This is a genomic window from Micromonospora cremea (genome assembly GCF_900143515.1).
GTDB classification, from domain to species: Bacteria; Actinomycetota; Actinomycetes; order Mycobacteriales; family Micromonosporaceae; genus Micromonospora; species Micromonospora cremea.
On record NZ_FSQT01000002.1, the window covers coordinates 1,036,533 to 1,093,208 of the forward strand.

Sequence of the window (56,676 nt, forward strand, 5' to 3'; positions counted from 1 at the left end):
CTCGATGGAGAGCCTTGGCACGGCCAGCCGCTCGGCGGCGCACTCCGAGTCGACGATCTTGCGGAGCCGCTTGGCCAGGTCCTGCGGAGTGGCCGGGTCGTCCTGGGTGGTGTACGCGATGCCGAACCCGCCGCCCAGGTCCAGCTCGGGCAGCTCCACCCCGCGCGCGTCGCGGATCTGCGCCTGCAGGGCGAGCACCCGACGGGCGGAGACCTCGAAACCGCTGGCGTCGAAGATCTGCGAGCCGATGTGCGAGTGTAGGCCGCGCAGCTCCAGCACGCCCTCGTCGAGGACCTTGAACGCGGCCGTCGCGGCGGCCCCACCGGCCAGCGAGAAGCCGAACTTCTGGTCCTCGTGGGCGGTGGCGATGAACTCGTGGGTGTGCGCCTCGACCCCGACCGTGACCCGGACAAGCACCCGGGGGCGGACGCCCCGCTCGCGGGCCAGCGCGGTGAGCCGGTCGATCTCGGTGAACGAGTCGAGGATGATCCGCCCGACACCGGCGTCCAGCGCCCGGGACAGCTCGGCCACCGACTTGTTGTTGCCGTGGAAGCCGATCCGCTCCGGCGGCATCCCGGCCGCGAGCGCGGTGGCCAGCTCGCCACCGGTGCAGACGTCGAGGTGCAGCCCCTCCTCGTGGATCATCCGGACCACCGCCCGGCAGAGGAACGCCTTGCCGGCGTAGTAGACGTCCTCGGTCGGGAACGCGGACCGGAAGTCCCGGCAGCGTGACCGCAGGTCGTCCTCGTCCAGCACGTACACCGGGGTGCCGAACTCGGCCGCGAGGTCGCGGACGCTCAGGCCCGCGACGGCGAGCGCGCCGTCGGCGCCGCGCGTGACGGTGCGCGGCCACAGCGCCGGCATCAGGGCGTTGACGTCGTCCGGGGTACGCAGCCAGGCCGGCCCTCGGCTGCCGATGTCACCGTGCAGGGCACCAGCCTCGTGAGCGCGCATCAGGTACTACATCCTCTCGGGAGCGGAGACGCCGAGCAGGTGCAGGCCGTTGGCGATCACCGTGCGGGTGGCGTTGTTGAGCCAGAGCCGTGCCCGGTGCAGGTCGGTGACCTCCTCGTCGCCCAACGGCAGCACCCGGCAGTTGTCGTAGAAGCGGTGGAAGGAGGCGGCGACGCTCTCCTCCAGGTAGCGGGCCACCCGGTGCGGCTCCCGCAGCTCGGCGGCGGTGGCCACCACCGCCGGGAACTCGGCGAGCGCCTTGAGCAGCTCGTTCTCCTTCTCGTGCCCGAGCAGCTCGGGGCGGAAGGCCTCGGCGTCGCCCTGGACCAGCCCCACCTCGGCGGCGTTGCGGGCCACACCCGCCGTCCGGGCCGCCACGTACTGGACGTAGTAGACCGGGTTGTCGCGGGTGGCCCGGGTCCACAGCTCGATGTCGATGTCGATCGGGGAGTCGCTGGAGTAGCGGGCCAGCGCGTACCGGGAAGCGTCCACGCCGATCGCGTCGACCAGGTCCTCCAGGGTGATCACGGTGCCGGCCCGCTTGCTCATCCGCATCGGGGCGCCGTCGCTCAGCAGGCTGACCAGCTGACCGATCAGGATCTCCAGGTTGCGCTCCGGGTCATCGCCGAAGCACGCGGCCATCGCCTTCATCCGGCCGATGTAGCCGTGGTGGTCGGCGCCCAGCATGATCACGACCCGCTCGAAGCCGCGCTCCCGCTTGTCCAGGTAGTAGGCGCAGTCCGCGGCGAAGTACGTCCACTCGCCGTTGGACTTGCGCAGCACCCGGTCCTTGTCGTCGCCGAAGTCGGTGGTGCGCAGCCAGGTGGCGCCCTCGGACTCGTAGACCTGCCCCTGCTCGCGCAGCCGGGCCAGGGCGAGGTCCAGCTCACCCCGGTCGTGCAGGTCCTTCTCGTTGAAGTAGGTGTCGAACTCCACCCCGAAGTCGCGCAGCGAGGACCGGATCTCGTCGAACATCAGCGCGACGCCCTCGACCCGGAAGACCTCCTGGGCGGCGGCGTCGTCCATGGTCAGCACGTCCGGCCGACGGGCCTGGACCTCGGCGGCGATCTCCCCGATGTACGCCCCGCCGTAGCCGTCCTCCGGCGCGGCCTCACCCTTGGCGGCGGCGAGCAGCGAGCGGGCGAACCGGTCGATCTGGGACCCGGCGTCGTTGAAGTAGTACTCCGTGCCCACCTCGGCGCCGGTGGCCCGCAGCAGCCGGCTGAGCGCGTCACCGACCGCCGCCCAGCGGACCCCGCCGATGTGCACCGGGCCGGTCGGGTTGGCCGAGACGAACTCCAGGTTGATCTTCTCGCCGGCGAGCCGGTCGCTGCGGCCGTACTCCGCGCCGGCCTCGACGATCACCCGCGCGAGCTGGCCGGCGGCGGCCGCGTCCAGCCGGATGTTCAGAAAGCCCGGCCCGGCGATCTCCACCGACTTGACCCCGGGCGCCCGGCCCAGCTCGTCGGCCAGGGCGGCGGCCAGCTCGCGCGGCGGAACGCCCACCTTCTTGCTCAACTGCAGGGCGAGCGTGGAGGCGTAATCGCCGTGCTCGGGGTTGCGGGGTCGCTCCACCGCCGTACGCTCCGGCAGCGCGGCGTGGTCCAGGCCACGCTCGGCGAAGACGGCGTGGGCAGCGGTGAGGACGACCGAGGCTAGTTCTGCAGGAGTCACCGAACCATGTTATCGGGGGTAGACTCGGGCACTCGGCGGCGACCCTGCGCGTCATCCGGCCCGCCACCTCCCCTGACCGACCGACCTGACGAGGCACGATGAGCATCAGCACCCCGGGCGGCCCTGAGCGCCGCCCGACCGTGGTCAGCACCGGCAAGAAGCCGGCCGCGGGCCGGCCGGCGTCCGGCGCCAAGGCCGGTTCCGGCAAGCCGGCGGGCACTCCGCGGGCAGGTGGTAAGGGTCCCCGCAAGCCGATCGCCCCGGTCAAGGTGAGCCAGGGCCGGGCCTGGGGCCCGATCGCGCTCTTCGTCGCCGTGGGCGTGCTCGCGGCCGGCATCATCGGCTACGGCGCCTGGGCGTCGTTCCAGGGCGCCAAGCCGTGGGACAAGCGGGCGAACGCCATCGACGGCATCGTCAACATCCGCAAGTCGGACCCGGACAGCCTGAAGTACGAGGCGCACAAGTCCGGCCCGCTGACCTACAAGTACTCGCCGCCGGTCGGTGGGGTGCACAACGCCGCCTGGCAGAACTGCATGGGCGACGTGTACGACGCCCCGATCGCCAGCGAGCACGCGGTGCACAGCCTGGAGCACGGCGCGGTCTGGATCACCTACCGGCCGGGTCTGCCGCAGGACCAGATCGACAAGCTCGCCGGCAAGGTGCGCGGCGTCGAGAAGATGATGTTGAGCCCGTACGAGGGTCTGGACAAGCCGATCTCGCTCCAGGCGTGGGGCTTCCAGCTCAAGGTCGACAACGCCGACGACAAGCGGATCGACGAGTTCATCAAGGACCTGCGGGTCAACGCCTCCGTCGAGGGGCCGACCGCGCTCTGCAACACGGGCATCACCGCCACCGGCACCACGCCGCGTGAGCTCCCACAGCAGCCCACCCAGTAAGGACGGCGATGACTGCTCCCGCCACCACCGACAGCGAGCACGACGAGGCTCCGACCGCCCCGGAGGAGGGCGGCCGGGCCCCGACGCGGCGCTACGGGCTGCTGGCGCTGGCCGCCATGCTGGTGGTGGGCCTGCTGCTCGGGTACGCCGGCGGCCTGCTCACCCCGGGGCTCACCCGGCCGGGTGACACCTCGGTCGAAGCGGGCTTCGCGCGGGACATGACGACGCACCACAGCCAGGCGGTGGAGATGAGCCTGACCGCCTACCGGTCGGCGACGCTGCCCGAGGTCCGGCAGATGGCCGTGGACATCGCCACCGGGCAGCAGGGCGAGATCGGGGCCATGCAGACCTGGCTGCGGGAGTGGGAGCTGAGCCCGACCGGGTCGCAGCCCCCGATGTCGTGGATGTCCGACGGGGCCACCGTGAAGAACGGGCTAATGCCGGGGATGGCGACCCCGCAGGACATGGCCGCGCTGCGGGACGCCCAGGGTGTCGAGGTCGACCGGCAGTTCCTGGCCCTGATGATCAACCATCACCTCGGCGGCATCCACATGATCGACGCGGTGCTCGGCGAGACCGACAACGCCGAGGTGCTGCGGGTGGCGCGGACGATGAAGGCCACCCAGCAGAGCGAGCTGAACAACCTCCGGCAGCTCCAGGCGCAGGCCAAGGGCTGATCCACCGGACGGGCGTACCGGGCCCGCGTCATCGCCGTGGACCGGCGGGGCGCGGGCCCGCGTCATGACCGGCCTGCGACCGTCTATGCCTATTCGTCCCGTATAGGCGTTTTGGCCAGTGCAACCGATTACGTTGCTTAGAGAGTTTTCTCCGCACATATCGTGACCAGTTGCGATTCGGGCTCGTTGCGCAGGACGTGGGGGTTGCACTCAGAGACGCACGGCGCTCGGTCACCAGCTGGTGCCGACGCCACACCATCGGCGGTGACGGGGCGGTGGCAGCCGTCCGTCGCGGACAGCGGCAGGGCGAGCCGGGAATGCTCAGCCGCGAACAGGAACTCGAACTGATCGACGTGCTGCGGGGCGCCCACCCCGACGAGTTCGACCTGGACGAGGAGCTGTGGACGCGGCAGAGCCTCACCACGCTCATCCAGCGCCGGTTCGACCTGCCGCTCGACGCGGGCGCGGTCGGGGCGTACCTGCGGGCCTGGGGGTTGGGTCCGCGGGAGCCGCGCGAGCGCGCCTGCGGGCTCTGCGTCAGCGCGGTCGAACGCTGGGTACGCAGCGAGTACCCGGCGATCACCCGGGCTGCCCAGGAGCACCTCGCCGAGGTCTACTGGATCGGGCGGGTGCGGCTCCGCGGCACCATGCCGGCGGCCGACGTGATCTCCGCCGTCTCGTCCCGCGGCCGGGTGCGCTTCATGATCACCACGCCGACGGTCGACCCGCCGCTCCCCCGCGACTTCGTGCTCCGACTCAGCGGCGAGGAGCAGCGCACCGTACACCTGATCGTGGACGGCTCGTGGCCGCGCAACGAGTGGCCACGCCGGCTCCCCCGGCGGATCGTGCTGCACCCGCTACCCAGCTGCGGGCGGGCGGTCGCGGCCTGACTCGCCCCGCTTCGGGCACCGGACGCCCGACCGTCCCGCTTCGAGCGGCCGCCCGGCCTGGCGACCAGGGCGGTCGGGCGGTTGGCGACACGATCGGGTCACCCGATACCGATTCGGCGTTCACGGAGGAGGTTTGCTAGTCTTCTCCAGTCGCTGAGCCCCCGTAGCTCAGGGGATAGAGCACCGCCCTCCGGAGGCGGGGGCGCAGGTTCGAATCCTGCCGGGGGCACCAAAGTCGTCCAGCACACGAAGAGGCCTCTGACCGGGGAACCGGTCAGGGGCCTCAATCATGTCCGGCCGTCAGCGAGGCGACGCCAGCCGCGCTCCGCGCCTTCCCGGATCTGTTAACAACCCTTGATATTAAACGTCACGAACGTCAATATGTGGAGGTCACGGTCGCCGAAGCCTGGGGGTACGCCATGAGAAGCCGTCGGATTTTCGCAGTGCTAGCCGGAGCGGCGATGACCGTGGCGGCCGCCGTCGCCTTCGTCCCCAGCAGCATGGCCGCCGTGTCCTCGGCCGACGCCGCCCCGATGGTCGCCTGCACCGCGCCGGCCTGGGCCGAGGGCAACACCTACCCGGCGGGCGCGCAGGTCACCTACGGCGGCCGGCTCTACCAGGCTCTGGTCACCCACACCGCACACCCCGGCGCCGGCTGGAATCCGGCCGCGACCCCGTCGCTGTGGCGTGACCTGGGCGCCTGCTCGGGAGGCACCCCGCCGCCGACCACGCCTCCACCGACCACGCCGCCACCACCGACCACGCCACCGCCCACCACGCTCCCGCCGACGACACCGCCGCCGACCGGTGGGACCTGCGGGGTGAAGTCGCGGCCCGCCGGCAAGGTGCTGCAGGGCTACTGGGAGAACTGGGACGGCGCCTCCAACGGCGTGCACCCCGGCCTCGGCTGGATCCCGATCACCGACAGCCGGCTCAGCCAGCACGGCTACAACGTGATCAACGCGGCTTTCCCGGTGATCCGCTCGGACGGCACGGTGCTCTGGGAGAACGGCATGGATGCCGGCGTGAAGGTGGCCACGCCGGCCGAAATGTGCCAGGCCAAAGCCGCTGGCGCGACCATCCTGATGTCGATCGGCGGGGCCGCGGCGGGCATCGACCTGAGCTCCAGCGCGGTCGCCGACCGGTTCATCGCGACGATCGTGCCGATCCTGACGTCCTACCACTTCGACGGCATCGACATCGACATCGAGACCGGCCTGACCGGCAGTGGCAACATCAACACCTTGTCCACGTCGCAGGCCAACCTGATCCGGATCATCGACGGAGTGCTGGCCCGGATGCCGTCGAACTTCGGCCTGACCATGGCGCCCGAGACGGCCTACGTCACCGGCGGCAGCGTGGTCTACGGCTCGATCTGGGGTTCGTACCTGCCGATCATCAAGAAGTACGTGGACAACGGCCGGCTCTGGTGGCTGAACATGCAGTACTACAACGGCAGCATGTACGGCTGCGCCGGCGACTCGTACCCGGCCGGCACCGTGCAGGGCTTCACGGTGCAGACGCAGTGCCTGAACAACGGCCTGACCATCCAGGGCACCACCATCCGCGTGCCGTACGACAAGCAGGTTCCGGGCCTGCCCGCGCAGACCGGCGCGGGTGGCGGCTACATGTCGACGTCGCTGGTCACGCAGGCCTGGAACGCCGTACCCGGCATCAAGGGCCTGATGACCTGGTCGGCGAACTGGGACGGGTCGAAGGGCTGGACTTTCGGCGACAACGTGAAGCGTTTGCAGGGACGCTGAGAGGTCGTACCGTCAGCCGGCTTCGCGGCGGGCGCGGGCCCGGCGCTTGCCCTCGTGCATGGCCTGCACCCGGGCCACCGGGATGGTCCGCCCCTCGGCCACGAGGTCGGCGGGCAGCGGCTGCGGCGCCGGCATCGACGCGGCCCACGGGTCGGCCCCGGCCACCAGCGCCGGCACGGTCCGGATGGTGAAGTCTGCCGGGGCCACCTCGGTCAGGTCGGCCCAGTCGACCGGGAACGAGACCGGCAGCCCGGGGCGCAGCCGCGGGCTGTACGCGGCCACCACGGTCGCCCCGCCGGCCCGGGTGGCGTCCACGAAGACCCGGCCGCCCCGGTCCTCCCGGATGAACGCCGTGGTGGCCAGCGCCGGGTCCAGCCGCTCGGCGCGGACGGCGACCGCCCGGGTGGCTGCGGCCAACTCCTCCGCCGTGGGACCGTCGGAGATCGGCACGAAGACGTGCACCCCCTTGGCGCCGCTGGTCTTGACCGCCCCGGCCAGGCCGGCGTCGGCGAGCGCCTGGCGGACCAGCAGCGCGGCGCCGACCGCCGCGGCGAACCCGTCCCCCTCCGGCGGGTCCAGGTCGAGCACCAGGTGGGTGGGGCGGTGCAGGTCCGCCGCGGTGGCCAGCGTCGGGTGGTACTCCACCGCCCGCTGGTTGGCGAACCAGAGCAGGGTGCGCCGGTCGTCGCAGAGGGCGTACGAGACCTCCCGGTGCGACGCCTCCGCCCAGACCGGCACCCGGCGGACCCAGTCCGGGGTGTACCGGGGCAGGTTCTTCTGCATGAACGGCGGCTGGCCGGGGCGGACCCGGATCACCGACAGCGGCCGGTCCCGCAGCTGCGGGAGGATCCGGTCCCGGACCGCGTCGAGGTAGTCGACCAGGTCGCGCTTGGTCGCGTCGTCGCGGTCGGACAGCGGCTGGTCGAGGTTGGTCAGGGCCACCCCGTCCCGGGTTTCGTCAGCCTCGCTCACCCGCTCACCCTCCCGGCCCCGGTGCCGTCGGTCAACTGGACGCGGCGCTTCGGTGCCGATCGGTTCCGGCCCGCAGCGCGGCGGGCCGGGCACCGGGCAGCGTGGTCAGCGCGACCAGCAGCGCGGCGACCACCAGGGCGGCGGCGACGGTGAACGCGATCCGGTAGCCGCCGGCCAGTGCCGCCACCTCGGCCCAGCCGGCGGCCCGCAGACCGTCGGCGCGTGTGGCGGCCAGGGTGGCCAGCGCGGCCAGCCCGACCGCCCCGCCAACCTGCTGGGTGGTGTTGGCCAGCCCGGACGCGAGCCCGGCGTCCGCGTCGGTCGCACCGGCCATGGCCAGCGTGGTGACCGCCGGCAGGGTCAGGCCGCCGGCCACCCCGAAGATCAGCATCGCGGGAAGCACGTCGGCGAGGTAACCGCCGTCGGCGGGCAGCCGGCCGAGCAGCAGGAAACCGACGGCGGCCAGCCCGAGCCCGGCCAGCAGAACGGCCCGGGCGCCCCACCGGGCGATCAGCCGACCGGCCAGGCCGAGCGACACCACCGCGATCACCACCGGGGTGGGCAGGAAGGCCCAGCCGGTCGCCGCCGCGTCCAGCCCCAGCACCAGTTGCAGCTCCACGGCGAGCAGGAACTGGAAGCCGAAGTACGCGGAGACCATGAGGAACTGCACGGCGTTCGCCGCGACCAGGCCGGGGACGCGCAGCACGCGGGCCGGCAGCAGCGGGGTGGGCGCCACCCGCTGCCGGAGCGCGAACCCCGCGAGCAGCAGCACCGCGAGCGCCGCCGCGCCGAGGGTCCGCGGGCTGGTCCAGCCGTGCTCGCCGGTCCCCACGATGCCCAGCACGGCCGCCATCAGCCCGGCGGTGGCGAGCAGGGCGCCGGGCAGGTCCAGGCCCGCGCGCAGGCCGATGCCCCGCTCGGCGGGGAGCCGGCGGACGGCGGCGAGCACGATGGCCGCCCCGATCGGCAGGTTGACCAGGAAGATCGACCGCCAGCCGGCCAGCTCGGTGAGCAGCCCACCGGCCACCGTGCCGACCGACGCCCCCGCCGCCCCGGTGAAACTGAAGACGGCGATCGCGCGGGCCCGCTCGGCCGGCTCGGGATAGAGCCGGACGATCATGCCGAGGCTGACCGCCATGGCCAGCGCGCCGCCGACGCCCTGGCCGAAGCGCGCGCCGACCAGCACAGCCGGCCCGGTGGCCAGCGCGCAGGCCAGCGAGGCCAGGGTGAACAGCGTGCTGCCGGCCAGGAAGATCCGCCGCCGGCCGAGCAGGTCGCCGAGGCGGCCGGAGAGCAGCAGCAGCCCGCCGAAGGCGACCAGGTAGGCGTTGACCACCCAGGCCAGGCCTGCGGCGGTGAAGTCCAGGTCGCGCTGCACGGCGGGCAGCGCCACCGCGACGACGCTGCCGTCCAGGATGATCATCAGGCTGCCGGCGCAGAGTACAAGCAGCGCCGGCCAGCGGGACGGGACCGCACGATCCATGGAACGCCTCCTTGGTGCATTGTTTGTTACCGACGCCATCGTCTGTGACCATGAGCGGGAGCGGAAGGAGGCACTCTTATGTCCCAGAGGAACAGCGATGTGCCCGCGCCGATCGAGGCCGAGCTGGCGTGCGCGGCGGGGAGCGTGCCGTTCACCCCGGGTCAGGCCCGGGCGTGCACCGTCCGCGAGGTGCTCGACCGGGTCGGCGGCAAGTGGAGCATCGGCATCCTGGTGGCCGCCTCGAACGGCCCGGTGCGCTTCACGGAGCTGGAGCGGCACATCGAGGGGATCAGTCGCCGGATGCTCACGCTGACCCTGCGCAACCTGGAACGCGACGGCCTCCTGCACCGCAGGGTCTATCCCACCGTCCCGCCGAAGGTGGAGTACACCGCCACCCCGATGGCGCTGGAGCTGTACGAGTCGCTGGTGGCGCTGACCAGTTGGGCCGAGCGGCACCGCCGGGCCATTGCCGAGGCGCGGACCAGGTACGACCGCGATCACGCCGGTTAAACCCCGCCGCGGTGTGGGGAATGCCACCACGCCGAGCTGACCGATCGGTCAGAGTCTGACCGATCGGTCAGGCATGCTGGTCTGCGGGAGGTGGACCGGTGATGGCCAGAGCGGTGTCCGAGACGCACGGCGAGATCCTCGCCGCGGCGGCGCGACGGTTCGCGGTGACCGGCTACCGGGGCACCTCCTTGCAGGACATCGCCCGTGAGGTCGGCTGCTCCAAGGCCACCGTGCTCTACCACTTCGCCAACAAGGAAGCCCTGCTCGCCGAGCTGATGGCCCCGGCCATCGCGGTGCTGCGGGACCTCGACGACCGGCTCACCGGCCTGACCGGCGCGGCCGCCCAGCAGGTCGCCGCGGCCGGCTTCGTCGACCTCGCGGTGCGGTTCCGGCGGGAGATCGCGCTGCTCCGCGGCGAGTTCCCGGAGCTGCTGGCCCAGCCGGCCTTCGCACACATCCAGCAGATCTCGGAACGCCTGCGGGACGCCTTCGCTGGGCACTCCGAGCGGCCGGGCGCGCGGATCAGCGCGCTGGTGCTGCTCGCCGGCATTCCCGAGGCGTGCGCCGAGTTCGTCGACGTTCCCGACGACGAGCTGCGCCCCGCTCTGCTCACCCTCGTCCGGCGGGCTGTCGAGCCCGTCGAGTCTTCCCTGCCCCAACCACCCACGACCGAGGACAAGGAATCCTGATGGCCACCCTGCTCTACCGGCTCGGCCGGGGCGCGCTGCGCCGGCGACGGCTCGTCGTCGCGCTCTGGCTCGTCGTACTCGTCGTCGCCGGTCTGGCCGCGGCGACCCTGCGCGGCCCGACGGCGAGCAACTTCACCATGCCCGGCACCGAGAGCCAGCGCGCGCTCGACCTGCTCGCGCAGCAGTTCCCCGCGGCCAGTGGCGCCACCGGCACCATCGCGGTCAAGGCACCGGGTGACGGCCAACTGTCCAGCCCGCAGGGTCGTGGCGTGGTGCAGGAGATCGTCCAGCAGGCCGCGACGCTGCCCGGCGTGGTCGGCGCCGTCGACCCGTTCCAGGTCGGCGCGGTCTCGCCCAACGGCCGGTACGCGTTGGTCCAGGTCCAGTTCGCCACCGGAGCGGACGAGGTGACCGACGAGCAGCGGACGGCGTACGAGCAGGTGGGCGCGGCCGCCGAGGCGCAGGGCTGGCAGGTCGCCCCGGGCGGCGAGGTGCTGGGCGGTGAGCCGGAGATCGGCTCCACCGAGACGCTCGGCGTGCTTGTCGCCGCGATCGTCCTGATCATCACGTTCGGCTCGCTGGTGGCCGCCGGCATGACGATGCTCAACGCGCTCATCGGCGTGGGCGCCGGCATGGCCGGCCTGTTCGCGCTGAGCAGCGTCGTCGAGTTGACCAGCACCGCGCCGATCCTGGCGCTGATGCTCGGCCTCGCGGTCGGCATCGACTACTCGCTGTTCATCACCTCCCGGCACCGGCAGAACCTGCTCGACGGCCTGTCCCCCGAGGAGGCGGTCGGCCGGGCCGTGGGCACCGCCGGCTCCGCCGTGGTCTTCGCGGGCGCCACCGTGGTCATCGCCCTGGCCGGGCTCGCCGTGGTGGACATCCCGTTCCTCACCGTGATGGGTCTCGCCGCCGCCGGCACGGTCACCGTCGCGGTGCTCGTCGCCATCACCCTCCAGCCCGCCCTGCTCGGCTTCGCCGGTCGCCGGGTGCTTCCCCGCCGGCTGCGTTCGGTCACCGCCGACGGCACGCCGGCCAACGACGCGGACGCCGACCGGCCGGTTGCCGCCGCACCGAGCGAGGACCGGTCCGGTTTCGGCTTCCGCTGGGCGCGGCTGGTCACCCGGTTCCGCGTACCGGTCATCCTCGTCGGCCTGCTCGGCCTCGGCCTCCTCGCGCTGCCCACGCCGGACATGCGGCTGGCCCTGCCGGACGCCTCCACGGCGGCCGTCGGCTCACCCGCCCGGGTGTCGAACGACCTGATCACCGAGGGCTTCGGTGCGGGCTTCACCGGCCGCCTCGCGGTGGTCGTCGCGGGCGACACGCCGCAGGCCACCTCGGCCGCGGTGCCGCAGGTCACCGCGCTGCTACAGCGCACCGACAACGTGCTCGCGGTGGCACCGGCGCAGCTCAGCCCGGACGGCCGGACCGCCCTGCTCGGAGTGGTGCCGAAGACCGGCCCCACCGACGAGGCCACCGAGACCCTGGTGCACGACATCCGTGACTCGGTGGGCGGGATCCGCGACGCGGACGTTCTGCTCACCGGTGTCACCGCGATCGGCATCGACGTCTCCGAGAAGCTCTCCGACGCGCTGCCGGTCTACCTGCTGCTGGTGGTCGGGCTCTCGGTGCTGCTGCTGATGCTGGTGTTCCGCTCGCTGCTGGTGCCGGTCAAGGCCGCGCTGGGCTTCCTGCTCACCGTCGCCGCCACGTTCGGCATCACGGTGGCGGTCTTCCAACAGGGGCACCTCGCCGATCTCGTCGGCCTGGACACCCCGGGGCCGCTGATCAGCTTCCTGCCGATCCTGCTCATCGGCATCCTGTTCGGGCTCGCGATGGACTACGAGGTGTTCCTGGTGTCCCGCATGCGGGAGGACTTCGTGCACGGCGAGTCGGCCCGGCAGGCCACCATCAGCGGCATGGGGCACGGGGCGCGGGTGGTCACCGCCGCCGCGCTCATCATGATCTCGGTCTTCGGAGGCTTCGTCTTCCTGGAGGACCCGGTGATCAAGTCGATGGGCTTCGCGCTCGCCGTGGGTGTGGCCATCGACGCCTTCGTGGTCCGGATGGCCATCGTTCCCGCCGTGATGTCGCTCCTCGGCGACCGTGCCTGGTGGCTCCCCCGCTGGCTCTCCCGTGCCCTGCCGAACGTCGACATCGAGGGCGAGGGCCTGCGCGCGGAACTCGCGGACCGCACGCCGACACACGTCTGACCCTCGCTGCCCGCCCCGGTCAGACGCCGGCGGGGTAGGTCTCCATCTCGCCGGAGGCGGCCGGGGCGGGCAGCGGGTGCAGCGCGGTGGTCTCGTCGCACCAGATGAAGGCGTCGTAGCGTTCGCCGAGTCGGGTGGGCACGTAGTTGCCCCAGGACTCGAAGGACGGGTCGTAGACGACCCCGATCGCCCGGTGGTCCGCGGTGCCGGTGACCCAGCCCGGCTGGTCGTCGCCGCCGAAGACCAGCACCGCCCGCTCCGGCATCAGCTCGTGCAGGCGCCGCTCGACCGACCCCTCCCGGGCCGGTGGGACGATCATCGCCTCGGCCGGTGAGCCCCACCGGGGTGCGGCGATCGCCGTACCCCGGTAGCTGCCGAAGCCGACCAGGGCCACCGCCTCGTCACCGTGCCGCTCCCGGGCCAACTGGCCAATGTTGATCATTCCGTCGGCGGCCATGTCGGTTGCCCGGGCGTCCCCGACGTGGGTGTTGTGCGCCCAGACGATCCCCCGCGCGTCCGGGCCGTACCGGTCCAGCAGCCGGTCCAGGGTGTCCTGCATGTGGATGTCACGGATGTTCCACGAATCCGGTCCGCCGGCCACCATCGCCCGGTAGTAACGCTCCGCGCCGGCCACCACCGCCGCGTTCTGCCAGGCCGAGAAGCGGTCCGGGCCGTCGGAGAGGGCCTGCTCCCGGGTCCTGGCTAGCAGTCGCACCACCTCCTCCTCGCACCGCGCGGAGACGAACCGGCTGGCGGCGCCGTACTCCTCGACCCGTTTGCCGTACGGCTCGAAGCACCGGTACGCGTCCTGCGCCGCCTCCAGCGAGGTCGGATCCTCCTCCCCCAGATAGTCGAAGATCGCCTGCATCGACTCCCAGAGGCTGTACACGTCGAGCCCGTGGAATCCAGCCCGTTGATCCTCCGGGCGCTCCAGGTTCCACGCCCGCAGCCAACGGCAGAACCGGGCCACCTCGGCGTTCGCCCACATCCAGGTCGGCCACCGTTCGAACTGCTCGAGCGCCGTCTGCGGGTCGGGAGCACCGCCCGGCGCGCCGGTGACCGAGCGGTGCACCCGGTCGCAGTCCGGCCAGTCGCCCTCCACCGCCACGAACGAGAAGCCGCACTCCGCGATCAGCCGGCGGGTGAGCTGCTCGCGCAGCCGGTAGTAGTCGTAGGTGCCGTGGGTGGATTCGCCGATCATCACCACCCGGGAGTCCCGGACACGCTCCAGCAACGGGTCGAAGTCGCTCGGCGCGCCGAGCCGCTGAACCAGCATGTCCGCGGCTACCCGGCGGCCGCTCCGACAAACCGTCGGCGCGCCGCCCGGCGACACGCCGTCCGCCGTCCGCCGGGCCGACCGGTGTAAGGGTGCCCGCGACCGGGTAGTCGGCGGTATGACCGTCACCGGGGTTCAGTTGCAGGAGTACCTGGCCGGGCTCGACTACCCGGTCTCCCGCGAGGACCTGGTCCGCTGGGCCCAGGAGAACGGGGCCAGCACGGCGATGTTGCAGATGTTGCGAGCGTTGCCGGTGGAGCAGTTCGAGTCGCCGGACGAGCTGAACGCCGCGCTGACAACCCGCTCCTGACCCCCGCTCGGTTACGGGACGGGGACGGTGCGGGATTCGGTGCGAGCGGTTTCGGCGGCGGCCAGGATGGCGACGACCTCGCGGCCGAACCAGACGTCGCAGAGGTGGTCACGGGTGCCCGCCTGCACCTGCTCGACGAGCTGGTCGATCGCCACGCCGAACGCCGTGGCGGGGTCGTTCTCGCCGAGCGGGACGGTCTCGATGCCGTTCTCGCCATAGAAGACGAACTCGCGGGCCATCGCCTCGCCCGGGGCGTCGAGGGAGAGCGAGGCGCTGCTGGTGGCGCCACCCTCGTGGGTGAGCAGCAGGTGCACCATTCCGCTCGGCCCGTCCATCGCGGCCACCTGGGTGGCCTTGCCCAGCACCGGCAGGATGATGGAGAGCGCGTGCGGGCCGATGTCCCAGAGCGCGCCGTGCTCCCGGCGCCACAGCGAAAAGCCGTACGGGCTGCCCTCCTGGAAGATCGAGGCGAACGCGATGGTCCGGCCGTGCTGCCAGCCCCCGGCGGCCGCGGTCGCGGCGAGGAACGCGGTGACGTTCGGCTGGAACCGCTGGGTGAAGAAGACGACCGAGGCGACCCCGGACGCCTCCGCTGCCGCGACCACCCGATCGGCGTCCTCGACGGTGAGCGCCAACGGCTTGTCCAGCAGCAGGTGCCGACCAGCGGCGGCCGCCCGGACCGCGATGTCGGCCTGGATGTTCGGCGGCAGCGCGACAGCGATCGCGTCACACACCTCGAGCAACGCGTCGACCTCGGCGAACGCCGGCACCCCGTACCGCTCGCCCAGCGCGGCGGCCCGCTCCGGGTTGCGCCCCCAGACCCCGACCAACTCCGCGTCCGGGTGGGCGTGCAGCGCCTTCCCGTGCGTCTCGATCGCCCAGTGACCGGTGCCGAACAAGCCGAACCGCAGCACGTGTACCTCCGCCGTTTCCCCTGACCGCGGCGACACCACGGCCGTGATCCACGCTAGTCGCCCCACCAGCCGTGACGGCGGCGGGTCGACCAACCGGAGCCGGCAGGTTCCCGTCGCCGCCCGGGCGGAGCCACGGCCTGGCCGGCGTCTGTCGCGCTGCCCCACATCTGGGGCAGCTCGACAGGGCGAGGCAGCGTCGTCGGTTACTACGACGGTTAGTAGGCTGTGCCGGTGACCGAGGCGACGACCGGGTGGGGCCGATGACCAGTGCGGCGGCGGCCAACTCGCCGGTGGACGGGATCCTGGCGACGGCATCGATCGTGCTGTCGCTGCTCGTCGCGGCGTGGGCACTGGTGGCGGCGGTACGTCACCGGCCACCGGACCGGGTGCAGTTCGTCGGCCTGGCCGTACTGGAACTGGCGCTGCTCGCGCTGACCGTGCTGGCGCTGGTCGCGGTCGTCGGCGGGGACCGGCCCGGCGAGCCCGGCGCGTTCTTCGGCTACCTCGTCACGCTGGTCTGTATGCCGCCACTGGCCTGGGTGCTGGCCCGGATGGAGCCGACCCGCTGGGGTTCGGCGATCGTCTGCGCGGTCTGCCTGGTGGCCCCGGTGGTGGTGGTCCGGTTGCAGCAGACCTGGGAGGTCCTCGGTGGTTGAGACACGACCGGCCCGGCGCGCGACGAACACCGGTCCGGGCCGGCTGCTGATCGCGGTCTACCTGCTCTTCGCCATCGCGGCGACCAGCCGGGCGGGCCTGCAGATCGCCACCAGGTTCGACGAGGCGCCGGTGGCGTACCTGCTCTCCGCGCTGGCCGCGCTCATCTACATCGTTGCCGCGGTGGGGTTGGCCCGCGCCGGGCACACCGGCCGACGGGTCGCGCTGGCCTGCTGCTCGCTGGAGCTGGTCGGGGTGGTCGCGGTCGGCATCCTGAGCCTGGCCGACAGGGACCTCTTCCCCGACGAGACGGTGTGGTCGCAGTTCGGCAGCGGGTACGGCTACATCCCGCTGGTGCTGCCGGCGCTCGGCCTGTTCTGGCTCTGGCGCACCCGCCGCGACCCCGCCTGAGCGACCCGCAGACGCGTCGAGGGCGCTCCGTCGTGCATGGAGCGCCCTCGACGGGTACGGGTCAGTTTCGCGGGCCGCCGGCCACGTAGATGACCTGGCCGGAGACGAACCCCGCCCCCTCGCTGGTCAGGAACGAGATGGTGTGCGCGACGTCCTCCGGCCGGCCCGGGCGACGTACCGGGATCTCGGCGGCGGCGTGCTTCTGGAGGTCCTCGAAGTCGACCTTCATCCGGGCGGCGGTGGCGGCGGTCATGTCGGTGACGATGAAGCCGGGCGCCACGGCGTTGACGGTCACCCCGAACGGCCCCAGCTCGATGGCGAGCGTCTTGGTGAAGCCCTGGAGACCGGCCTTGGCGGCGGCGTAGTTCGCCTGGCCCCGGTTGCCCAGCGCGGAGGTGCTGGAGAGGTTGACGATCCGCCCCCACTTGCGGTCCACCATGTGCTTCTGAGCGGCCTGGCTGAACAGGAACGCGCCGCGCAGGTGCACCCCCATGACGGTGTCCCAGTCGGCGTTGGTCATCTTGAACAGCAGGTTGTCGCGGAGCACCCCGGCGTTGTTGACCAGCACGGTGGGCGCGCCCAGCTCGGCGGCGATCCGCTCCACGGCCGACTCGACCTGGGCCCGGTCGGACACGTCGGCGCCCACGCCGAGCGCCCGGCCGCCGGCGCCAGCGATGGCGTCCACCGTCTCCTTGGTGGCCGCCTCCTCGATGTCGACCACGGCGACGGCCATCCCGTCGGCCGCCAGCCGGCGGGCGGTGGCCGCACCGATACCGCGTGCGGCTCCGGTGACGATGGCGACGCGGGGCTCCTCCGACATGATTACCTCCCGGTAACTTGGGGTCGATCGAAGGAGCTTAACCCCCGCACCGACAGTCACCAGCGATGACCATCGCTCAACAAGAGCTGTCTATACGAGTGGATCTTTCCGGCGTAGCGTCTCGTTCGCTGTTACCCCATCAGCAACCACAACAGACGACGAGACAAGGAACGACATCACGTGAAGTTCTCGCGTACCCGTGGAGCCTGGCTCGCCGCCGTGGTCTCCGCGGCCCTCGCGGCGACCGGCGGCACACCCGCCGTGGCCGCCGCCCACGGCGCGCCGGCCGATCCCGGCTCGACCCCCACCCCCGCGACCGACCTGCCCACCCCACCCGGCACCCACTCGGTCACCCTGATCACCGGTGACACGGTCACCACCCGCCGGAGCGCCAACGGCGGCACCCTCGACGTACGGCGTCCCAACGGCACCCCGGCCCCGGTACGGGTGGTGGAGGCGGGCGACGACCTCTACGTCTACCCGCAGTCCGTACTGCCCTACGTGGCAGCGGACACGTTGGACAAGCGGCTGTTCAACGTCACCCGGCTGATCGCCGACGGGTACGACGACGCGAAGGTGGACCACCTGCCGCTGATCGTGTCGTACACCGACGCCGCCGCCGGCCTGCGCACCGGCGCCGCGCCCGCCGGGGCGACCCGCACCCGCACCCTGAGCAGCATCTCGGGTGCCGCGCTGAGCGAGAACCACGGCCAGGCCGACGAGTTCTGGGCCGCGGTCACGGGCGGTGCCCCCACCGCGAAGTCGACACCTGCGGCCGGCGGCAAGGGACGCTTCGCCAGCGGGATCGCCAAGATCTGGCTGGACGGACGGGTACACGCCGACCTCGCCGACACCACCGCGCAGATCGGCGCCCCCGAGGTGTGGGCCGGCGGCGACACCGGCGTGGGCGCGCGGGTGGCCGTGCTGGACACCGGAATCGACGCGACCCACCCGGACCTCACCGACCGGATCGGCGAGTCCGCCGTGTTCGTGCCCGGGGAGGAGATCACCGACCGGATCGGGCACGGCACCCACGTCGCCTCCACCATCGCCGGCACCGGCGCCGCCTCCGGCGGCCGGGAGAAGGGTGTCGCCCCGGACGCCCGGCTCGCCATCGGCAAGGTGCTCAGCGACGCCGGGTTCGGGCAGGACTCCTGGATCCTCGCGGGCATGGAGTGGGCGGCCCGGGACGCGGACGCCAGCATCATCAACATGAGCCTGGGCTCCAACCAGCCCAGCGACGGGACCGACCCGATCAGCCAGGCCGTCAACACGCTCAGCGCCGAGACCGGTGCCCTGTTCGTCGTCTCCGCCGGCAACGCCGGCGCCCCGGGCACCGTCGCGGCGCCGGGTGCGGCGGACGCCGCGCTGACCGTCGGCGCGGTCGACAGCGAGGACCAGCTCGCCTCCTTCTCCAGCCAGGGCCCGAGGATCAGCGACGAGGCCATCAAGCCGGAGCTGACCGCGCCCGGTGTCGGGGTGCTCGCCGCCCGGTCGCAGTACGCGCCCGGCGAGGGCGCCTACCAGACCATGGACGGCACCTCGATGGCCGCGCCGCACGTGGCGGGCGCCGCCGCGCTGCTCGCCGCGAAGCACCCGGACTGGACCGGCCAGCAGCTCAAGGACGCCCTGGTCAGCACCACCCGGGCCACGTCGCGGTACGACGCGTTCCAGGCCGGCACCGGTCGGGTCGACGTCGCCGCAGCGGTCCGCGCCCCGATCGTCGCCACCGGCACCGTCTCGACCAGCGTGCGGTACGACACCGCGAAGGCGGGCGGCAGCACGCACCCGGTGACGTACACCAACACCACCGGCCAGCCGATCACACTGGGCCTGGCGCTGGACGCCGCGACCGCACCGGCCGGCCTGTTCAGCCTCTCCGCGACGCAACTGACCGTGCCCGCGAACGGCACCGCCACGGTCACCATGACCACGGACACCTCCCGGGCCAGCACCGGCAGCCGGTACACCGGTCAGGTCGTCGCCACCGGGCCGGACCGGGCCGTGCTGACCCGCACCGCGATCGCCGTCGGCACCTTCACGCCGTACCACCAGCTCCGCCTGGAGCTGACCGACCGCTCCGGGAAGCCGGCCAGCGGCGTCGTCGAGCTGGGCCAGCCCGGCAGCTACGAGCCGGCCTTCGTAGAGACCGACCCGGACGGTACGGCGCAGCTGTACCTGCCCGAGGGCGTCTACTCGGCGATGAGCTTCCTGAACGTGACCGGCAGCCACGGGCCGAACTCCCTCGGCCTGGCGCTGCTCGGCGACCCGGACATCGACCTGCGGAAGGACACCACGATCCGGCTGGACGGCAAGGCCGCCCGCAGGGTCGAGTCGTCGGTGCCCCAGCAGACCGCCGAGACGTTCACCCGGCTGGACTACTACCGGTCCCAGGGGGCGGGCCGGTGGCGCTCGTTCATCGCCGGTGGCGTCTTCTACGACAGCTTCTGGGCCCAGCCGACCGATCACGACGTGCGGCACGGCGACTTCTACCTCGGGGCACGCTGGCGCAAGGAACAGCCGGTGCTGAGCGTCGGCACCACGACGGTCGACTTCGACGACGTGGTCCGACAGCAGAGCACCACCCAGTTGCCGAAGGGCCGTTGGACACTGCCGGCGGTCTTCGCGGGCAACGGCGCCCCGAGCGACTACGCCGGGCTCGACGCCCGGGGCAAGGTGGTCGTCGTCCGACACAACTGGGACGTCAGCGACTCCGAGCAGGCCGCCGCCGCGACCGCAGCCGGCGCGAGGCTGATGCTGGTGGTGAACGACAACCCGTGGCGCGAGGTGCGCGACTACGGGATCGACTTCTTCACCCCCACACCGATCGAGGTGGCGCTGCTCAGCACCGACGAGGGCGAGGCGCTGATCCAGCAGATCCAGCGCGGGTCCACCAGGGTCGAGGTCGTCTCGCAGCCCGTCGCCGACTACGTGTACGACCTGGTCCAGGCGTACCACAACCGGATCCCACGCGAGCTGACCCGGACCGAGACGCCGAAGACGCTGGCCCGGATCGACGTCGGCTTCGCCCTGCCGAGCCGCGAGGTCCGGGGTGGCGAGTTCCGGTTCGACTGGCCGTCGTACTCCGACTGGGGCATCGGCCAGACCAGCAACCGGCCCCTCGCGGCCGTCCGCACCGACTGGGTGTCCACCGGCGACCTCTACCAGTGGGGCCAGGAGGCGTACGTCGACTCCACGTACCAGATCGACACCCGGACCGGCTACCGGGCGGGCAGCCGCGGCGAGGAGCGGTTCTTCCAGCCGATCGAGCGGCCCCACCTGAACAACAACTTCAAGCTGCCCAGCCGCTCGGGCGACGCTCTCAACGTGGACGTGCCCGGCTGGGGTGGGGCCGACCACGTCGGCATGGCGATGAACGCCGCCGAGCAGACCAACCAGCTCTACCAGGGCGGGACGCTGCTCGGCCAGAGCAGCAGCACGTGGGTCAGTGGCACCGCGCCGGGCGCGGGCGACCTGCCGTACCGGCTGGTGGTGCGGACCAAGCAGGACCCGACCGCCGGCCGGTACTCCACCAGCACCGAGACACGGTGGACGTTCCGGTCGAAGGCGCCGGCCACCGGGGTGGAGTCGGCCGTGCTGCCGCTGCTCCAGCTCGACTACGCCGTCGACACCGACGCCGCGGGCACCGCGCCGGGCCGGACGAACCTCACCGTGTCCGCCGCGCACCTGCCCGGCGCCACCGGGTGCGGCAGCATCCGGCCCGTCATCCTGGAGATCTCGTACGACGACGGCGCGCACTGGCAGAAGCAGCCGCTGGACCGCGCGAACGACGGGTCCTGGACGGCGAAGCTGCGGGCGCCGAAGGGCGCGGGGTACGTCTCGCTGCGGGGCAGCGCCACGGACAGCTCGGGCAACGCGGTCAGCCAGACGGTGATCCGCGCCTTCGGCGTGCGCTGAGCGTCCGGCGATGAGCGCGTGACGTCCGTCCGGCGCCGACCGGACGGACGTCACGCGTGACCGGGGAGGACAGCCCGTCCCCGGTCGAGGTCAGCTGGCCGCGCCCAAGCAGAGCCGGATCCAGCGGTAGCCGTAGCCGGAGAGCTTGACCGCGCCGAGCTTGCCCAACTCGCCGTAGCCGCGGTCGGCGAGCACGTCGTTCGGCAGGTCGGCCTCCGCCTCCAGGGAACTCAGGTCCACCTCGACGTCGTCGGTGCCCAGGTTGTGCAGGAAGACCATGGTCCCGGTCGGCCCGTCCGCCCGGTGCGCCAGCACTCCGGCCGGCGCCGGCACGTCGATGTGGGTGGTCGAGCCGGAGCCCACCTCCGGTGCCTCACGAAGCGTCCGGATCATGCGTTCGAACCAGGCGAGCAGCGACTTCGAGTCACCGCGCTGCGCCGTGACGTTGACCCTCTGGTAGCCGAACTCACCCTTGTCGATCACCGGGCGGACCAGCTTCTCCGGGTCCGCCGTGGAGAAGCCGGCGTTCGGCTGGTACGACCACTGCATCGGGGTACGGATCGCCTCCCGGCCGGGCAGCGACAGGTCCTCGCCCATCCCGATCTCCTCGCCGTAGCGCAGCACCGGCGTGCCGCGCAGCGAGAACTGGAGGGCGTACGCCAGCTCGATGCGACGCCGGTCGTTGCCGAGCATCGGGGCGAGCCGGCGACGGATGCCCCGGTCGTAGATGCGCATGTCCTCGTCCGGGCCGAACTGCGCGTACACCTGGTTGCGCTGTTCGGTGGTGAGCCGGGACAGGTCGATCTCGTCGTGGTTACGCAGGAAGGTGGCCCACTGGCCGCCGACGGGCAGCGTCGGGGTGTCGCGCAGCGCCTCGACCAGCGGCTCCGGGTCCTGCCGGGCGAGGGCCAGCATGAGCCGGCCGTTGAGCATGAAGTCGAAGAGCATGTGGATCCGGTTACCGGAGCCGCCCGCGTCGCCGAAGAACGTCGGCAGCTGGTCCGGCTCGACGTTCGCCTCGGCCAGCAGGACCGCGTCGCCGCGCCGCCACTGCACGTGCTGGCGCATCTCGGTGAGGAACTCGAAGTCCTTCGGCGAGTTCGGGTTGCCCGGCTCGGTCAGCTCGATGATGAACGGCACCGCGTCCATCCGGAAACCGGAGACGCCGAGCTGGAGCCAGAACGACATGATCTTCTTGATCTCCGCCCGGACCGCCGGGTTGGCGAAGTTGAGGTCCGGCTGGAACTTGTAGAACCGGTGGTAGAACCACGCCTTGGCGGTGCGGTCGTAGCTCCAGGTCTCGTCCTGCTCGCCCGGGAAGACCATGCCCTGGTGCCGGTCGTCCGGCTCGGTCTCGGACCAGACGAACCAGTCGCGGTACGGCGAGTCCGGCGAGGAACGGGCGGACTGGAACCACGGGTGCTCGTCGGAGGTGTGGTTGACCACCAGGTCGATGATCACGCGGATGCCCCGGTTCTGGGCCTGGTGCAGCAGCTCCGCGAAGTCGCCGAGGGTGCCGAAGCGCGGGTCGACGTTGTAGAAGTCGGTGGCGTCGTAGCCGTCGTCGCGGTTGGGCGACGGATGGATCGGGTGCAGCCACAGGCAGGTCACGCCCAGCCGGGCCAGGTAGTCCAGCCGGCCGATCAGCCCGCGGATGTCACCGACCCCGTCGCCGTCGGAATCGACGTACGTGTCGATGTCGAGGCAGTAGACGACGGCTTCGGAATACCAACGGTCACCCATGCCGAATGAACTTCTCCGTTCGATCACCGCGGCAAACCCGGCCGACGAACGGCGGAGCCCGGACGTCGCTTCCGGCCGGTACCGTGCCGGTCATGGAGATCGAACTCGTACCGCCGAGCGAACCGTTGGACTGGGCCCGGGGCGGCTGGCTGTGCCCGCCGGTCCGCGCCGAGGAGGGCCCGGGCGGCGAATTGATCGTCGAACCGGCGGCGGAGAGCGACTTCTGGCGGCGGACCAGCTACGGGTTCGTGCACGACAACGGCCCCGCCCTGCTGGCCCCGCTGCCGGTCGGCAGCGCCATGGAGGTGAGCTTCCGGCTCGACCTCACCGGCCAGTTCGACCAGGCCGGTGCGCTGGTGCGGGTGGACGAGCGGACCTGGACCAAAGCCGGCGTCGAAATGAGCGACGGCGAACTACAGCTCGGCGCGGTGGTGACCCGGGAGTTCTCCGACTGGTCGGTGGCGCCGGTTCCGGAGTGGTCAAGCCGGCAGGTGACCGTGCGGGTCAGCCGGGCCGGCGACGCGCTGACCGTCCGGGCCCGGGTGGACGACGAACCGTGGCGGCTCGTCCGGCTCGCCCCACTGGACCCGGCAGCCGAGGCCACCGCCGGGCCGTTCTGCTGCGCGCCGGTCCGCGCCGGCCTCACCGTGGTGTTCACCGGCTGGCGGCAGGGGCCGGCCGACACCGCGTTGCACCCGGAGCACTGACCGGCACGGCAGCGTGGCCCGGCTCACCGGCAGGTGTGGCGGAGCGCCCATCGGGTATCACCATCTGATCCCCGGCTGCCGACCTGGAAGGACGACCATGGCGCTCGCCCAGAATGTCGACCCGTCCAAGTTCACCGGGTTGACCGGTTGGGTGGCCACCGTGATCGACAGCATGGGGCCGGTCGGCGTGGCGCTGCTGGTGGCGCTGGAGAGCATCGTCCCGCCCATCCCCAGCGAGATCGTGCTGGCGCTGGCCGGCTACCTCGCCAGCGAGGGCCGGTTCAACGTGGTGCTCGTGGTGGTGGCCGCGACGGTCGGCTCGCTGGTCGGCGCGCTGGTGCTCTACTGGCTCGGCGCGGCGCTGGGCGAGGAGCGGCTCAAGCGCTGGCTGGACCGCATCCCGCTGGTGGACCGGGACGACCTGGAGAAGGCCGACCGCTGGTTCGAGCGGCACGGTCGATGGGCGGTGCTGATCGGCCGGGTCGTGCCCGTGGTTCGCAGCCTGGTCTCCGTCCCGGCCGGGGCGAACCGGATGCCGCTCGGTGAGTTCATCCTGCTCACCACGATCGGCAGTGGGGTGTGGAACACCCTCATCGTCGGCGCCGGCTACGCGCTCGGCAGCCGCTGGCAGGACGTCGAGCGGTACAGCGACTGGTTCAACTACGGGATCGTCGCGGTCTTCGTCGTCATGGTGGTCAGCTGGGTGATCCGCAAGGTTCGCCGACGCCGGGCGCGCGACGACCGGCGGTCGGTGACCGCCGGTCGCTGATCCGCGTCTGCGCTCAGGGCGGCGGCCGGACGTGTCGGAAAGGGCCCCCTGCTCCACCGCAGGCGTTGACAGGGGGCCCTTCCTTTCGTTTCAGCGGCGGAAGGTGAACCAGTTGACATTGACGAAGTCGTTCGGCTGCCCGCTGGTGAAGGTGAGGTAGACGGTGTGCCGGCCGGTCACCCCGCCGACGTTGCCGGGCACCGAGCGCCAGCTCTGCCAGCCGCCGGTGTTGCCGATCGCGAAGCTGCCGATCGGCGCGGCGGTCGGGCTGTCCAGCCGCACCTCGACCAGCCCACTCGCCCCGCCCCCGGCACCGGAGGCCACCCGGGCCACGAAGTCCCGGGGCCCGGCGGAACCGAACTCGACGTTGTCGTAGCGCGCCCAGTCGCCGTTGCGCAGCCCGGCGATGTTCTGTCCACCCTCGGCGCACGCCTCGACGAACACCCCGTTCTGCCCGTTGAACGACTCGGCCTGGATCTGCCCGTACGCGTCCCTCGTGCCGCCGGGCGGCGGGGTGGTGGGCGGCGGGGTGGTCCCGCCGCCGCGCCGGCGCCGGTACACCGCCACGTAGTCGACCAGCATCGGCCGACCGGGAACGGTCGCCGCGGTCGGTGTGCCACTGCCGGCCACCCCGTTCGGGAAGGCCCCGCCCATCGCCACGTTGAGCAGCAGGAAATAGCCGGCGTGCGAGGTCATCTGCGACCAGGCCGGCTCACCGACCCGACTCTGCGTGACGGTGTGGTAGAGCTGGCCGTCGACGTACCAGCGCAGTTGCTGCGGGCTGATGGAGGCGTCCCACTCGAACCTGTAGGTGTGGAACGCGGACTGGCAGCTCGCGCCCGGGCAGGCGCGGGACGCTCCGATGCCGTTGAACTCGTCGCACGGCCCGCCCGGGGCGACGCCGCAGTGCAGCACTCCCCAGACCGAGTTGATGCCGTTGACGTTCTCCATCACGTCGAACTCGCCGATGCCCGGCCAGTTCTGGTAGTTACCCCGGTAGGGCGCGCCGAGAGCCCAGAAGGCCGGCCAGTAGCCGGCCGCCGCGGCGCCGGTGACGTTCGGCATCTGGATCCGGCCCTCGATGGCCAGCACGCCGCCGGCCGGGGCCTTGAAGTCGCTGCGCACGGTCTCGATCCGCGCGGAGGTCCAGCCGCCCCCGCCGTCGCGCAGCGGCGTGATCCGCAGGTTGCCACCGCCGTCGTGGCTGACGTTGGCGGTGCTGGCGGTGTAGTTCTGGATCTCGCCGGTGCCCCAGTTGGCCGGGCCGCCCGGGTAGTTGTGGCCGGTGTCGATGATCCAGTTGGCGGCCGACGGCAGGGTGCCGGCGGCGCCGGTGAAGTCGTCACTCCAGACGGTGCTCCAACCGGGGGCGGGGGGCGGAACGGCGGCCTGGGCGGTCACGGTGATCCCGGCCAGGGCGGTGGTGGTGGCGACGAGCAGGACGGACGCCAGCATGCGGCGTCGGACGGGCGGGGCGGCGGTGGCCGCCGGAGGAGGTGACATGGACGTGCCACTCTGCGGGGACGGGTCGGGAGAGCGCTCTCTCAGAGTTGTACGTCCCTCCGAAACAGTTGTCAACGTCGATCTATGTCGGTGCTCGCCGGAGCCGTCTGCGGCCGTCGGAGCACCACCTGCTCCAGGGCCGACCAGGCGGTCGTGGTCACCAGGTAGATGACCGCCGCGAGCGGCAGCACCAGCGCCACCAGCACCGTCGTGAACGGCAGCAGGGGCAGCAGCCGGCCGAGCGTCGCCGCACCCGGCCCCTCGGTGGGCGTACCGGCCACCGTGCCGACCGCAGCCGACGCCCGGCGGGCCCGCCGCGACGACCACCAGGCCAACGCCAGCAGCACGGCCAGCAGCACGGCGAAGAGCGGACCGGCGGCCCCGGTCAGCCCGTCGCCGAGGTGGTGGCCCAGCGGCACGCCGGCCAGCCGCTCCTGGAGCAGCCCGGTGCCGCCCTCACTGGTGGTGAACAGCCGGTACAGGACCAGCAGGAACGGTGCCTGGAGCAGCAACGGCAGGCAGCCGGCGATCGGGTTGGCGCCGGCCGAGCGGTACAGCGCGAACACCTCGCTCTGGAGCTTCGCCGGGTCGTCGGCGTACCGCCGTTGGAGGTCACGCACCTGCGGGGCGAGCGCCGCGCGGCGCCGCTCCCCGCGGACCTGGGCGACGGTGAGCGGCGAGATCAGCAACCGCACGGCGATGGTGAGCAGCACGATGGCGGCGGCGGTCGCCATGCCGCCGGCCAACGGTTCGAGCAGATCGGTGAGCCAGGACAGCGCGGTGCCGGCGGCGCCGACCACGCCGTGCAGTGGTGCGAAGGCGAGCATGGGAAACCCCTCGGTCCGATTCCGGTGGGTCCTCCCCCGGCGGCGTCCGCTCGACGGGAGGACCGATGACGGCGGGATCGGCCGCGCGGCGGCGTGGCGCTACGCGGCCGAGGGGTGCCCGGGTGCGCGGGTGCGGGGCCGGCCGGCGGCGTCCGGGTCGACCTGCCGGGGCACCCGCCGACCACGGGAGCGGGCCCGCAGCCCGGTCCAGCGCCGGGCGACGCCCGGCAGGCCCGAGCGGCCCGGCACCCGCGCCGCGAGCAGCACGGCGAGCAGCACCAGGGCGGTCAACGCGGCGCCGGCGAGCAGGTCAGCCGGGCGCACCGCGAGCAGGGTGAGCTGCGCGAACGCGGACATCCACGCAACCCCGAACAGCCCCAGCGGTACCGGCACGGTTTCCAGCCTAGGACCCGGAGTCACGCCAGCCGATCGAATCGTGGCCACCCGGGCGCGGACCGACCGCGCGGATCCCGGCGCCGGCCGACACGCGGCGCGCGGCGCGCGGTGCCGCCCGACACGCGGGCCGACGCGCCGTCGCCACGTTTCCCGTCATCGCCACGGTGGGTAACCAGGCGACCGACCGACGCGGACGGACCGCGACCGGCAGGAACGGACGGTGGTGTCGATGACCGGCCAGGTGGCGGAGGCGCCCAGCGGGACGGCCGCGGGGACCGAATTGCTCACCGTGGGTGTCGAGGAGGAGTTCCTGCTCGCCGACCCGCACACCGGGGCCGCGGTACCCGCTGTCGACCTGGTCCTCGAGCAGGTGCCGGCGGAGCTGCGCGGGCAGGTGGAGCGGGAGTTCCAGACCAGCCAGATCGAGATTGGCAGCCCACCCGGCCTTGAGCTCTCGTCGATCCGGCACTCCCTCGGCGTGCTGCGCCGGGCGCTCTCCGACGCCGCCGAGCGGGCCGGCGTACGGCTGCTGGCCATCGGCACCGGGCCGGTGGACGGCCCGGTGCCGCCGGTGGTGGACAAGCCCCGCTTCGACCGGATGATCGAACGGTTCCGGCTGCTCGTTCCGGGCCCCGGCAACAACGGCATGCACGTGCACGTGGGCGTCCCCGACCCGGAGACCGGCGTGCAGGTGCTCAACCACGTCCGGCCCTGGCTGCCGATGCTGCACGCCGTGACCACCAACTCCCCGTTCGCCCGCGGCGAGGACACCGACTACGCCAGCTGGCGCTCGGTGGAGTGGGAGCGCTGGCCGTCGGTGGCGCCGACGCCCTGGCTGGAGTCGCACGAGCACTACGAGCGGCTGATCCGCCAGTTGATCGCCAGCGGGGTGATGCTCGACGAGGGGATGCTCTACTGGTACGCCCGGCTGTCGGCGAAGTACCCGACCGTGGAGCTGCGGATCGGCGACGTCTGCCCGTCGGTGGACGACGCCGTGCTGGTCGCCGCGCTGGTCCGAGCCCTGGTGGCCACCGCCATGTCGGACGTCGAGGCCGGCCGGCCGGCGCTGCCCACCGATCACCACCTGCTGGTCGGCGCGCACTGGCGGGCCGCCCATGACGGCCTGGAGGGTGAGGGCGTCGACGTCACCACCGGCGAGCTGCGCCCGGCCTGGGAGCTGCTGGACCGGTTCGTGGAACGCATGCGACCGGCGCTGGAGCAGCACGGTGACTGGGCCGAGGTGACCGACCTGCTGGGCGGGCTGCGGCGGCACGGCAGCGGCGCGGCGCGGCAGCGGGCGGTGTTCGCGCGCACCGGACGGCTCATCGACGTGGTGCAGGACGTGGCGCGGCAGACCCGCGGCTGATCTCCGCGTGACAGGATGGTCCCGTGGCGCAACGGCTGATCGTCATCGGCGGGGACGCCGCCGGCATGTCGGCGGCGTCCCAGGCCCGACGCCGCCGTGGCCGCGACGACCTGGAGATCGTGGTCTTCGAGCGCGGCCACTTCACCTCCTACTCGGCGTGCGGCATCCCGTACTGGATCAGTGGCCTGGTGTCCGGCCCCGAGCAGTTGATCGCCCGATCCCCGGAGACGTTCCGCACCGAGTTCGCCATCGACGTGCGGATGCGCCACGAGGTGACCGCCATCGACCTGGAGCGCCGCGAGGTGGTCGCCCGAGACCTGGAACAGGGCGGTGAGGTCCGCGAGCGCTTCGACGAGCTGATGTACGCCGCCGGTGCATTGCCGGTGAAGCCGCCGTGGGCGGACACCGACGCGGGCGGCGTGTTCGGCATGCAGACCCTCGACGACGGCGCGGCACTGCGCGACTGGCTGGACGGCGAGCCGCAGCCGCGCCGGGCGGTGGTGGTCGGCGGCGGGTACATCGGCGTCGAGATGGCCGAGGCCCTGATCGAGCGCGGCCTCTCCGTCACCCTGATAGAGGCGGCCGACCAGCCCATGGCGACCGTAGACGGCGACATGGCCGAGCTGGTCGCCGAGGCGATGCGCGGCCTGGGCGTCACGATCCGCACCGGCCTGCGGGTGACCGCTCTGGAGCAGCGGGACGGCCGGGTGTCCGCGGTGGTCACCGCCGAGGGGCCGATGCCGACCGACGTCGTGGTCCTGGGTCTGGGCGTACGCCCGAACACCGCGCTCGCCGAGGCGGCCGGGCTGCCGCTCGGGCCGACCGGGGCGATCCGGGTGGACCGGCAGATGCGGGTGCCCGGCATGCCGGGGATCTGGGCGGCTGGCGACTGCGTGGAGACACTGCACCGGGTCAGCGGGATGCCGGTGCACATACCGCTGGGCACGCACGCCAACAAGCAGGGGCGGGTGGCCGGGATCAACATCGGCGGCGGGTACGCCACCTTCATGGGCGTGATCGGCACGGCCGTCACGAAGGTCTGCGACCTGGAGGTGGGCCGGACCGGCCTGCGCGAGCGGGACGCCACCGCGGCCGGCTTCGACTTCATCTCGGTGGTCGCCGAGTCGACCAACCGGGCCGGCTACTACCCCAGCGCCCGGCGGATGACCGTCAAACTGATCGCCGAGCGACCCAGCGGGCGACTGCTCGGCGCGCAGATCGTCGGCTGGTCCGAGGCGGCCAAACGGATCGACACGCTGGCCGTGGCGCTGTGGAACGGCATGACGGTGGACGATATGACGGCGCTCGACCTGGGCTACGCTCCGCCGTACGCGCCGGTGTGGGACCCGGTGCTGATCGCCGCCCGAAAAGCCGTCGACGTGCTCGCCGCCGTCGACCGCTGACCCGCGCCGCCCGTGGAGGACCACCCCATGACGCAGACCCCGACCCGGCCGACCGCGCGACGACGCCCGACCATGGTCGACGTGGCCCGGCACGCCGGGGTCAGCCTGAAGACCGTCTCCCGGGTGGTCAACGACGAGCCGGTGGGTCAGGAGCTGGTCGGCCGGGTGCTGGCCGCCATCGCCGAGCTGGGCTTCCGGCGCAACGACATCGCCCGCAACCTGCGTTCCCGGCAGCTCAACGCCACCGTCGGGCTGCTCATCGAGGAGATCGCCAACCCGTTCTACGCCACCATCGCCAGCGTCGCCGCCGAGATCGCCGCCGCGCACGGGACCATGCTGATCACCGCCTCCTCCGAGGAGGACCCGGAGCGGGAACGCGCCCTGCTGCAGGATTTCACCCAGCGCCGGGTCGACGGGCTGCTGGTGGTGCCGGCCGGCCCCGACCATTCGTTCCTGCGCCGCGAGGTCGAGCTGGGCATGCCGGTGGTCTTCCTGGACCGGCCGCCGCAGGGCCTGCTCGCGGACGCGGTGCTGCTGGACAACCAGGGCGGCAGCCGTGCCGGGGTCGGGGCTCTGCTCGACGAGGGGCACCGCCGGGTGGGTGTCCTGCTCGGCGCGCCGACCGTGCCCACCATTCGCGAGCGGCTGGCCGGCGCCCGGGCGGCGCTGACCGCCGCCGGGATCGAGCCCGACGAGTCGCTGGTCCGCGACCGGCTCATCGCGCCCGAGGAGGCCGGGTGGGCGGTCGCCGCGCTGCTCGACCTGCCGGACCCACCCACCGCCTTCTTCTGCGGCAACAACCGGCTCACCGTCGGCGCGCTGCAGGAGCTGCACCGGCGGGGCAGCGACGCCGCGCTGGTCGGCTTCGACGACTTCGAGTTGGCCCACCTGATGCCCCGGCCGCTCACCGTCGTCGGGTACGACACCCGGGAGCTGGCCCGGATCGCCAGCGAACGGCTGTTCCGGCGGATCGCCGGTGACGACTCCCCACCGTCGACCACCGTGCTCCCCACCCGGCTGCTGCGCCGGGGCCTGACGCCGCCGGCCGCCTGACAGCCGACTGCGCCGACCCGACCGAGGTCGGGCCGGGCGCGGGGCTCAGCTCGCGGCGCCGAGCAGCGCCGCCACCTCGGCCCGGCGGGGCGGGTCCGCGCCGCGGCGGGCGCAGGTCAGCGCGGCCACCAGGGCGGCCTGCCGGAGCACCGCGGCCCACTGCGCGGCGGTCAGCGCGGCGAGCCGGTCGGCCGGCCGGTCACCGAGCGCGTCGAGGTCGGCGAGCGCGGCCAGCAGGCCGCCGGTGAACGCGTCGCCGGCGCCGACGGTGTCGACCACCGTGACGGGAACCGCCGGCTCCTCGTGCATCGATCCGTCCGGGGCGAGCAGCAAGGCCCCGTCCGCGCCCCGGGTCACCACCGCGCAGCACACCCCGGCCTCGCGCCACTCGGCCATCACGTCGGGCACCGCCCGGCCCGGATAGAGCCAGGCCAGGTCCTCGTCGCTGGCCTTGACCAGGTGCGCGAGGCGCACCTGACGCCGCACCCTCGCCTGCTCCCCCGCCCGGTCCGTGACGATGCTCGGGCGCAGGTTGAGGTCGATCGAGACGGTGAGCCCGTCCCGGCGGCGTTCGCGGGCCAGCAGATCCTCCAGGACCTGCGCGCCGGGAGCCAGCGCGAGCGCGAGTGACCCGGTGTGCAGGGCGGTCGCCGACGACCCGGTCAGCTCGGGCAACTCCTGCGGCGTCCACTGCCAGTCCGCCGTGCCGGCCAGCCGGAACTCGTAGCTGGCCTTACCGCTGGCGTCCAGAGTGGCCACCGCCACCGAGGTCGGCTGCTCGGCGCGGACCGCCCAGTCCAGGTCCACCTGGTTGGCACTCAGGTGCTCGGCGAGTTGCCGGCCGTACCCGTCGGTGCCGAGCCGTGCCAGCAGCCGCACCGGCTGGTCGAGCCGGGCCAGCGTGACCGCCACGTTGGCCGGCGAGCCGCCCGGCACCGCCCGCTGCCCCTCGCCGGAGACCACCAGGTCGATCAACGCCTCACCCGCCACCACGATCACGCGGGCACCTCGCCCGGGGAGAGCGGGCCGGGGCCGCCGAGCGCGTCGGCCGAGCGGGACAGCAGCACGGCCTGGTACGCGTGGTAGACGTCCGGCCGGCCGTGCCAGACCGTGCCGGCGGGCCGGTTCTGCGGGTCCAGCTCGTGCCGCCACCCGGCGTCGTCGATCAGGTGGCGGCGCGCGTACGCCCAGAACACCCGGTACCAGTCGGCGTATACCGCGTCCCCGGTGCGCCGGTGCAGGGTGACCGCAGCCCCGATCGCCTCGGCCAGCACCCAGTGCATCCGGGAGCGGACGACGGGCCGGTCGTCCCAGTCGATGGTGTAGACGAAGCCGTCGGCGCCATCCACCGCCCAGCCCCGTCGTACGGCGGCGGCGAACAGGGCGCGGGCGTCGGCGAGCAGCCAGCGCGGCGGCTGCACAAGGACCGCCTCCAGTTCCAGCAGCAGCCGGGCCCACTCCAGCCAGTGCCCGATCGTCGAGCCGTACGGCCGGAACGGGTCGGCGGGCCGCTCCCGGTTGTAGTCGGGGAGCGGCGCCCAGTCGGCGGTGAAGTGCTCGGGCAGCCGCCAGTCGTGCCGGGCACCCTCCCCGTGCACGAGGTGTGTGCCGATCCGCAGGGCCCGGTCGGTCCAGCTCGCGTCGCCGGTGGCGGCGGCAGCGGCGAGGAACGCCTCGACCATGTGCATGCTGCTGTTCGCGCCGCGGTAGTCCTCGGTGATCGTCCAGTCCCGGTTCCAGGATTCGCGGACCGCTCCGGCCTCGGCGTCCCAGAACCGGTCGCGCACCACGGCCAACGCGTCGTCGAGGAGCCGGTCCGCGCCGGGCCGCCCGGCGCGCGCCGCCCCGGACGCGGCGAGCAGCACGAACGCGTGGTCGTACCCGGCCTTGCGCTGGTTGGTCGGCGTGCCCTGCTGGTCGACGGCGCCGAACCAGCCGCCGTACCGGTCGTCGCGCAGCAGTGTGCTGAGCGCGGCGACGCCGTGGTCGACCAGAGCGGCCGCCTCCGGATCGCCGTTGCGGTAGGCGAGGGCGGACACGTGGGTCATCCGGCAGGTGATCCAGGTGTGCAGCGGCTCGCTGCGGTCCGGGGTGCGGTCGTCGGTCAGCCACCAGAAGCCGCCCTCGGGCCGGACCGCGCGCCGCGCCGTGTCGAGCAGCGTGTGGGTCTGGTCGGCGAGGAACGGATCAAGGTCGGGCAGGTCGGGTGATGCTGCCGGAGCAGGAGTTGGTTCGGCTGCGGATCGGGGCACGTCGGTCATCTCAGCTGGTCACCGTCGAGTAAGGGAAGGAAATATGGCCAGAATCGTGGGCAGATAGCTGAGATTACTCCCATTTGCCCGTTGACATCGTTGTCTCATTTCCACCCTGCTCTGGCGGCCCGCCGACTGTCAATTCTGCTTTGTCACACCGCCAACCGATGATCCAGGATGACCGGATGGAACTGCCCGAGGGGCTCGTCTGGCTACGGCGGTCGCCGGACGGCCAGGCCTGGCTGGCCACGCTCCCCGACCGGCTGGCGGAGTGCGCCGAGCGGTGGTCGCTGCGGCTCGGGCAGCCCTTCGGGTACGCCTTCGCCTCCCTGGCGCTCCCCGCCGAAATGCCCGACGGCATGGCGGCGGTGCTCAAGCTCCAGTACCCCGACACGGAGAGCCGGCACGAGGCCGACGCCCTGGCCCGGTGGGACGGCGACGGGGCGATCCGGCTGCTCGCGCACGATCCGCAGCGCCGCGCACTGCTGCTGGAGCGCTGCCAGCCCGGCAGCCCCCTGCGCGAACTGCCCGCCGACCGGGCGCTGGACGTGCTGACCGGGCTGCTCCCCCGGCTCTGGCGGCCGGCCGGCACCCCGTTCACCCCACTGGCCAAGGAGGCCGCCGGCTGGATCGACCGGATGCCCCGCAACTGGGAACGGGCCGGCCGGCCGTACGAGCGGCGACTGCTCGACGCGGCGCTCGCCCTGCTCGCCGGGCTGGCGTCGAGCCAGGGCGAGCAGGTGCTGGTCAACCAGGACCTGCACGCCGGCAACGTGCTCTCCGCCGAACGGGAACCATGGCTGGTGATCGACCCGAAGCCGCTCACCGGCGAGCGTGAGTTCTCGGTGGTGCCGATGGTGCGCGGGCGGGAGCTGGGCCACTCCCCGGCCGCCGTCCGCCACCGGCTGGACCGGCTCAGCGCAGAGCTGGGGCTGGACCGGGAGCGGGTCCGGGGCTGGACGATCGGCCACACGCTGGCCTGGAGCCTCGACGACGACGCGGTCTCCGCGCACCACGTCGAGGTGGTCCGGTGGCTCCTCGACGAGCAGTGACCGACCGCTGCCCTGTCGAGGTGCCCCACATCTGGTTGTCGAGCTGTCCCACATCCGGGGCAGCTCTACAGGGCGTCGGAGCGGCGGGCACCGGGCCGATCAGGCGGGCTGGCAGGTACGGCACCAGTAGAGGTTGCGGCCGGCCAGCTCGCCGCGGCTGACCTCGGCGCCGCAGACGTGGCAGGGCGCGCCGGGGCGACGGTAGACGTACACCTCGCCGCCGTGCCGGTCCATTCGGGGCGGACGACCCATCGCCTCCGGCAGGTGCGCGTCGCGCACGGTGTCGATCCGGCCGTGCTCGGCCGCGAGCCGCATCAGCCCGACCAGGTCGGCCCAGAGCGCGTCCCAGCCGGCCCGGGTCAGCTGCCGCCCCGGCAGCGTCGGCGGCAACCCGGCCCGGAACAGCGCCTCGGTCACGAAGATCAGGCCGGTGCCGGCCACCACCGACTGGTCCAGCAGCAGCGCGGCCAGCGGCGTCGGGCTGCGGGAGATCCGGGCGTACGCCCGCTCCGGGTCGGCGTCCGGTCGCAGTGGGTCCGGCCCGAGGCGGCCCCGCAGCGCGGACACCTCGGGCGGGGTGAGCAGCTCGCAGGCGGTCGGACCACGCAGGTCGAGCCAGTGCCGGTCGCTGGCCAACCGCAGCCGTACCTGGCCGACCGGCTCCGGCGGCTCCCCCGACCCGTCGGCGAACTTCCCGTACAGCCCGAGGTGCACGTGCAGCGTCAAATCGCCGGCGTAGTGGTGCAGCAGGTGCTTGCCGTACGCCTCGGTGTCCTCCAGGACGGCGCCGGAGAGCCGGGCGGCGCCCTCGGCGAAGCGGCCCTGCGGGCTGGCGGCGTGCAGCTTGTCCCCGACGAACAGCTCGGCATGCCGGGCCGCCAGGCGATGAATCGTGTGTCCCTCTGGCACGGATGCCAAGGATAGCCAGCCGGCCGTACCCGGAATTGGTGTCAGGAAACACCCACCTGGGTACTTCGGGGCGGTACCGCGTGGGGTGCCACCCGTTCCGTCGGCCACCACGCATTCATCAGGAGGTGTGTTGTGGTCAGGATTCCTTCGCTGTCCCGCCGGCCCGAGCCGGAACCGACACGGGACGAGAACCTCGACGGCCGCATTGACGGTCGCGACACCCCGGTCACCGACCGGGAAGGCACGACGGTGACCGGAAACCGGTCGGACGACGGCACCAGCCGCCCGATGGTCACCGACCGGGACGCCGACCAGGCGACGTACCGAAGCACCGCCGCGCCCACCGAGCAGGCCGGCGAGGCCGAGCGGCGGGCGAGCGAGCGGGCGGCGGTTGCCCGAGCCGCCACCGCCCGGCCGGCAGAGACCGAGCCCCGAGTCGGCGCCGCCCCGGTGTCAACCCCCGGGCGCATCGCCGACCGGGACGCCGAGCCCGACCGCACGACCCGGCGACCCGACACGACGGACCGGGTCCCGACCGACCGGACTCTCGACCCGACCCCCGACCGGACCGCGCCGGAGCCGCCGGTGACGCGCGGCCCGAAGCCGCGGGCCAGCCTGCTCGCCACCCTCGGCCTGATCGTCGCGGTCGTCGGCGCGCTCTTCGTGCTGACCGGCACCCTGGCCGGGTACGGCATCGGGCTCGGCGCCCTCGGCGCGGTGCTCTCGGTGCTCGGCCTGATCGCCACCCGCCGCCGGCACATCGCCGGCAAGACCGACGCGCTGTTCGGCGTGCTGATCGGACTGGCCGCGGTGGTGCTCGGCGTGCTGGCGATGACCGGTCAGTTCGCCTGGCCGACCACCGACGGCGACTGGGTACAGCGCTTCCGGGAGTGGCTCGACTCACAGTTTGTCGATCGTTTCTAGCGGGCACTGTCCCGCTCGCCGGTGGTGCACCGGCGAAAGCCGGCGGTTCGCCGGCAGCCCGAACTCCCGGTGGTTCACCGGCCGGGCAACACCCTTTCAGGGGCGGCGGTTCGCCGCCCCTGAAGTGCATCCGGGGCCCGGTTCGCCGGGCCCCGAGGCGTTTCCAGGGCCCGGCCGGCCGCCCACGCAACGAATCGCAGCAGCAGACCGGCCATACGCAACGAATGTTCGGTCTGCGCAAGCCTCGGTGGTGGTTCCTGCCGCTCACGCCGCATAACGTTGAGCAACGGCGCCAGCCCGTGGGCCACGGTGGCCGGGCGCGCCCGACCCTGGGAGCACCACAATGACGATGGACGCCACCAGCCAGCGCCTGTTGATGTGCCGGCCGACGTACTTCGCCGTCGACTACGCGATCAACCCCTGGATGGACCCGAGTGCGCCGGTCGACGCCGCGCTGGCCGTCCGGCAGTGGGAGCAGCTGCGCCAGACGTACCGCGACCTGGGCCACACCGTCGAGGAGATCACTCCGGTGCCCGGCCTGCCCGACATGGTCTTCGCCGCCAACGGCGGCACCGTGATCGACGGCAAGGCGATGGCCGTGCAGTTCCGCGACCCGCAGCGCGCCGACGAGGCGCCGGCCTACCGGGCCTGGTTCGAGGCCGCCGGCTTCGAGATGTACGACCCGAAGCACGTCAACGAGGGCGAGGGTGACGTCCTGCTGGCCGGCGACCACCTGCTGGCCGGCACCGGCTTCCGCACCGCGCACGCCTCGCACACCCAGTTGCAGGAGGTCTTCGGCTACCCGGTGATCACCATGCAGCTGGTCGACCCGCGCTTCTACCACCTGGACACCGCGCTGACCGTGCTCGACGAGCGGACCGTGGCGTACCTGCCCGAGGCGTTCTCCCCCGGCAGCCAGGCCGTGCTGCGCCGGCTCTTCCCCGACGCCGTGCACGCCACCATGGCCGACGCCGAGGTGCTGGGACTGAACGCGGTCAGCGACGGGCGGCACGTGGTGCTGCCCGCGCAGGCCACCGACCTGGCCGCCAAGCTGCGCGACCGGGGCTACGAGACCATCGGTGTCGACCTGTCCGAGCTGCGTAAGGCCGGCGGCGGACCGAAGTGTTGCACGCTGCGACTCCGTCAGGGAAAGGCAAGCAAGTGATCGTGGATGACATCCTGCGGACGCCGGGAGCGGTCCGGGACGCCGAGCGCTGGACGGCGCACAACTACCACCCGCTGCCGGTAGTGATCTCGTCGGCGGAGGGCTCCTGGCTCACCGACGTGGACGGCCGGCGCTACCTGGACTGCCTGGCCGGCTACTCCGCGCTCAACTTCGGCCACCGGCACCCGCAGCTGATCGCCGCCGCGCACGCGCAGCTGGACCGGCTGACGCTGACCAGCCGGGCGTTCATCCACGACCAGTTCGCCGACTTCTGTCGGGAGCTGGCCGAGCTGTGCGGCAAGGACCTGGTGCTGCCGATGAACACCGGCGCCGAGGCGGTCGAGACCGGGATCAAGGTGGCCCGCAAGTGGGGCTACCAGGTCAAGGGCGTGGCCGCCGACCAGGCCAACATCGTGGTGGCCGAGGGCAACTTCCACGGCCGGACCACCACCATCGTGAGCTTCTCCACCGACGAGGACGCCCGCGCCGACTTCGGGCCGTACACCCCGGGCTTCACCGTGGTCCCGTACGGCGATCTGGAGGCGCTGGCCGCCGCGATCGACGAGAACACCGTGGCCGTGCTGCTGGAGCCGATCCAGGGCGAGCAGGGCGTGGTGGTGCCGCCGGAGGGCTACCTGCCGGGTGTGCGCCAGGTGTGCACCGAGCGCAACGTGCTCTTCATCGCCGACGAGATCCAGTCCGGCCTGGGGCGTACCGGTGCGACCTTCGCCTGTGACCACGAGGGCGTCGTACCGGACATGTACCTGCTGGGCAAGGCGCTCGGCGGCGGCATCGTGCCGGTCTCCGCGGTGGCCGCGAACGCCGACGTGCTCGGCGTGCTCAAGCCCGGCCAGCACGGCTCCACCTTCGGTGGCAACCCGCTGGCCTGCGCGGTGGCGATCGAAGTGGTCCGGCTGCTGGCCACCGGCGAGTTCCAGCGCCGCTCGGCCGAGCTGGGCGAGCGGCTGCGGGCCGGCCTGGAGGGGCTGGTCGGCAAGGGCCTCGTCGCGGTACGCGTCCGCGGTCTCTGGGCCGGTCTGGACATCGACCCGGCGCTGATGAGCGGGCGGGAGGCGTGTGAGCGGCTCGCCGAGCGCGGCGTGCTCGCCAAGGACACCCACGGCTCCACCATCCGTCTCGCCCCGCCGCTGGTGATCACCGAAGAGGAGATCGACCTCGCGGTGGCCCAACTCGCAGCCGTACTCACCGCCTAAACCACCCCGCCCCCGTCCCCGTCCCCTACCCCCTGCCCCCGTTGATCTAGGGCATATCGTCGCGGTTGTAGATCAATCAGCGACGATATGCCCTAGATCGACAAGGCGGGGGGCGGGCGCGGCGCGGGCGCGGGGCGCGCGCGGGGGGTTAGGCGCGGGGTAGGCGCATCGCCATGGTGGGGGCTTCGGCCATCACTGAGGTGGGGGTGAAGGGGGCGCCGGTGGGCAGTTCCTCGGCCCGGCCGATCTGCACCCCGGGGTAGAGCTCCACCATGTCGCCCTCACCCAGCACGCGGGACTGCTGCGGGGCCAGGGCGACGCGGGCCGCCTCGGCCATCGAGCCTGCCGGTCGGATGCCGGAGCCGTTGGTGCTGACGTCGGTCACGATGACCTCGCCGACCCGCAGCTCGAAGCGGACGTGGCCACGGCTGATCCACCGTCGGGCCTCGTCGTTGAGCCACTGCCCGAGCATGATCCCGCCGTCCTGCTCCGGGGCCCGGCCGGCGACCACCGGCTGCTCCTCGCTGAGCACGAACCGCCGCCGGACCAGACCACCGACGCGTACCGCGAGCACCTCCGTACGCGGCCGGGGGCCGCCGTCGCCGAGCCGTACGCCGTGCCGGGGGCAGGTCGGTACGCCACCGCGCAGCGCGGGCGGCGGCTGCCCGGCCGGGCTGCGCTCCACCCGGGCAAGGTCGGCGAACGCGCCGCCTCCACCACCGCCACCGAAGAGCGCGCAGCCTGGCTCGGGGCAGCGCCACTGGCGGGCCAGCAGCTTCGCCCCGGTCGGCGAGCGGGTGCCGGTTACCGGCGAGTGCCCGCCGCCGACGTGTGCGATGAACGCCGGTCCGCCGGCGCCGGGCACCGGGGCGAGCAACCGACCGGGCTGCTCGACCAGCCACGGGAACCGCCCGCGCAGCCCGTCGAAGCGGACCCGGCTGAGCACCGGCAGCCCGAGCAGGTCGGCGACCTCCAGCATCCGGTCGCCCGGGTTGTCGAGCACCTCGACGAGCCCGTCGTCGGCCCAGCGGCGGACCACCATCCGCTCGTTGGAGGTGAGGTCGGCGTCGGAGAGCAGTGCCCGGTGCACCACCGCGTACACCTGGACGCTGTCCTCCTCGAGCTCACGGGAGAGCGCGTCGATGACCATGCCGAGCCGCAGCAGGCTGGCCGGCCGGCCGCCGTCGAGGTCCTGGTAGCGGATCACTTCGGCCAGGTCGAGGACCGCACGGGCCAGCGACGGGTCCGTGCAGACCCGGCCCTCGATGGCGTCCAGCACCTTGCTGATCTCGAACCTCATCGGGCACTCCGGATGATCTCGTCGATCCGGCGGGCGAGGTCGATGTCGCGGTGGGTGACCCCGCCGGCCGAGTGGGTGACGCAGCGGAAGGTCAGCGTGCGCCAGCGAATGTCGATGTCGGGGTGGTGGTCCAGTTCCTCGGCCGCTCCGGCCACCCGGTCGACCACCGCGATGGCCGCCGGGAAGCTGGGCAGCTCCACCGTGCGGGTGATCCCGGTGCCGTCGCCCGACCAGCCCGTCAGCCCGCCCAGGTCGTCTCGCACCGCTTCCGCGGTGAGCAGGTCTGCCATGCGGCGACCCTACCGGGAGCGGCGAGCGGCAGCGACCAGCGGTGGCGGGGTGTCGGCCGGCCCGGGCACGGCGAAACGGGGGCGGTGCCCTACGGCACCGCCCCCGCCACGTACGTGCTCAGCCGCGCCGCGGCCCCAGTGCTCAGCCGCGCAGCGGCTGCCCCACCTCGTGCAGGTGGCCGAGGGCCTGCCGGTACGACTCGACCAGCCCGGTCTCGGCGTACGGGATGCCCTGCTCGACGCAGTAGGCGCGGACGATCGGCTGTGCCCGGCGCAGGTTGGCCCGGGGCATGTTCGGGAACAGGTGGTGCTCGATCTGGTAGTTGAGCCCACCGAGCGCGGTGTCCACCAACCGGCTGCCCCGCACGTTGCGGGAGGTCAGCACCTGCTTGCGCAGGAAGTCCAGCTCGTCCTCAGCGGTCGGCATCGGCATGCCCTTGTGGTTCGGCGCGAACGCGCAGCCCATGTAGAGGCCCCACAGCGCCTGGTGCACGGCGGCGAAGAGTAGCGCCTTTCCCGGCGACATGACCGCCAGCAGCAGCGCGACGTAACCGGCGGTGTGCGCGAGGAGCAGGCCCGCCTCGACCGCCCGGTGCCGCATCGGGGTGGTGTACCGGCCGTCCGGTCCCCGGCCGACGATCGCGCGGATGCTCGCCACGTGCAGGCTCAGCCCTTCGAGCAGCAGCATCGGGAAGAAGAAGTATGCCTGCCGCTTGGCCATCCAGCGGCCGAACCCGCGGGTCTCCAGCGCCTGCTCCGGCGTCCACACCAGGGCCCCCGCGCCGACGTCCGGGTCCTCATCCTCGTGGTTCGGGTTGGCGTGGTGCCGGTTGTGCTTGTCGACCCACCAGCCGTAGCTGATCCCCACCGCCACGTTGCCGGCGAACAGCCCCACCAGCTCGCTGGGACCGCGTCGACGGAACATCTGGCGGTGCCCGGCGTCGTGACCGAGGAACGCGACCTGGGTCGTGGCCACCGCCATCACGGCCGCGAGCGGCAGCTGCCACCAGGAGTCACCGACGAGGAACACGGCGACCCAGCCGGCCACGAAGGCACCGAGGGTGAGCAGGATGCGGGCGACGTACCAGCCGGGACGCCGCTCCAGCAGACCCGCCTGGCTGATCCGCCGGGACAGCTGTGCGTAGTCACTGCCTCGCCGTCGTACCGGCGGTTCTGCCACCGCTCCGAGCGCCATGGGCTGCTCCCGTTCCCGCTCACGCCCGTACCGGGGTGGCCCGGGCTCACTGGCAAGTCTCCCGGTATGGGTTGCTTTGAGTAACCCTGACAACCCCCGAATGGGGGGTAGGGCGGGCCCTACCCTCCCGCCAGATTTCCTCAGCCCAGCCGGGCCACCACGTCGCGCAGCCGGGCCAGATCACGCCGTCGCCGCTCGTAGCTCGCGGCGAGCCCGATCAACGCCAGCCCGCCGGCGCCCAGGTAGATCCACCGGGGCAGCAGGTCCCAGCCACGGGCCAACTCGTGCAGCGCCAGCACCGCCAGCACGCCGCCGCCGAGCAGCACCGGGGCCTGCCAGCGGCGGGTGGCGCCGGCCAGCACCGCGCCCAGCGCCGCCGCGCCGAGAAGCAGCCGCCGCCACGGCTGCGGGTCCGGCCCGGCCAGCACCGACACCAGGCTCGGCAGCAACGCCGCGACCAGCCCCGGACCGAGCGCGGGCCAGCTGGTCAGACCGGGCCGGGTGCGCAGTGCCAGCAGCCCCGCGCCGAGGGCGAGCGCCGCAGCCGGCAGGGTGTACGCCTCCAGCACGGTCACCCCGCCGGCTGCCAGCAGCACCCACGCCCCGAGCAGCTCGCTGCCGCCGGCGATGGCGGCGAACGACCACCGCCGGGCGACCGGCTCACCCCGGCGCAGCAGCCGCAGCGCGACGGCGACACCCCAGAGCACGCAGACGGTCGCGATGTGCCGCGCCACCTCGACGGCGAGCACTACCGCCACCAGCGCCACCGCCTGCGCGGCAGCGTCCAGCACCCGCCCGACCAGGACTCGCGCCGACGAACTCCCGCGGGTCGCCTCGGGTGGGCTGGTCGCGGCGGCGATCGCCAGGACCAGCGCGGCCACCGCCAACAGCGGGTACGCCGCCGCCCGGAGCGGCAGCCCTCCGGCGAGCGGGGCGGTCACCGCCAGCGCCGACGCCGCCCCTACCGCGGCGAGGCAACCGGTGACACGCACCTCGGCGTTCCGCGCTCCGACGGCGACGACCACCGCCGCCACCAGCACGACGCTCTCGGCGGCGAGGGTGCCGGCCCGGGTGGCCAGCAGCCCCACCACGCCGGCGGCGGCCAGCACCACCCCCACCGGCACGGCGATCGACGCGAGAGCCGGGCGGGGCACGGCCAGAGCGGCGAGCAGCAGCGCGGCAACCCCGGCGAGCAGGACGGCGGCCGGCAGCACCGGCCAGGGCGCGCCGACCGCGACGAGCAGCACCGGCAGCGCGGCCGCGCCGAACGGCAGCGCGCGCAGCAGCGGCGGGCGGACCCCCCGAGCCGCCAGCACGGCGGCCACCGCCAGCACGACCAGCGCCAGCCCGGCGGGCAGCGCCGTCGGGTCGGCGACGACCGTGGGAACTCCCGACCAGACCGGACCCCGGCTGCCGTACGGCGCGGTGAGCGCGGTCAGCAGCGCCGGTAGCGCGGCCAGCACCGCGACCGCCGTCAGCACGACGCCGGCCACCGCCAGCAGAGCCTCCCGACCGGTCACCGGCGACCCCGCCGGACTGCTCGACCCGGCCGGCTCGTGGTCGCCGGCTGTCGGCACCGCCGTGGTGACCTGCTCCCGCGATCCGTCCGGTTGATCGCCGGTCCCCGGCAGGTCCCACCGGGCGACGAGCGCGACGCCCAGCGCCGCCAGCGCGGCGTACGGCGCGAGCGGCTCGTTACCCGCCACGACCAGCGGCGCCAGGCCGGGCACGCTCACCGCGACAACGGCGCCGCTCACCGCGTACCCGGTCAGCTCCACCCGGTGGCGACGCGTCGCGAGCAGCGCGACCAGCGGCAGCGCGGCGGCGGCCAGCGCGGCCCGTGCCTGCCACCAGGGCGGCGCGCCCGCGGTGAACAGCGCCAGCGCGGCGACCCCGGGCAGCGCGACCTGCGCGACCAGCAGACCCGTGCCGGCCACCCGCCGGTACGACCCGGCGGCCCGGCGCACGGCGAGCGCCAGGCCGAGCACGGTGATCGTCCCGAGCGCCACCAGGGCACCGGCCGGAGCGGCCAGGGCCACCAGCAGGCCGTGCCCGAGCAGGACGGCGCCGCCGAGCGCCCCGGTGAGCAGCGTGGTCGGCCGAAGGGCCGGTCGGGCCAGCACCGCGAGCAGCAGCACAGCCCCGCCGACCAGGTCCACGGCCACCACGGCCGGCCAGGCGGCCGTCCAGCCGGCGGGCAGGGCGAGCAGCACGGCCACCGCGCCGGCCGTGGCGAACGGCACCCGCGCGCCCCGGGGCAGCAGCAGGGCCGTCGCGCCGAGCGCCAACACCAGAGCGGGTGCCACCTGCCAGCCCCAGTCCAGCTCCGACCCCGTCCCGGCACCCTGCCACGGCGGCAGCGACCGGCCGGCGGCGGCGACCGCCAGCCCGCCGGTGATCAGCACCGCGATCTGCACCGTGCCGGCCGCGATCAACAGCGCCCCGGCGCGTGGGCCGGTCCGCCAGCCGACCGGCAGCAGCCCTATCGCGCCGGCCAGCCCGAGGGCCACCGTGGCCGCCGCGAGCAGCAGCAACGACGGCCGCAGCTCGGCCATCGGGCGCAGCAGCGCGACAGCGAGCACCGGCACCAGCAAGCCGGCGGCCACCGCCCGCAGCACGCGTCCCCCGACCAGCCCGGCCGCGCCGAGCCCGGTCAGCGCGACCAGCACCAGCGGCACCCCGGCCAGCAGCGGTGAATCGGCCGCCCGGCCGAGCAGCAGGGGCACCAGGGCGCACCCAGCGGCACCGACCAACGCGGCGACGTGCCCGACCCCGGCCAGCACCCGGCCGGCCAGATTGGGGCGCCCTCTCCCGTTTTTCAGCCCGGCCAGCACGGCCAGGTCCAGCAGCGCCACCCCGAGCAGGACCAGCGCCCAGCCACCCGCACCCGGCCGCGCCTCCACGGCGAGCATCGGCAGCACCGGCTGGGCGGCCAGCAGCGCGGCGAACCAGGGCCCGGTCAACCGGCTCCACCGGGCGTACGCCGTGGCGACCGCCGCGCTGGCCCCCCCGACCAGCGCGGCGTACCTGCTGCCCGGCCAGCCGGCCACACCAGCCAGGTCCACCGACCAGGCCGCGTAGCCGTCCAGCACCACCAGCAGCAGCCCCACCGCGGCGAACGTCTCCGCCGTGCCACGCAACCCCCGGCGGACCGCCAGCAACGGGACGGCCAGGGCGAGCGCGGTGACCGCCGCCAGGATCAGCGCCCGTCCACCGACCCCCACCGCCGCCCAGGCCACCGCGGTGAAGACCACCGCCGCGGTGCCCAGCAGCAGTCCACCGAGGACGAAGAGCAGGCCCTGAACCGTCCGGGTCGACGTCTCCGCCGCGCCCGGCGCCGAGGCCCCCGCAGCGGCCGGCATTCCCGGCCCGTCGACCACCCCCGAGCCGCTGGGCGTTCCGGTGAACGACGCCGGGCGCGCCGTGACGGACGCCGCCAACCCGGCGCGAACGACCGCGGCCAACTCGTCCCGCCGCCGGGAACTGGCCGCCAGCCGCCCGGCCAGCTCGGCGTACGTCCGGCAGGCCCGTTCCACCTCCGGTCCGAGCCGCGCGACCTCCCGGCCCAGCCGGACCACCTCGGCAGCGATCGGGTCAGGCGGACGGCGGCAGCCGCCGCAACCGGCGCTCAGGTCGGCCGGGGCGCCGCAGGCGGGGCAGGGATAGCCGGTGTCGTCCACGCGGTCATTCTGGAAGCCCCAGCGGGGCGCGGCCCAGAGTGCGCGTACTCAGGGGCGGGTGTGCTCGTGCACCCAGGTGGCGTAGTTGGGGCCGCCGCTCTCCACCCTGGACACCAGAATCTCCGGAACCTCGTACGGGTGGCTGGCCCGGATCTGCTCCACGAGCGCGGAGAGCCGGTCGGGTGCGGTCTTGAAATGCACCGACCACTCGGTGCTGGTCTCCACTCCGGACCGCCACCAGTAGGTGCTGTCCACCTGACCGCCGACCTGAGCGCAGGCGGCGAGCCGTCCGGCGACGGCCGCGGCCGCCAGCACGTCGGCGACCGAACGGGCATCCACCACCGTCGTCACCACGCAGATCTGATCCACGACCGCACCCTACGCGGCGCCGTCCCGATTGGCCGCGATCCAGGCGTCGATCTTCGCCCACCAGTCGTAGAGCCAGTCGATGCGTTCCTGCCGCCCGGTCGGTACCTCCTCCGGCGGCACCGACCAGAACCGCATCACGATCCGCTTGTCCATCGGCAGTTCCCGCCACACGTCGGCGACGGTGAGCATCCGGTCCAGCCCGGTGTGGGCGACGAAGATGACCCCGGCGTCCGGGGCGGCGTCCAGCGCGGCGAGCATCCCGCCGGGCTGCGGGGCGAGCACGTGCCGCATCCGCTCCGCGCGTAGCGCCATCCGCTCCAGCCCGAGCGAGCGCAGCCGGGCGATGGCACGCAGCCGACGCTTGGGGGTGAAGTTGCCGCCCTCCGGGAAGATCACGAACGCGTCGTTGTCGTCCAGCCCGGTGGCCAGGTGCCCGACCTGGCGTACCGTCTCCTCGCCGCGCTCCGGCGTCGGCGCGATGAACCGGTTGGGCAGCCGGTTGAGCAGCACGTCGATCGCCGGGTCCCACTGGAGGCTGTCCTTGAGCACGATCCGGGGCTCCCGCTTGAACCAGTTGACCAGCCCGTGGATCAGGATGAACGAGTCTCCCGGCCCGGCGTGCCGGCAGAGCACCAACTCGGGCCGGCCGGGCAGCGCGGTGTCCGGGTCGGTGCCCACCACGTCGATGCGCAGCCGCAGCGTCCAGCGTGCCTGCCAGAACAGCACCCGCAGGAACCAGCCGGCCAGCAGGTAGTGCGCGCGCTGGAAGGCCGGCGACCGGCTCCGCCAGCCGAAGCCGGAGGCGACCCAGAGCACGAAGAGCGCGAGCAGCGCGAGGGCGTCCCAGACCAGGTAGACGCAGCCGATCCAGAACAGCCGCAGCGGGCGCAACCGGCCCGGGACCAGTGGGGAGGCGGCCGCGGCGAGCAGCGCCCAGACCGGCAGGGTGGTCACCACGGTGACCGCGAGCAGCACCACGCCGGGGGCGAGCAGCAACCGGCGCAGCCACCTGGGTGGCAGCGGCATCAGCGCTCCACGTGGGTCGCGAGGTAGCGCCGGGAGGCGGTGTACGCGCGGCTGATGCGCCTCCCCACCGCGGCCATGTCGCGGTACGCCCACGGGGTGTCGTCGCGCGGATTCAGCCCTCCGGTCGGCAGGACGTGCACCTCCACCCCCTCGGGCAGCGCGGCCAACTCCCGGAAGAACCGGTGCCGGCGGGAGATCTCGAACGCGACCTGCGCGATCTCCCACGGCCGCCGGGGCGGCGTCAGCTCCCGTTCGATCCGACCCACCTGGAGGACGAAGATTTGGGTAGCACCCACCGCCACCGCCTCGCCGATCGGGATGGAGTTGACGATGCCACCGTCCACATAGTGCGCACCGTCGATCTCGGTGGGCGGGAGCAGGCCCGGCACCGAGGCCGACGCCAGCACTGCGGGCACCACGGGGCCGCTGTCGAACCAGTGCTCGGCGGCCCGCTCGATGTGCGCGGCACAGCAGCGGAACGGCACCCGCAGGTCGGCGAAGGTGGTGTCCACCCCCAGCTCGGATTCGAGCAGGCGGCGAAGCGGTCGGGGCGAGTGCAGGTGGGTCCGGGCGGCGAAGCGGCGCAGCTGCCGCGCGACCGAGTCGCCGTACACCTCGCTGGCCTCCGGTGAGGCCCAGAGCCGGACCAGCCGGTCGGTCACCGCCTCCGACGGGTCGGCCGCGACGAGCGCGCCGTTGACCGCGCCGATCGAGGTGCCGAGCACCATGTCGGGTTGGATCCCGGCGCGGAACAGGGCACGCAACATGCCCACCTCGACCGCGCCGAGCACTCCCCCGCCCCCGAGTACGAACGCCACCGGTCCCCCCGCCATGCCACCCATCCTGGCACGGGCCCGCCGCCGACCGGTCGGCCACCGCCGCGCGATGGTGGGTGCACCCCACCGGCGGCGGATCCTTGGCAGGCAGTGACGAGCGTTGACAGCCGGGACACATTCGCGCAACCTGATACCGCTCCCACCCCGAGGCAGGTGCGATCCGTGAAGGCAGCACTGCATCCGGGCCGGTTGCTGGCCCGCAGGTACCGGCTTCTCGACCAGATCGGCGCCGGCGGTATGTCCGTCATCTGGCGCGCCCGGGACGAGGTGCTGGACCGGGTCGTCGCGCTCAAGGTGCTCGCACCGTCGCTGGCCGCCGGCGCCCGGTTCCGGGACATGGTGCGCGAGGAGGCCCAGGCCGCCGCCCAGCTGGTGCACCCGCACGTGACCTCGGTGCACGACTACGGCGAGACCGTCGCCCCGGACGGCGCCATCACCTCCTTCGTGGTGATGGAGCTGCTCGACGGTGAGGAGTTGAAGCTACGGCTCACCGAGGGTCCGCTGCCGTGGGCCGAGGCGGTCCGGGTCGGCGCGCAGGTCGCGGACGCGCTGGCCGCCGCGCACCGGCTCGGCATCGTGCACCGGGACATCACCCCGGCCAACGTGATGATGACCGGGGTGGGCGTCAAGGTGCTCGACTTCGGCATCGCCACCCGGATCGGCGCTCCCGACGAGGACGAGGACCGGCGGCACGTTCGGCACCCCGGCGTACGTGGCTCCGGAACGGCTCGACGGCGCCCCCGCCCAACCCGCGACCGACGTGTACTCGCTCGGCGTGCTGCTGCACGAGGCGCTGACCGGCCGGGTCCCCTACCCGGCGGACACCTGGGAGCAGCTCAGCGACGCGCTGGCCGGCGGCCCGCCGCCGACGCTGGCCGGGCTGCCGGAGCTGCCCCCGGCGGTGGCCCAGGTCTGCCTGCGCAGCCTGGCCCGGGATCCGGCCGACCGGCCGAACGCCCGGCAGGTGGCCACTGTGCTGCGTGACCACCTGCTGCCGACCGACAGCACCCCGGCACCCACGCTGACCCTGCCGCCGGCAGCCCCCGTTCCGGTGACCGGCGGGGAAAGGGCGGCGGGACCGGGCGACCGAACAGCCGTACCGGATGCGGACAATGGCGGGCCGGGCCGGTCCCGTCGGCGGCCGGCGCTGCTGCTGATTCCGGCCGTCCTGGCGGTCGGCGTGGTGCTGACCGTCGCGGCCCTGCTGCCCGAGCAGCGGGCGACACCGAGGACCCAACCCACCGCCGGTCCGGTGCCGACCGCGGCGAGTCGTTCGCCGGTCACCGAGCCATCCCGCCCGACCGCGGCACCGTCGGCACGGCGGAGCACCGGCTCGCCCGCCGCCGGGCCGGGCACGCTGGTGGAGGCCGCCAACCGGGTCGACACGCTGATCGGCGCCGGGTTGACCGCCGGGGAGATCCGCGCCGACGTCGGCCTCGACCTGCGCAACGAGCTGCGCAACCTGACCGCCGCGGTCGGCGCCGGGCGGAGCGAACTGGCCCCGCCGGTGGCCCGGCTGCGCGAGAAGGTCACGGTCCGGCTCGGCGAGGGCGGCATCAGCCCGGCGTACGCGGAGCGGCTGGACGCCGCCATCGCCGAGCTCGGAGCCGCCCGGGTCTGATCCCAGGCCACGGCGCCACCGGTCAGCGGGCCGCCACCCGGACCGACTCGCGGACGTCGTGCCGGCCGGCGAGGAAGCGTCGGAAGACCTCCTCGTAGCCGTACGCCAACCGCTCGACCGAGAAGTTCTCCGCGACGTGCGCCACGCAGGCCGCCGGGTCCAGACCGTTCGCCGCCCGCAACGCCGCCGGTAGCTCCTCCGGCCGCTCGCAGACCAGACCGGTCACCCCGGGCCGGACCAGCTCCGGCACCGCACCACGGTCGAATGCGACCACCGGAGTGCCGGTGGCCATCGCCTCCAACATCACCATGCCGAACGGCTCCTCCCACTGGATTGGCATGATCAGGCAGCGGGCGTCGACCAGCATCCGCAGAGTCTCCGCGCGGTCGGCGTTGAACACGACGGTCACGTCGTCACCGACCAGCGGCGCGACGACCTGCTCGTAGTACCGGCGTTCGGCCGGCTCGTTGCACTTGCCCGCTAGCAGCAGCGGCAGCCCGGCCGCCCGGCACGCCCGGATGGCGACGTCCGGCCCCTTGTCCGGGCTGAACCGGGCCAGCCACAGCACCGGCCCGGGGCCGGGCGCGGTCTTGCGCGGAAACCCGCGCAGGTCCAGCGCGTTGTGCACGGTGCCGGCCCAGGGCAGAACCGGGTTGAGCCGGCGCTGGGCGTGCGAGATGGCCACCAGGCCGACGTCCCGGTCGACCTCGCCGAGCACGTCGCCGTACTCCCCCACCGGGTTGCCGTGCACCGTCGCCACCGTCGGCACGGCCCGGCGACCGGCCACGAGAGGGCCGATCGTGGTGTGGTCGTGGATCACGTCGAAATCGCCTGCGTTGATCATCCGATTCACCCGGGCCAGGTGGGCCAGCTCGGGCAACGACTCGCCGAGTCGCGGGTACTGGACCTCAGGAACGGTGGAGACGAAATCGCCGGCGGTGCCGTGGTGTCCGCCCGCACCGAACAGCGTCACCTCGTGCCCGTGCCGGGTCAGCGCGTCCACCAGCCCCGCGACCACCTGCTCCAGGCCGCCGTAGCCGGGCGGCGGCACGGACAGCCACGGCGGCACCACCATCGCGATGCGCAACGGCCGGTCCGAGGCACGGGCGGCGGGCGGGTGGTTCACGGCCACGAGTCCTCCCCGTTGGTCCCCGGTCCGGTGGCGCCGCCGGTCGGAATGGTCCGCGGCGGTTTCCCCCGTGCGTCGCCGGTAAACCGGACAAGGCGGACGATCACCCGCCGACCAGGAGCTGATCGTGGACGACCCGCACCCCTGGCGCGGACCAGGCCACCCGCTCGACCTGGTCGCGTTCCCACCACGAACGGACCACCCCGGCGAGGACCAGCGTGTCGCCGTCCACCTCGACCGTCACCCGATCCGCGCCGATCGTGCGCAGCAGCGCGCGCTGGACGTCCCGTCGCAGCCGCTCACCGGCCGGTGGCGCCGGCGGACGCACCTCCACCAGGTTGGTGATCCCCCGCACGCCGTCCAACCGGCGTAGTTCCCCCTCGGCGGTGCGGCGCTGCCACCCGAACTCGACCTCACCGCGGAGCATCAGCCAGCCGTTGGCCACCGTCACGTCCAGCCGTTCGGCCGGCACGAAACTGTCCCACTCCAGCGCCCGGCTGGCGGCGATGGCGATCTCCCCGTCGGTACGCCCCGGTGTGCCCGGCAGCCGCACCTCGATCTCGTCGGCTACCGCCCGGACCCCGCGGACCCGCTGCGCGCACCGGATCGCCGCCCAACTGCGGGCAGCCCCGTCCACGAATCCCGTCAGGGTGACCACACCCTGGTCGACGGTCACGCCGATCTCGTTGGGTTGCAGCCGCGCATCCCAGGCCAGCTCGGCCAGGACGTCGCGCTGGATCCGCTGGTCGCGGACATCCGTCGCCGTGCTCATGGCATCCACCCCCGTACGTCGCCGGCTCGCCTGCCGAACCTGCCTGGCGTACGGGTGACGGCGGTTCACCCGATCCGGGTGAACCGCCGTCGGGCGGAAAAGAGCGGCGGGTGACGGAGCCAACCCCCTTGGCCCCGCCACCCGCCGCCGGAGGGAGAAGGCAGGTTCAGATACCGGTCAGGACGTCTCGGTGAGCGTCACGGTTGCCGTCTTCTCGGTGCCGTTGCGCTTGAACTGCACCTGGACCCGGTCGCCGACCTTGCCGGCCTGCACCGCGCCGACCAGGTCGTCGGAGTCGTTGACGGCCTTGTCGCCGAACCGGGTGATCACGTCGCCCCGCTGGAGACCGGCCTTGTCGGCAGCACTGCCCGGCGTGACCGACGCGACCAGGGCGCCGCCGCCCTCGGCCTGGTTGACGCCGACCCCGAGCGACGGGTGGCTGACCTTCTCGCCGCGCTGGAGCTTGCCCGCGACGTCCTTGGCCTTGTTGCTGGGGATCGCGAACCCGACGCCGATGTTGCCGGTGCTCTGGCCGGAGGTGGCGATGGCGGTGTTGACGCCGATCACCTCGCCACGGGTGTTGACCAGGGCGCCACCGGAGTTGCCGGGGTTGATCGGGGCATCGGTCTGGAGCAGGCCGGAGATCGAGCTGACCGTCTGGCCCTGCTGGTTCGGGTCCTGCGGCTGGCCCTCGCCGGCCCGGATGGTGCGGTCCCGGGCGCTGAGGATGCCCGCGGTCACCGAGCCCTGCAGGCCGAGCGGGCTGCCCAGGGCGAGGACCTGGTCGCCGACCTGCATGGCGTCGCTGTCGCCGAAGGTGGCCGGCTTGAGGCCGCTCACCCCGTTGGCCTTCACCACGGCCAGGTCGGTCTTCGGGTCGGTACCGACGATCTTCGCTTGCGCGTTCTTGCCGTCGGCGAAGACGACCTGCACGGTGTCGCCGGCGGCCGAGGCGACCACGTGGTTGTTGGTGAGCACGTAGCCGTCGGCGCTGAGCACCACGCCGGAGCCCTCGCCGCTGGTGGTGGCGATGGAGACGACGCTGTCCTGCACGGCGGCGGCGATCTTCGGCAGGTCGGCGCTGTTGAGCACCGGGGCCGCGGAGTAGGTGCGGGTGACCCCGCCACCGTCGCCGTCGAGGGCGAGCGCGAGCGCGCCGCCGGCCACACCGGAACCGAGCATGAGGGCGAACACGGCGACGCCGGCGCCGGCGAACTTGGCGATCCGGCCGGGCCGGGGCCCGGTGCCGGGCGGCGTGGCCTGCGGGCCCCACGGGGGAACCGGCTGTCCGGGGTGCTGCTGGTGCTGCTGGTGGCCCGGGTGCTGCTGCTGGTACGCCACGCCCGGCTGGCCCCCGCCGGCCCAGCCGGACTGCTGGCCGGGGTACCAGGGGGCGCCGGGGTACCGGGCGGCGGTCGGTTGCGGGTAGCCGGGCTGGCCGGGCGCCGGGTGGCCGGAGACCGGGTACGGCGGCGCGGAGTGGGTGCCAGCGGGAGGCTCGTACCCGGTCGGCTGCCCGACGGCCGGCGGGGCGCTGGCCTGCTGGCCGGCGTACCCGGCGGGCGCCGTGGGCTCGGCGGGCACGGCCGGATTGGCGGCGGTGGTCGCCGCGTCGTCGGTGGTCGAGACGACCGGGACATGGGTGGTCGGGGAGTCGGACTGCGCGCGCTCGTCGCGCGGCAGCTCGGCGGTGGGGTGCGACGGCTCGGCGTCGGTGGGTGCCGGCCGGCGCTGCGGGTCGGACTCGAACTCGGTCATGGAACTACCTTCTCCCCGGCCACTGCGACCAACCTGGAACCGTCCTGGAAGTTGCCTGAAAACTCATTCGCCCGCGTCGTCGGCCTGCGGCACCTGCGGCAGCCGGACCCGGAAGGTTGCGCCACCGCCCGGGGTCTCGACCACCTCGACCGTGCCGTGGTGGGCGGCGACCAACGCCGCCACGATAGCCAGGCCGAGGCCGGTGCCGGTGTTGCCCTCGGCCCGCCGGGTCCGCGCCGCGTCGGCCCGGTAGAACCGCTCGAAGACCCGTTCCGCCTGCTCCCGGGAGAGCCCCTGACCGGTGTCGGCCACCTCCACCACCGCGAGGTTCCCCGGCTCGGCGCGCAACCGCAGGCTGATCTCGGCGTCCGGCGGGGTGTGGGTCAGCGCGTTGGTGACCAGGTTGCCGATCACCTGACGCAGCCGCGCGTCGTCGGCGAAGACGACGAGGGGACCCGAGCCGGGCTCGATCTCCAGCTCGATCCGCCGGTCCGGGGCGATCGCCCGGGCGGCCTGCACCGCGTCGGAGGCGAGCACCGGCAGCTCGACCGGGGCCAGCGAGAGCGGCCGTTCCCGGTCCAGCCGGGCGAGCAGCAGCAGGTCCTCGACCAGCAGCCCCATCCGGGCCGCCTCGTCCTCGATCCGGCGCAGCAGGCCGGCGGTCTGCTCTGGCGCCCGGGCCGCGCCCTGCCGGTACAGCTCGGCGAAGCCACGAATGGTGGTCAGCGGGGTCCGGAGCTCGTGGGAGGCGTCCGCGACGAACTGCCGCATCCGCTCCTCGGATCGCCGGGCCCGCGCCTCGGACGCCTGCGCGGCGAACGCCGCGTCCCGGGCGGCGCTCTCGGCGGAGCGCGCCGCGGTCTCCGAGGCGGCCCGAGCGGTGAACGCCGCCTCGATCTGGGTGAGCATCGCGTTGAGCGCGCGGGAGAGCCGGCCCAGCTCGGAGGTGGGATGCTCCTGTCCCTGCTCCGGGTCGGGCACCCGGCGGGTCAGGTCACCGCCGGCGATGGCGGCGGCAGTCCGTTCGATTTCCACCAGCGGCTTGAGGCTGGTCCGCACGATCGCCGCGCCGACCGAGGCGAGCATGATCAGCACCGCGCCGCCGACCAGCAGGTCGATCCAGGCCAGCCGCTTGACGGCGAGGTCGACGTCGGTCAGGTGCTCGCCGATCGCCGCCCTCTGGCCGCCGGGCAGTTCGGTGTAGAGCATCCGCCAGCGCAGCGAGCTGTCCCGGGCGCGGACGGTGCGCGGGCCACCCTCCTGGGCCTTCTCCTGCGCTTCGAACCCGGCCGCGTCGCTCGGCCACGGCGGCAGGTCGCTCTCCGTGAAGCGGGACTTGTCGTACGCGAAGTCCTGGACGCGGCCGGTGGTCGGGCTGGTCAGCACGACCACGTAGTCGCTGGGCAGCGAGACGCGGTTCGACGACGGCATGATCGACTGGATCCGGTCAGCCGAATCGCGCAGCTCGAGGTCGATCTGGTCGACCAGGTAACTGTGCAGGAAGTAGGCGGTCGAGACACTGATCACCACCAGGGCGCCGGAGACCAGCGCCAGCACCGAGGCGACCAGCTTGATCCGCAGTGGTACGCCCCGCAGCCGTCCCTTCGCCTGCTGGACCGCGTTCACGCCGCCGGCTTGCGCAGCACGTACCCGACGCCACGAAGGGTGTGGATCAGCCGGGGCTGGCTGGTGTCGACCTTGCGCCGCAGGTAGGAGATGTAGGACTCGACGATGTTGTCGTCACCACGGAAGTCGTAGTTCCAGACGTGGTCGAGGATCTGCGCCTTGGACAGCACCCGGTTGGCGTTGAGCATCAGGTAGCGCAGCAGCTTGAACTCGGTTGGCGAGAGCTGCACCCGCTGCCCGGCCCGGTGCACCTCGTGGGTCTCCTCGTCCAGCTCCAGGTCGGCGAAGGTGAGCCGGGACGGGGCCTGCTCGCCGGTCGTGGTGCGGCGCAGCACGGCGCGGATCCGGGCGGTCAACTCCTCCAGGCTGAACGGCTTGGTGACGTAGTCGTCGCCGCCCAGGGTCAGCCCACGGATCTTGTCGTCGGTGGCGTCCCGGGCGGTCAGGAAGACCACAGGGGTACGCGTACCGCCCTCGCGGAGCATCCGGATGACCTCGAAGCCGTCGAGGTCCGGCAGCATCACGTCGAGCACCACCAGGTCGGGCCGGTGGTCCTTGGCGGCGTTCAGGGCCGCGCTGCCACTGGTGGCGGTGGCCACGTCGAAGCCCGCGAAGCGCAGGCTCGCGGAGAGCAGTTCGAGGATGTTCGGGTCGTCCTCGACGACGAGCAGACGCGCCTCGGTCTGGGTAGCGGGCATGTGCCCATCATCGGTGACCTCACTGCGCCGCCGCTGGGTGCTTCCTGGAAAAATCCTGTGAGTCGTCGGCCGCTCCCGACCGGGCCGGCGGCGTCGGTCAGCGCAGCAGTCGGCGCAGCCCGTCCAGCGCGCCGTCGAGCAGGCGGATCGCCGTGCGCAGCTGGGTGTCGCTGAACTGCCGGGCCCGCGCCAGCCGGCCCACCTCCGCGGTGAACGCTGCCAGCCGCTGGTCGAACTCGTCGAGCAGCCCTGCGCGCGGGCCGTTCGCCGCCGCCGGACCGGGCGGCGGGGCCGGAGGCTCCCACCGGGTACGCCGGGTCTGCCGGGCGGCCGCGCTCAGCTCCCGCTTGAGGTCGCGCACCGAGCCGCTCACCTCGCTGCGGATCTCGCCGGCCAGGGTGGAGAGGTCCGCCACCGAGGCGGCGATGTCCGCCTCCAGGGTGGTCAGCTCGCCGGCCCGTTGGCGCAGCTCGTCGCGGCCGGCGTCGGTGATGCCGTACGTCTTGCGGCCTCCGGCGGCGGTGTGGCTGACCAGCCCCTCGGCCTCCAGCCGTTGCAGGCGGGGGTAGATGGTGCCGGCGCTGGGCGCGTACAGCCCGAGGAACCGGTCCTCCAGCAGGCGGATCAGCTCGTAGCCGTGCTTCGGACCGTCGTCGAGGAGTTTGAGCAGGTAGAGCCGGAGCCGGCCGTGGCTGAACACGGCGGTCACGGCAGCTCCTCCTCGTCGTGGTCCACCGGCCGGGCGAGTAGCGCGATGCTCCCCGAGGTCGCGGACGCCCAGAGCTTACCCTCGCCGACGCCGAGCACCCCCTCGCTGTTGGCCAGCGGGAACGTCGAGGTGCGCACCTGGGGGAACCCGCTGGTGATCCGGCCCGAGGCGGTGTGCAGCCGTACGTCGAGGTCGCTGTCCTCCCGGATCCGGACGGTGATGCTGCCCGAGATGGTGGTGAGCCGGATCTCGCTGCGGCGGGGGTTGTCCAGGTCGCAGGTGATGGCTCCCGAGACGGTCTGCGCCCGCACCCGGTCGGCGGCGCTGTCGGCGAGGATCACCTCACCGGAGACCGTCTCCAGACTGAGGTCGCCGCCCACGCCGAGCGCCTCCACCGGCCCCGAAGTGATCTTCGCGAAGGTGCTGCCACGTAGCCCCATCAGGGTGATCTGACCAGCGGTCACGTCGACCGTGGTCTGCCGGCGCAGCCCGGAGGCGACCAGCGAGCCCGCGACCAGATTCAGGTCGGCGATGATGTCCGCGGGTACCGCGACGGAGACGTCGACTCGCGGGTACCGCGTGATCGACCGAAACCACCGCAGGGCGTCCGCCCAGCCCCGGCCGCGCTCCTGGCGGATGGTGAGCCGGCCGTCGGAGTGGGTGACCAGGACGGGTCGGCGGCCGACGCGGGTGACGTCGACCCGGGCCGGGCCGTCGGCGGCGACCACGTTGAGCCGCCCGCTCACCAGGCGGACGTCCAGCCGGGTGACCGGGCCGTCCACGGTGAGCCGCTGCGGGCTGTCGACCGTCCATCCGGTCATGGCGTCCTCCCCTCGGTCGACGCGCCGATGCGCGTCCGATGAGAGGAACAATAACGCGATACATCGCGACAGGACAAGACTGTCGCGAGTCGGGTCGGGCGGGCGCCGGTGAGCGCTATACCTCCCAGTCATAGTTATGACTCAGAGGTATGGCGCTCACCGAAACAGGTATGGCCGGACGACGCGGCCGCTCCGCTCAGGCCGCCAGGTCCAGTTCCCGGCCGGCGACCGGCGACGACACGGGAGCGGCCGTGGTCATGGCGGACAGCGGACGCAGCCGGGCCCGCGCCGCGGCACCCGCCGGGGGCAGCAGGTGTACGGCCGACTCGGCGGCCCGGGCCAGCAACCGCCGGTCGGCGTCGCGGGCTGGATGCAGTGCGGCAGCGACCGTCACCGTCACCACCAGTTCCCGCGCCGCGATCACCCGCGCCACCGAGCGCAGCAGGGTGTCCGCCCCGAGGAAGGCGCCGGCCGTGGTGGCCGATCCGGTGGCCGCGCACCGGTGAACGAGCCGCAGCGGCACCACCGGGCTGCCGGTG

At 73.2% G+C, this 56,676-nt stretch carries 50 protein-coding genes, 1 tRNA gene and 1 pseudogene (2 of these 52 running past the window's edge); 23 read left to right on the plus strand and 29 right to left on the minus strand.

Translation table 11 applies throughout. The features are described 5' to 3' along the window. Positions 1-954: the 5' portion of a diaminopimelate decarboxylase gene (gene lysA / locus BUS84_RS18095; protein ID WP_074314086.1), read on the minus strand. 432 nt of this gene lie to the left of the window's left edge; only the first 954 of its 1,386 coding nucleotides appear in the window; the start codon lies at positions 952-954; its stop codon lies beyond the left edge, outside the window. Between the two features lie 6 nt (positions 955-960). Beyond that, positions 961-2,628: an arginine--tRNA ligase gene (gene argS / locus BUS84_RS18100; protein WP_074314088.1), complete on the minus strand. Its 1,668-nt coding sequence runs from the start codon at positions 2,626-2,628 to the stop codon at positions 961-963. A 98-nt stretch (positions 2,629-2,726) separates the two neighbouring features. On the opposite strand from argS, the gene BUS84_RS18105 reads away from it, so the two are divergent. From BUS84_RS18105 to BUS84_RS18125, 5 genes are all read left to right on the plus strand, one after another. Then, positions 2,727-3,524: a thioredoxin-like domain-containing protein gene (locus tag BUS84_RS18105; protein ID WP_074314090.1), complete on the plus strand. Its 798-nt coding sequence runs from the start codon at positions 2,727-2,729 to the stop codon at positions 3,522-3,524. Positions 3,525-3,532: 8 nt separating this feature from the next. Beyond that, on the plus strand, positions 3,533-4,201 hold the full coding sequence (locus tag BUS84_RS18110) for a DUF305 domain-containing protein (RefSeq protein ID WP_074314092.1): 669 nt from the start codon (positions 3,533-3,535) through the stop codon (positions 4,199-4,201). A gap of 197 nt (positions 4,202-4,398) precedes the next feature. Next, a complete protein-coding gene (locus tag BUS84_RS18115) occupies positions 4,399-5,091 on the plus strand; it encodes a winged helix-turn-helix domain-containing protein (protein ID WP_074314094.1) in 693 nt (230 codons plus the stop codon). Positions 5,092-5,248: 157 nt separating this feature from the next. Then, positions 5,249-5,323: transfer RNA gene (locus BUS84_RS18120), tRNA-Arg, on the plus strand. A 187-nt stretch (positions 5,324-5,510) separates the two neighbouring features. Next, the gene (locus BUS84_RS18125) at positions 5,511-6,854 is read left to right on the plus strand and encodes a carbohydrate-binding protein (RefSeq protein WP_074318903.1); all 1,344 of its coding nucleotides are present in this window, start codon (positions 5,511-5,513) and stop codon (positions 6,852-6,854) included. Between the two features lie 12 nt (positions 6,855-6,866). On the opposite strand, the gene BUS84_RS18130 is transcribed toward BUS84_RS18125, so the two are convergent. Both BUS84_RS18130 and BUS84_RS18135 read right to left on the minus strand, forming a co-directional pair. Then, on the minus strand, positions 6,867-7,826 hold the full coding sequence (locus tag BUS84_RS18130; protein ID WP_074318904.1) for a DNA polymerase domain-containing protein: 960 nt from the start codon (positions 7,824-7,826) through the stop codon (positions 6,867-6,869). 31 nt (positions 7,827-7,857) lie between these two features. Then, positions 7,858-9,309 (minus strand): MFS transporter, encoded by a 1,452-nt coding sequence (locus BUS84_RS18135; protein ID WP_074314096.1) that lies wholly within the window; start codon positions 9,307-9,309, stop codon positions 7,858-7,860. Positions 9,310-9,387: 78 nt separating this feature from the next. Between BUS84_RS18135 and BUS84_RS18140 the strand changes: the two genes are divergently transcribed. From BUS84_RS18140 to BUS84_RS18150, 3 genes are all read left to right on the plus strand, one after another. Then, positions 9,388-9,819 carry a winged helix-turn-helix transcriptional regulator gene (locus tag BUS84_RS18140; protein ID WP_244298631.1) on the plus strand — a complete coding sequence of 144 codons (432 nt, stop codon included), beginning with the start codon at positions 9,388-9,390 and terminating at the stop codon, positions 9,817-9,819. A gap of 101 nt (positions 9,820-9,920) precedes the next feature. Then, positions 9,921-10,508 carry a TetR/AcrR family transcriptional regulator gene (locus BUS84_RS18145; protein ID WP_074318906.1) on the plus strand — a complete coding sequence of 196 codons (588 nt, stop codon included), beginning with the start codon at positions 9,921-9,923 and terminating at the stop codon, positions 10,506-10,508. Then, positions 10,508-12,721 carry an MMPL family transporter gene (locus BUS84_RS18150; RefSeq protein WP_074314098.1) on the plus strand — a complete coding sequence of 738 codons (2,214 nt, stop codon included), beginning with the start codon at positions 10,508-10,510 and terminating at the stop codon, positions 12,719-12,721. The genes BUS84_RS18145 and BUS84_RS18150 overlap by 1 nt, the downstream gene beginning before the upstream one ends. Before the next feature lie 19 nt (positions 12,722-12,740). On the opposite strand, the gene BUS84_RS18155 is transcribed toward BUS84_RS18150, so the two are convergent. Continuing rightward, positions 12,741-13,997, minus strand: coding sequence for an erythromycin esterase family protein (locus BUS84_RS18155; RefSeq protein ID WP_074314100.1), 1,257 nt, complete (start codon positions 13,995-13,997; stop codon positions 12,741-12,743). A 118-nt stretch (positions 13,998-14,115) separates the two neighbouring features. Here BUS84_RS18155 and BUS84_RS18160 point away from each other — a divergent pair, with 118 nt between their 5' ends. Then, positions 14,116-14,307 carry a DUF2795 domain-containing protein gene (locus BUS84_RS18160; protein ID WP_074318907.1) on the plus strand — a complete coding sequence of 64 codons (192 nt, stop codon included), beginning with the start codon at positions 14,116-14,118 and terminating at the stop codon, positions 14,305-14,307. A gap of 11 nt (positions 14,308-14,318) precedes the next feature. On the opposite strand, the gene BUS84_RS18165 is transcribed toward BUS84_RS18160, so the two are convergent. Next, complete coding sequence (locus BUS84_RS18165) at positions 14,319-15,221, minus strand: Gfo/Idh/MocA family protein (protein ID WP_074314102.1); 903 nt, start codon at positions 15,219-15,221, stop codon at positions 14,319-14,321. A 260-nt stretch (positions 15,222-15,481) separates the two neighbouring features. Here BUS84_RS18165 and BUS84_RS18170 point away from each other — a divergent pair, with 260 nt between their 5' ends. Further along, positions 15,482-15,877 carry a hypothetical protein gene (locus tag BUS84_RS18170; RefSeq protein ID WP_074314104.1) on the plus strand — a complete coding sequence of 132 codons (396 nt, stop codon included), beginning with the start codon at positions 15,482-15,484 and terminating at the stop codon, positions 15,875-15,877. Then, positions 15,870-16,286 carry a hypothetical protein gene (locus BUS84_RS18175; RefSeq protein WP_074314106.1) on the plus strand — a complete coding sequence of 139 codons (417 nt, stop codon included), beginning with the start codon at positions 15,870-15,872 and terminating at the stop codon, positions 16,284-16,286. Before BUS84_RS18170 ends, BUS84_RS18175 begins: the two co-directional genes overlap by 8 nt. A 61-nt stretch (positions 16,287-16,347) precedes the next feature. Here the strand turns inward: BUS84_RS18175 and fabG are convergent, their stop codons facing one another. Next, entirely contained in the window at positions 16,348-17,106 is a 759-nt protein-coding gene (gene fabG / locus BUS84_RS18180) for a 3-oxoacyl-ACP reductase FabG (protein WP_208869692.1), read from the minus strand. 180 nt (positions 17,107-17,286) lie between these two features. Between fabG and BUS84_RS18185 the strand changes: the two genes are divergently transcribed. Continuing rightward, a complete protein-coding gene (locus BUS84_RS18185) occupies positions 17,287-21,024 on the plus strand; it encodes a S8 family serine peptidase (protein ID WP_074314108.1) in 3,738 nt (1,245 codons plus the stop codon). A gap of 90 nt (positions 21,025-21,114) precedes the next feature. Here the strand turns inward: BUS84_RS18185 and BUS84_RS18190 are convergent, their stop codons facing one another. Then, complete coding sequence (locus tag BUS84_RS18190) at positions 21,115-22,767, minus strand: alpha-amylase family protein (RefSeq protein ID WP_074314110.1); 1,653 nt, start codon at positions 22,765-22,767, stop codon at positions 21,115-21,117. A gap of 92 nt (positions 22,768-22,859) precedes the next feature. Here BUS84_RS18190 and BUS84_RS18195 point away from each other — a divergent pair, with 92 nt between their 5' ends. Further along, positions 22,860-23,474: a DUF1349 domain-containing protein gene (locus BUS84_RS18195; RefSeq protein WP_074318909.1), complete on the plus strand. Its 615-nt coding sequence runs from the start codon at positions 22,860-22,862 to the stop codon at positions 23,472-23,474. A gap of 97 nt (positions 23,475-23,571) precedes the next feature. After that, a complete protein-coding gene (locus tag BUS84_RS18200; protein ID WP_074314112.1) occupies positions 23,572-24,243 on the plus strand; it encodes a DedA family protein in 672 nt (223 codons plus the stop codon). Positions 24,244-24,333: 90 nt separating this feature from the next. On the opposite strand, the gene BUS84_RS18205 is transcribed toward BUS84_RS18200, so the two are convergent. The 3 genes from BUS84_RS18205 to BUS84_RS18215 all read right to left on the minus strand — a co-directional run bounded on the left by BUS84_RS18205 (position 24,334) and on the right by BUS84_RS18215 (position 26,966). Beyond that, a complete protein-coding gene (locus BUS84_RS18205) occupies positions 24,334-25,746 on the minus strand; it encodes a carbohydrate-binding protein (protein ID WP_074314114.1) in 1,413 nt (470 codons plus the stop codon). A 71-nt stretch (positions 25,747-25,817) separates the two neighbouring features. Then, positions 25,818-26,573 carry a YidC/Oxa1 family membrane protein insertase gene (locus tag BUS84_RS18210; RefSeq protein ID WP_074314116.1) on the minus strand — a complete coding sequence of 252 codons (756 nt, stop codon included), beginning with the start codon at positions 26,571-26,573 and terminating at the stop codon, positions 25,818-25,820. A gap of 99 nt (positions 26,574-26,672) precedes the next feature. After that, positions 26,673-26,966: a DUF6412 domain-containing protein gene (locus BUS84_RS18215; RefSeq protein WP_244298633.1), complete on the minus strand. Its 294-nt coding sequence runs from the start codon at positions 26,964-26,966 to the stop codon at positions 26,673-26,675. 232 nt (positions 26,967-27,198) lie between these two features. Between BUS84_RS18215 and BUS84_RS18220 the strand changes: the two genes are divergently transcribed. From BUS84_RS18220 to BUS84_RS18230, 3 genes are read left to right on the plus strand one after another with little or no spacing between them, the layout of a single operon-like run. Next, positions 27,199-28,335, plus strand: a complete 1,137-nt coding sequence (locus BUS84_RS18220) for a carboxylate-amine ligase (protein ID WP_244298634.1) — start codon at positions 27,199-27,201, stop codon at positions 28,333-28,335. A 23-nt stretch (positions 28,336-28,358) separates the two neighbouring features. Next, positions 28,359-29,738: an FAD-dependent oxidoreductase gene (locus BUS84_RS18225; protein WP_074314120.1), complete on the plus strand. Its 1,380-nt coding sequence runs from the start codon at positions 28,359-28,361 to the stop codon at positions 29,736-29,738. A 27-nt stretch (positions 29,739-29,765) separates the two neighbouring features. Further along, positions 29,766-30,791 (plus strand): LacI family DNA-binding transcriptional regulator, encoded by a 1,026-nt coding sequence (locus tag BUS84_RS18230; protein WP_074318911.1) that lies wholly within the window; start codon positions 29,766-29,768, stop codon positions 30,789-30,791. 45 nt (positions 30,792-30,836) lie between these two features. Here BUS84_RS18230 and BUS84_RS18235 read toward each other — a convergent pair whose 3' ends face one another. Together BUS84_RS18235 and BUS84_RS18240 are read right to left on the minus strand one after the other, a co-directional pair. Beyond that, positions 30,837-31,790, minus strand: a complete 954-nt coding sequence (locus tag BUS84_RS18235; protein WP_074314122.1) for a carbohydrate kinase family protein — start codon at positions 31,788-31,790, stop codon at positions 30,837-30,839. After that, positions 31,787-33,052 carry an AGE family epimerase/isomerase gene (locus BUS84_RS18240; RefSeq protein WP_084757516.1) on the minus strand — a complete coding sequence of 422 codons (1,266 nt, stop codon included), beginning with the start codon at positions 33,050-33,052 and terminating at the stop codon, positions 31,787-31,789. The genes BUS84_RS18235 and BUS84_RS18240 overlap by 4 nt, the downstream gene beginning before the upstream one ends. A gap of 176 nt (positions 33,053-33,228) precedes the next feature. Here BUS84_RS18240 and BUS84_RS18245 point away from each other — a divergent pair, with 176 nt between their 5' ends. After that, positions 33,229-34,095 carry an aminoglycoside phosphotransferase family protein gene (locus tag BUS84_RS18245; RefSeq protein WP_084757800.1) on the plus strand — a complete coding sequence of 289 codons (867 nt, stop codon included), beginning with the start codon at positions 33,229-33,231 and terminating at the stop codon, positions 34,093-34,095. A gap of 99 nt (positions 34,096-34,194) precedes the next feature. Here BUS84_RS18245 and BUS84_RS18250 read toward each other — a convergent pair whose 3' ends face one another. Beyond that, positions 34,195-35,004: an Fpg/Nei family DNA glycosylase gene (locus BUS84_RS18250; RefSeq protein ID WP_074314126.1), complete on the minus strand. Its 810-nt coding sequence runs from the start codon at positions 35,002-35,004 to the stop codon at positions 34,195-34,197. 132 nt (positions 35,005-35,136) lie between these two features. Here BUS84_RS18250 and BUS84_RS18255 point away from each other — a divergent pair, with 132 nt between their 5' ends. From BUS84_RS18255 to rocD, 3 genes are all read left to right on the plus strand, one after another. Continuing rightward, entirely contained in the window at positions 35,137-35,928 is a 792-nt protein-coding gene (locus BUS84_RS18255) for a DMT family transporter (RefSeq protein ID WP_244298635.1), read from the plus strand. Positions 35,929-36,277: 349 nt separating this feature from the next. Next, positions 36,278-37,093: a dimethylargininase gene (gene ddaH / locus BUS84_RS18260; RefSeq protein ID WP_208869866.1), complete on the plus strand. Its 816-nt coding sequence runs from the start codon at positions 36,278-36,280 to the stop codon at positions 37,091-37,093. Next, entirely contained in the window at positions 37,093-38,307 is a 1,215-nt protein-coding gene (gene rocD, locus BUS84_RS18265) for an ornithine--oxo-acid transaminase (protein WP_208869868.1), read from the plus strand. The genes ddaH and rocD overlap by 1 nt, the downstream gene beginning before the upstream one ends. A 148-nt stretch (positions 38,308-38,455) precedes the next feature. Here rocD and BUS84_RS18270 read toward each other — a convergent pair whose 3' ends face one another. The 7 genes from BUS84_RS18270 to BUS84_RS18300 form a co-directional block, all read right to left on the minus strand. Continuing rightward, the gene (locus BUS84_RS18270; protein WP_074314132.1) at positions 38,456-39,607 is read right to left on the minus strand and encodes an FHA domain-containing protein; all 1,152 of its coding nucleotides are present in this window, start codon (positions 39,605-39,607) and stop codon (positions 38,456-38,458) included. Then, complete coding sequence (locus BUS84_RS18275) at positions 39,604-39,897, minus strand: 4a-hydroxytetrahydrobiopterin dehydratase (protein WP_074314134.1); 294 nt, start codon at positions 39,895-39,897, stop codon at positions 39,604-39,606. Before BUS84_RS18275 ends, BUS84_RS18270 begins: the two co-directional genes overlap by 4 nt. Positions 39,898-40,039: 142 nt before the next feature. Continuing rightward, positions 40,040-41,092 carry a fatty acid desaturase family protein gene (locus tag BUS84_RS18280; RefSeq protein ID WP_074314136.1) on the minus strand — a complete coding sequence of 351 codons (1,053 nt, stop codon included), beginning with the start codon at positions 41,090-41,092 and terminating at the stop codon, positions 40,040-40,042. A 140-nt stretch (positions 41,093-41,232) separates the two neighbouring features. Next, on the minus strand, positions 41,233-44,772 hold the full coding sequence (locus BUS84_RS18285) for an SCO7613 C-terminal domain-containing membrane protein (RefSeq protein ID WP_074314138.1): 3,540 nt from the start codon (positions 44,770-44,772) through the stop codon (positions 41,233-41,235). 48 nt (positions 44,773-44,820) lie between these two features. After that, positions 44,821-45,141: a divalent-cation tolerance protein CutA gene (gene cutA / locus BUS84_RS18290; RefSeq protein WP_074314140.1), complete on the minus strand. Its 321-nt coding sequence runs from the start codon at positions 45,139-45,141 to the stop codon at positions 44,821-44,823. Between the two features lie 9 nt (positions 45,142-45,150). Further along, positions 45,151-46,167 carry a 1-acyl-sn-glycerol-3-phosphate acyltransferase gene (locus tag BUS84_RS18295; RefSeq protein ID WP_074314142.1) on the minus strand — a complete coding sequence of 339 codons (1,017 nt, stop codon included), beginning with the start codon at positions 46,165-46,167 and terminating at the stop codon, positions 45,151-45,153. After that, complete coding sequence (locus tag BUS84_RS18300) at positions 46,167-47,000, minus strand: patatin-like phospholipase family protein (protein ID WP_074318914.1); 834 nt, start codon at positions 46,998-47,000, stop codon at positions 46,167-46,169. Before BUS84_RS18300 ends, BUS84_RS18295 begins: the two co-directional genes overlap by 1 nt. 240 nt (positions 47,001-47,240) lie before the next feature. On the opposite strand from BUS84_RS18300, the pseudogene BUS84_RS40925 reads away from it, so the two are divergent. Further along, positions 47,241-47,630: pseudogene (locus BUS84_RS40925) on the plus strand (protein kinase domain-containing protein); the annotation flags it as partial. An 85-nt stretch (positions 47,631-47,715) separates the two neighbouring features. Beyond that, on the plus strand, positions 47,716-48,624 hold the full coding sequence (locus BUS84_RS18305; protein ID WP_342198236.1) for a protein kinase: 909 nt from the start codon (positions 47,716-47,718) through the stop codon (positions 48,622-48,624). Between the two features lie 22 nt (positions 48,625-48,646). On the opposite strand, the gene BUS84_RS18310 is transcribed toward BUS84_RS18305, so the two are convergent. The 8 genes from BUS84_RS18310 to BUS84_RS18345 form a co-directional block, all read right to left on the minus strand. Continuing rightward, positions 48,647-49,699: a glycosyltransferase family 4 protein gene (locus BUS84_RS18310; protein WP_244298876.1), complete on the minus strand. Its 1,053-nt coding sequence runs from the start codon at positions 49,697-49,699 to the stop codon at positions 48,647-48,649. 157 nt (positions 49,700-49,856) lie between these two features. Beyond that, the gene (locus BUS84_RS18315; protein ID WP_074314145.1) at positions 49,857-50,525 is read right to left on the minus strand and encodes a BON domain-containing protein; all 669 of its coding nucleotides are present in this window, start codon (positions 50,523-50,525) and stop codon (positions 49,857-49,859) included. Positions 50,526-50,702: 177 nt separating this feature from the next. Further along, positions 50,703-52,283 carry a trypsin-like peptidase domain-containing protein gene (locus BUS84_RS18320; protein WP_074314146.1) on the minus strand — a complete coding sequence of 527 codons (1,581 nt, stop codon included), beginning with the start codon at positions 52,281-52,283 and terminating at the stop codon, positions 50,703-50,705. 63 nt (positions 52,284-52,346) lie between these two features. Beyond that, the gene (locus BUS84_RS18325; RefSeq protein WP_074314147.1) at positions 52,347-53,909 is read right to left on the minus strand and encodes a sensor histidine kinase; all 1,563 of its coding nucleotides are present in this window, start codon (positions 53,907-53,909) and stop codon (positions 52,347-52,349) included. Then, a complete protein-coding gene (locus tag BUS84_RS18330; protein WP_074314148.1) occupies positions 53,906-54,607 on the minus strand; it encodes a response regulator transcription factor in 702 nt (233 codons plus the stop codon). Before BUS84_RS18330 ends, BUS84_RS18325 begins: the two co-directional genes overlap by 4 nt. Before the next feature lie 97 nt (positions 54,608-54,704). Continuing rightward, positions 54,705-55,316 (minus strand): PadR family transcriptional regulator, encoded by a 612-nt coding sequence (locus BUS84_RS18335; RefSeq protein ID WP_074314149.1) that lies wholly within the window; start codon positions 55,314-55,316, stop codon positions 54,705-54,707. Further along, positions 55,313-56,137, minus strand: coding sequence for a DUF4097 family beta strand repeat-containing protein (locus BUS84_RS18340; protein WP_074314151.1), 825 nt, complete (start codon positions 56,135-56,137; stop codon positions 55,313-55,315). The genes BUS84_RS18335 and BUS84_RS18340 overlap by 4 nt, the downstream gene beginning before the upstream one ends. Before the next feature lie 196 nt (positions 56,138-56,333). Next, positions 56,334-56,676, minus strand: the 3' portion of a protein-coding gene (locus BUS84_RS18345) for a lysophospholipid acyltransferase family protein (RefSeq protein WP_074314153.1). 596 nt of this gene lie beyond the right edge of the window; only the last 343 of its 939 coding nucleotides appear in the window; the start codon falls outside the window, past its right edge — the gene reads right to left on this strand; the stop codon is at positions 56,334-56,336.

Coding starts and splice junctions, on each gene's coding strand:
- BUS84_RS18105 (WP_074314090.1), top strand. CDS start 2,727: ATGAGCATCAGCACCCCGGGCGGCCCTGAGCGCCGCCCGACCGTGGTC.
- BUS84_RS18110 (WP_074314092.1), top strand. CDS start 3,533: ATGACTGCTCCCGCCACCACCGACAGCGAGCACGACGAGGCTCCGACC.
- BUS84_RS18125 (WP_074318903.1), top strand. CDS start 5,511: ATGAGAAGCCGTCGGATTTTCGCAGTGCTAGCCGGAGCGGCGATGACC.
- BUS84_RS18135 (WP_074314096.1), bottom strand. CDS start 9,309: ATGGATCGTGCGGTCCCGTCCCGCTGGCCGGCGCTGCTTGTACTCTGC.
- BUS84_RS18140 (WP_244298631.1), top strand. CDS start 9,388: ATGTCCCAGAGGAACAGCGATGTGCCCGCGCCGATCGAGGCCGAGCTG.
- BUS84_RS18145 (WP_074318906.1), top strand. CDS start 9,921: ATGGCCAGAGCGGTGTCCGAGACGCACGGCGAGATCCTCGCCGCGGCG.
- BUS84_RS18150 (WP_074314098.1), top strand. CDS start 10,508: ATGGCCACCCTGCTCTACCGGCTCGGCCGGGGCGCGCTGCGCCGGCGA.
- BUS84_RS18155 (WP_074314100.1), bottom strand. CDS start 13,997: ATGCTGGTTCAGCGGCTCGGCGCGCCGAGCGACTTCGACCCGTTGCTG.
- BUS84_RS18160 (WP_074318907.1), top strand. CDS start 14,116: ATGACCGTCACCGGGGTTCAGTTGCAGGAGTACCTGGCCGGGCTCGAC.
- BUS84_RS18170 (WP_074314104.1), top strand. CDS start 15,482: ATGACCAGTGCGGCGGCGGCCAACTCGCCGGTGGACGGGATCCTGGCG.
- fabG (WP_208869692.1), bottom strand. CDS start 17,106: ATGTCGGAGGAGCCCCGCGTCGCCATCGTCACCGGAGCCGCACGCGGT.
- BUS84_RS18190 (WP_074314110.1), bottom strand. CDS start 22,767: ATGGGTGACCGTTGGTATTCCGAAGCCGTCGTCTACTGCCTCGACATC.
- BUS84_RS18195 (WP_074318909.1), top strand. CDS start 22,860: ATGGAGATCGAACTCGTACCGCCGAGCGAACCGTTGGACTGGGCCCGG.
- BUS84_RS18200 (WP_074314112.1), top strand. CDS start 23,572: ATGGCGCTCGCCCAGAATGTCGACCCGTCCAAGTTCACCGGGTTGACC.
- BUS84_RS18205 (WP_074314114.1), bottom strand. CDS start 25,746: ATGTCACCTCCTCCGGCGGCCACCGCCGCCCCGCCCGTCCGACGCCGC.
- BUS84_RS18210 (WP_074314116.1), bottom strand. CDS start 26,573: ATGCTCGCCTTCGCACCACTGCACGGCGTGGTCGGCGCCGCCGGCACC.
- BUS84_RS18220 (WP_244298634.1), top strand. CDS start 27,199: ATGACCGGCCAGGTGGCGGAGGCGCCCAGCGGGACGGCCGCGGGGACC.
- BUS84_RS18230 (WP_074318911.1), top strand. CDS start 29,766: ATGACGCAGACCCCGACCCGGCCGACCGCGCGACGACGCCCGACCATG.
- BUS84_RS18240 (WP_084757516.1), bottom strand. CDS start 33,052: ATGACCGACGTGCCCCGATCCGCAGCCGAACCAACTCCTGCTCCGGCA.
- BUS84_RS18245 (WP_084757800.1), top strand. CDS start 33,229: ATGGAACTGCCCGAGGGGCTCGTCTGGCTACGGCGGTCGCCGGACGGC.
- ddaH (WP_208869866.1), top strand. CDS start 36,278: ATGGACGCCACCAGCCAGCGCCTGTTGATGTGCCGGCCGACGTACTTC.
- BUS84_RS18270 (WP_074314132.1), bottom strand. CDS start 39,607: ATGAGGTTCGAGATCAGCAAGGTGCTGGACGCCATCGAGGGCCGGGTC.
- BUS84_RS18275 (WP_074314134.1), bottom strand. CDS start 39,897: ATGGCAGACCTGCTCACCGCGGAAGCGGTGCGAGACGACCTGGGCGGG.
- BUS84_RS18280 (WP_074314136.1), bottom strand. CDS start 41,092: ATGGCGCTCGGAGCGGTGGCAGAACCGCCGGTACGACGGCGAGGCAGT.
- BUS84_RS18295 (WP_074314142.1), bottom strand. CDS start 46,167: ATGCCGCTGCCACCCAGGTGGCTGCGCCGGTTGCTGCTCGCCCCCGGC.
- BUS84_RS18300 (WP_074318914.1), bottom strand. CDS start 47,000: ATGGCGGGGGGACCGGTGGCGTTCGTACTCGGGGGCGGGGGAGTGCTC.
- BUS84_RS18310 (WP_244298876.1), bottom strand. CDS start 49,699: ATGGTGGTGCCGCCGTGGCTGTCCGTGCCGCCGCCCGGCTACGGCGGC.
- BUS84_RS18315 (WP_074314145.1), bottom strand. CDS start 50,525: ATGAGCACGGCGACGGATGTCCGCGACCAGCGGATCCAGCGCGACGTC.
- BUS84_RS18320 (WP_074314146.1), bottom strand. CDS start 52,283: ATGACCGAGTTCGAGTCCGACCCGCAGCGCCGGCCGGCACCCACCGAC.
- BUS84_RS18330 (WP_074314148.1), bottom strand. CDS start 54,607: ATGCCCGCTACCCAGACCGAGGCGCGTCTGCTCGTCGTCGAGGACGAC.
- BUS84_RS18340 (WP_074314151.1), bottom strand. CDS start 56,137: ATGACCGGATGGACGGTCGACAGCCCGCAGCGGCTCACCGTGGACGGC.